Below are 57,671 nucleotides of genomic sequence, written 5' to 3'. Positions count from 1 at the left end.
GGCTGACTCGGCACGTCGGCGCCCTCGATGCGCACGACCCGGCTCGGGTGGCAGGTCAGGGGTGTGCGGTGCTGGCCCGGTGCTCGGCCAGCAGGTCGGCACCGAAGTCGCCGTGTGGGCGGCGCAGCACACTGTGCGCGTGGTTGCCGTCCTCGCTCGTGTTGTCGTACTCGATGAGCAGGTCCTCGCCCTGGATGCGGTAGTAGTGCCGCCCGCCCGGCCTGGTCGGACCCTCCCACGCGAAGTAGACGTCGCCCCGGCCGACCCGGGCCGCCTCCTGGCGGGCCAGCACGGGCGGTAGCCGGTCGAGATAGAGCGCGACGAGTTGGTCGAGCAGGGCCCGGCCGGTCGGTCCGAGTGCACCGGCCCGGAGCCCGGCCGGTTCGATCCGGCTTTCGAAGCGTGCCCGGGTGCCACTGCGGATGTCGGCCGGTGCCTGGTCGGCGACGATCGCCGCACCGCGCCCGTCCGGGCCGACCGCGTCGAGCAGGGCGCGGGCGAGATCCTCCTCCGGTCCGAGCGGCCGGCTGACCGGGCGGCCACCGTAGCTCACCGTCGCCGGGTTGGCGCCGAGGAAGAGCGGGGCGGGGGAGACCCGGTCTCCGGCGACGGTCATCGTCACCGACAGGTGGTGTCCCTCGAACCGCCAGGACCACTGGTCCTCCCGGGCCGGGTCGCCGAAGACCACGATCCGGTAGTCGTCGCTGTGCCGGCCGCGCCGCCACTCCTCCTGCCGGTCGAGTACCTCCTCCAGGGCCATCACGGTGGTCGCCTGCGCGTACGCGTGTGGGCTGAGCGCGGTGGCCAGCAGCCGGTGTGTCGCCTTGCGGCCGGTCCGGTCGAGGTCGGCGAGGCAGGCCCCCGGGCGGGGCAGTGGCCGGTACTCGATCCAGCGCCGGCCGGCCTCGTCGCCGAACGGGCGCGTGGCCAGCGCCCGGGCCGGCCCCGGTAGCGCGTCCAACAGTGCGGTGGCCGCCGTCCGCATCTGCCCGGCCAGGTTGGTGTTGCGCATTCCCCCTGTATACCGGCTGTCCCGGCGGTCCCGGCGACCAGGTTCTCGACCGGGTGGTCGGCCCGGCGCGCCCGGCGTCCGTCCCGGTTGGAGGGTCTTCCGTCGCGCTCCCTGGGCATCGATGGAAGCCGGGTGATGCCTTGTGGAGAGTGCCTGGTCGGAGGATGATCGGAGAGAGTTCCTTGATCGTCAATAGTGTGATCGGGATCACATCGACACCCACCATCTCCGAGTAAGGTCTGCTCAATCGATTACCCCTTTCGAAGGGTGCCGCCAGATGTTCAGACTCTCCCCACAAGGGCCGCGGCGACTCCGGATCGTCGGGCTCGCCGCCCTCTCCTTCCTGGTGGTGACAGTTGCCGCCGCCCCGGCAGGCAATGCCCAACCAATGGCCGCGACGGACCGGACCACAACGGACGTCGCCGCCCCGCCGGGCGTGGACGAGATCTCCAGCAGCCCGAACCTGCGCCAGATTGCCAACGTCCCGAAGCAGGGCACGTTCGCCGCCGAGAGCGCCCTCGACTCGGACCTCGCCTTCCAGGGCCGGTACGTCTTCGCCGGCAACTACGAGGGTTTCGTCATCTACGACGTCAAGAATCCCGCCCGACCCACGATCGTCTCCCAGGTGCAGTGCTCGGGCTCGCAGAACGACATCTCGGTCTACGGCGACCTGCTCTTCCTCTCCACCGACGACCCGCGCAGCGACGACTCCTGCAACAGCACGAGCGTGCCGCGTACCGACACGGTCTGGGAGGGCATCAAGGTCTTCGACATCAAGGACAAGCGCAACCCGCGCTACATCAAGTCGGTCAAGACCGCCTGCGGCTCGCACACCCACACCCTGGTGCCGAGCAAGGACAAGAAGTCGGTCTACCTCTACGTGGCCTCGTACGGGCCGTCGGACACCTACGCCGGCTGCGCGACGCCGCACGACTCGATCTCGATCGTCAAGGTGCCGCTGAAGAAGCCGACCCAGGCCGCCGTGGTGGCGGTGCCGAACCTCTTCCCGGACGGCGGCAACCCCGGTGGCAACGGCAGCTCGACCACGAGCGGCTGCCACGACATCACGGTCTACCCGAGCAAGGACCTGGCCGCCGGGGCCTGCATGGGTGACGGCATCCTGTTGAACATCGCCAACCGCGAGGCGCCCCGGGTGATCAACCGGGTACGGGACACCGTGAACTTCTCGTTCTGGCACTCGGCGACGTTCAACAACTCCGGCACCAAGGTCGTCTTCACCGACGAACTCGGCGGCGGCTCCGGCGCGACCTGCGTCGAGACCGTCGAGCCGACCCGGGGCGCCAACGCCATCTACGACATCGCCGGTCGGGGTGACGGCCGCAACCTGGTCTTCCGGAGCTACTACAAGATCCCCCGGCTGAACACGACACTGGAGAACTGCGTCGCGCACAACGGTTCGCTGATCCCCGTGCTCGGCCGGGACATCATGGTCCAGGCGTGGTACCAGGGCGGCATCTCGGTCTTCGACTTCACCGACTCGGCCCGCCCGGTCGAGATCGCCTACTGGGAGCGGGGTCCGCTCTCGACGGACCGCCGGATCATCGGCGGATCGTGGTCGGCGTACTGGTACAACGGCCACATCTACTCCAACGACATCCAGAAGGGCCTGGACGTGTTGGAGCTGCGGGACTGGCGGATCTGGACGGCGCACCTGACCCGGTTCAAGGAGCTGAACGTGCAGACCCAGCCCAGCTACCTGGGAAGCAACTGGTAACACGACCGCACGCACCGGACGGCCCGGTCCCCGCAGGCGGGGGCCGGGCCGTTCTGCGTGATAGCTTGCCCGATCTGTGGAGGGGAGGGCCGGTGCGGGACGGCATCTACGTCGGCCAGGCGGAGCTCGACGGTGCGCAGAACGGTGGCTGGCTGCTCGGCCACTTCATGCCGCCCGAGGTGGACGTGCGGCACAGCGCCGAGGTGGAGGTCAAGTGGGGCGTGCACCCGGCCGGCGACACCCGGGCGGAATGGGTGACCGGGGAACGGCGTACCGCCCTGCTGGTGTTGGTCTCCGGCCGGTTCCACGTCGAGCTGCGGGACCGTACCGTCGTGCTGACCAGGCCGGGTGACTATGTCGTCTGGGGGCCGGGGGTCGACCACTCCTGGCTGGCGCCGGAGCCGGCGGTGGTGCTCACGGTCCGCTGGCCGTCGGTCGCCGGCTACAAGGTCCCCGCGAGCTGAACCGGGGCATCCGGGGCGGCCGGCAGGACCCGCGGCAGGCGTACCGGTCCCCGTGCCCAGGGCACCGACCGCAGCCACCGGGGCAGCGGGGCCGAGTCCTGGACACGGGGACGTCGCCGGTGCGGGTCAGCCGAGTGTGCAGCTCACCGCCGGGGCCGGATTGCTGCCGGTCCAACTGCCGATGAAGCCGAACGTGGCCGTACCGCCGGAAGCGAGCGAGCCGTTCCAGCCGACGTTCCGGGCGGTCACGGTGCTGCCGCTCTGCGACACGGTGGCGTTCCACGCCTGACTTACCTGTTGGCCGGCGCCGAAGGTCAGCTGGGCCGTCCAGGATCGGCTCGCCGCGCTGCCGTTGTTGTATACCGTCACCTCGCCCTGGAAACCGCCCTGCCACTGCCCGACGCTCCGGTAGGTCGCCGCGCAGCCGCCGGCCGGCGGTGCAGTGGTGGTCGGTGCGACCGTCGGAGTCCCGCTCGGCGGTGGCGTCGGGGTCCGGGTCGGCGGCGGAGTGGGCGTGCCGCCGTCCAACACCGCCGTCAGCGCGGGATACCACCTGTCGGACATCTTCTGGTCCCCGGCGGCGTTCGGGTGCACGCCGTCGTAGGTGTCGCTGCCGGTGCTGAAGCCGGTCCACTGGTCCACCACCACGATCGGCGATGCGGCGGTGCTCTTCGACGCCGCCCAGCCCGGGATCGCGTCGTTGAGCGCCACCACCCGCTGGCCGCACTCGGCGCAACTGCTCGGTGCCATCGGGATGATCTTCGCGACCAGGATCCTCATCGCCGGGTTGCTGGCCCGCATCTGGTCCACCAGCTTCCCGTACGCGGTGAGGATGGTCGAGGTGGCCCGGTTGCTCCAGACGTCGTTGGTGCCGAAGTGCATAAGTACGACGTCCGGGCGGGTGGCGGCGAGCCACGGCGGCAACTGGTTCTGGTCGGCCACCGTGGTCACCAGGGCGCCACCGTGACCCTCGTTCTCCCCGTCGTACGGCTGTCCGCAACCCTGCGGGCCGAGCGTGCCGACGAAGTCGATGTCGGTGTAGCCGGTGTTCTGCAACCGGTTCCAGAGGATGGAGCGCCAGCAGCCCGGAGAACCGGTGATCGAGTCACCGAGCGGCATGATGCGCACGGGTGCCGGCGCCTCCGCCGGTAGTGCGGGTCTGGCGACGACGACCGTGCCGAGCGCGATGACGAGCGCGGCCAGCACGGTGCTGAGCAGGGGCCTGCGGAGCATGGTTGTCTCCTGTCACTGTCGAAAGAGATGGAACATGCCCGGCCCTGTGCGCCCGAGATATTCAAGCAGGTAACTGGATCGGAACTCAACCGGTCAAGCACGCTTGCTGCTGCCCCGGCACCGTGACGCGGTTACGCCATTGGTGAACCGGTCTTTGCCGCAGCCTTCCCGACGGAGAGGATGAACCGGTGATGCGTGACGCGGCGGTACGCCGACTCGACCTCGGCTATTTCGTCCGGCCGGCGGTGGAGGCGGGCGAGCCGTACCCCCGGGTCGAACCGGCGTACGGCTACCTGGTCCGGCGGGACGAAGGGCTGCTGCTATTCGACACCGGCATCGGCGAGGTCGACCCGGAGACCGAGGCGCACTACCGCCCGGTCCGCCGGCCGGTGCTGGCGGCCCTGGCCGCTGCCGGGATCGGGCTCGACGAGATCTCGCTCGTGGTCAACTGCCACCTGCACTTCGACCACTGTGGAGGCAACCCGGCGTTGGCCGGCCGGCCGGTCGTGGTGCAGCGGGCCGAACTGGCCGTGGCCCGGCAACCCGGTCACACCATCCCCGAACTCGTCGACTTCTCGGGCGCCAGGTACGAGGAGCTGGACGGCGAGGCCGAGATCTGGCCGGGGGTGTGGATCCTGCCCACCCCGGGGCACACCGCCGGGCACCAGTCGCTGGTTGTCCGCCAACCGGACGGCACCCTCGTACTCGCCGGGCAGGCCCACGACTTCGCCTTCCAGTTCGGCTCTGCCCAGCTCGCCGCGCGGGCGGCCCGGGAGGGGGTGGGCGAACCGCTTCCGCCGGTACCGGAGTGGCTGCCCCGGCTGATGGACCTCGACCCGGCCCGGGTGCTCTTCGCGCACGACGGCGCGGTCTGGGAACCGACGTCCGACCAGTGACGCCGGGCGTGACCGCCCGGACCGAGCCGAAAGGTGTGCCGAATGCCCGACGAGGATGCCAGGGTCGAGGAGCTGCGCGAGGCCGAGCGGCGGCTCCAGGCAGCCCAGCTCGCGTCGGACGTCGCCGAGTTGGACCGGCTGATCGACGAGCGACTCGTCTTCACCGGCCCGGACGGCAACCACTACGGCAAGCAGGACGACCTGCGGGTGCACCGCACCGGGGAGCAGGTGCTGACCGAGGTACGCCAGGAGGAGCTGACCGTCCTGGTCGTCGGCGACACCGGGGTCACCTGGTTTCTCGGCACCCTGGCGGGAACGATCGCCGGCACGCCGTTCCGGGCACGGGTCCGGTACACGCGGACCTGGATCCATAACGGTCGCGGCTGGCGACTGCTGGCGGCACACGTCAGCGCGGTATGACCACCTCCGGTGTGCGGCGCTAGGGTCACCCGATGGTGATCTTTCCGGTCGACGACGTCACCCCCGCCGCCGAGCCGCTGCCGACCCGACCCCTCGGTGAGCTGTTCGGCGACGCGATAGTCGTCGGCGGAGACCCGACGTTGCCGGTACTGGAGCCGAACGGCGTACACCCGCTGCTCGATGCCGTGGGTCGTGCGTTCGCCGACCACCGTCCGCTGGTGCTGTCGCCGGACGCGGTGTGGCTGACCATCGCCCAGGGCGTCGCCCAGCACATCCGGCTGCACGCGGAGGAACTGCGTCCCCGGCTGGTACGCCACTCCGGCCGCCGGCGGCTGGAGGTGCTCGTCGACGGCGCGATGCCGGAGAGCGCGGACGCCTGGCGCGAGATGGTGGAGCTGTTCGGCAGGCTGCTTCGGGCCGAGGGTGTCGACCCGCACCTCTTCGAGTGCGACTTCTCCACGAGTACGCAGGTCGAGCGGGTCGCCGGGCGGATCGTGCTGCTCGACGCATACTCGCCGTACTTCGCGGTGTGGATGGTCTTCGTCTGCGGAATCCCGTCGATCACCCTGACCGGCACGGTCGAGGACTGGCGGCGGATCCGGGACCGGGTGGACGCCTTCGCGGATCTCGGGCTGACGAACTGGAATCGCTCGCTGGCACCGATCCTCGACCAGTTCGTCCGGGCCGCGTCCGGCGACGTCGACACCGCCTTCTGGCAGCGCATCTACAGCCCGGTCGACGCGTACGGCGGCGAGGTGGTCACCGGTTGGGTGGCGCGGCTGTACCCGTACCTGTGCGGGGAGGCCATCGCCGACGAGCCGAACCCGCTGCTGGAGCTGCCGCTCGGCGAACCCCGCGACACCGCCGCCGAGCACGGCTTCTACCGCGGTCCCGGCATCCGAACCGACCAGGTACCCGCGACCCTGTCCCGGGTGGTCGTCAACGTCAACGACCGGATCGGTGGCGACAACCGGGTGCTGGCCCTGCACGGCGGCCTGGCTGCCGTCGCACAGGACGACGGGGGCGCGCTGCGCCCGGTCGCCGGCTGGTATCTGGGGCGGGCGACCGTCGCGATCGACGACGTGCTCGACCGGATCGTCCGCGACCACCAGACCACACCGCCGCTGCCCGGCCACCCGATGCGCACGCACTCCGACGCCGACCTCGCCGCGCTCTATCGACGGATCGGTTCGGCGGCCCTCTTCGGCGGCGGGTGGCGGCTGTTGCCGGCAGCCGAGCAGGACTGGATCTTCGACGGTATCGGCGACCTCGGGATCGCGGTGATCGGCGAGCTGGCCGACGGCCGGAGCCTCTGCGCCGCCGCCGACTTCACGGCCCAGACGACGCACTGGGTTCTCTGCCGGGTCGAGCGGGGTGCTGCCGACCGGCCGGGTTCACCCGGACCGCTGCGGCTGGTGGACCGGCTCGCCGACGTGCCGGTGTACGGCAGCTCGCTGGCCCTGCTGCTCGACGCCGCCCTGGACTCCGGCGGCGACATCCGGCACCTCGAGACCGGCCGGCTCGACGCCCTGGCCTAGGCAACAGTCGCAGCGGAGATGGCAGCCGTACCCTTGCGGTCGTGGAGCGTTGCGACGAGTGCGGGTTCGACTATCCCTCCGTTTCGGCCGAGGCGCTGCCGGACCGGCTCCGCGGGTTCGGGCCGAGGTATGCCACCGGGCTTCGCGCGGCCCGGGACCCGCGACGGCGCCCGGCCGAAGGTGTCTGGTCGCCTCTCGAGTACGCCTGCCACGTCCGGGACGTCTTCCGGGTCCAGTCGGAGCGGCTCGCCCTGGCGCTGGCGGTCGACGAACCGGAGTTCACGCCGATGGGCCGGGACGAGCGGGCGGTCGCGGACGCGTACAACGAGCAGGATCCGGCCGTGGTGCTCGGTGAACTCGACGCGGCGGCGGGGGAGTTGGCTACCGCGTTCGGCAGGCTCGGTCCGGCGGAACTCGCCAGGACCGGCAGCTATCCCTGGCCGCAGCAGCAGCTCCGGACGATGTTGTGGCTGGGCCGGCACAGCGTGCACGAGGGGGAGCACCACCTGCTCGACATCAGCCGCGGCTCGTAGCCACCCGGTCCCCGACCCGGCGGATACGACCCCGACGGGTGGCCTCGCCGTGGTCAGCGGCGGTTACCAGCACAAGATCATCAGCTTAATGCTAGATGATCGTTGTTGCCAAACCTTTGCAACTCTGCGACCGTGATCATCGAAGGTGCCGGTGCGAGCCGGCCCACGTCCGTGCCCGAACTCGTGGGAGACCTCCGTGATCCGGATCCGCCCGACCGTCCGACGACTCGTGGCGGTGGTCGCCGCCGGCGGCCTGCTCGCCGTCGCGGCCTGCTCCTCGACGACCGCTCCGGTGGCGTCCACGGCGGCCGGTGACACCTTCGTGGTCGCCACCGGCGGCGAGCCGGACACGCTGAACCCGGTGCTCAACTACGGTGTCGACGGGGCATCGCTGATCTTCGACGGACTGGTCGCCCGGGACGCGCAGAACCGGCTGGTGCCGGGCCTCGCGGCAGAACTGCCGACGGTCTCCACGGACGGTCGGACCGTGACGGCCAGGCTCCGCGACGGGGTGCTCTTCCACGACGGTACGGCGCTCACCTCCGCCGACGTCGTCTTCACCTACCAGGCCGTGCTGGACCCGAAGGTCGACTCCACGCTCCGGTCCGACCTGGAGATGCTGGAGTCGGTCGAGGCGCCGGACCCGACCACAGTGGTGTTCCGGCTCAGGTACGCGTACGCGCCGTTCCTGCAACGGCTCGCCCTCGGCATCGTGCCGGCCAAGGCGCTGGGCGGGCAGGACGTCAACCGGGCCGGGTTCAACCGCAAGCCGATCGGCACCGGCCCGTACCAGGTGGAGTCCTGGACCCCGGGCGACCGGCTGGTGCTCACCGCCAACGACGGCTACTTCGCCGGGAAGCCGACGAACCGGCGGGTGGTGGTGGCGTTCGTGGCCGACGACAACATCCGGGCCCAGCGGATGCGGGCCGGCGAGTTCGACGTCGCCGAGCTGGCCCCGAAGCTCGCGGCCGGCTTCGACGGCGGCGCCGGTTACCGGGTCGAGCGGGTACCGACCGCCGACTACCGGGGCGTGATGCTGCCGATGGGCAACCCGGTGACCGCCGACCCGGCGATCCGGCGGGCGCTCAACCTCGCCGTCGACCGGGCCGCGATTGTCGACGGGGTGCTCGGCGGTGCCGGTGAACCCGCCTACGGCCCCGTCCCGCCGACCTCGGAGTATGCCGAGCCGGCCATCGCCGGCAAGCCGACCGCCGACCCGGCCGCCGCCACCGCGCTGCTCGACGCCGCCGGCTGGACACCCGGCGCGGGTGGCATCCGGGTCAGGCAGGGCCGTCCGGCCCGGTTCACCCTGATGTACCCGGCCAGCGACAGCCTGCGCAAGGAGTTGGCGCTGGCGGTCACCGCCGACGCGAAGAAGGTCGGCATCGAGATCACTCCTGCTGGCCTGACCTGGGACGCCATCGACCCCCGACTCAACTCGGACGCGCTGATCATGGGCTACGGGACGCCGTACGACCCGGACTTCGTCTCCTACAAGCTGTTCGGCTCCCGGTTCGCCGGGCAGGGTTACTTCAACCCGGGGCACTACAGGTCCACCGTCGTCGACCAGGCGTTGCAGCAGGGGCGGGACCAGGCCGACCCGGCCCGGCGCAGGCAGGCGTACTCGACGTTCCAGAAGCAGCTCGCCGCCGACGTGCCGTGGGTGTACCTGAGCTATCTGAAGCACACCTACGTGCTGCGGGACTCGATCGACGGGGTGTCCCCACGGGTCGAGCCGCACGAGCACGACGTGGCGAACAGCCTCTGGTGGAACATCAACACCTGGACCCGGCGGTGACACCTCCACCTACCCCGGCCAGGCGTCGGCGTCGGCTCGCCGGGGCGGGTGCGATGGTGGGGCGCCGGCTGCTGGTCGCCATACCGGTGCTCGTCGCCACCAGCATCGGGATGTTCGCCCTCGGCGCTGCCTCCCCGGTCGACCCGGCGAAGCAGTACGCCGGAGCGGCCGCGTTCACCACGAGTGAGGAGAACCTGGCGCAGATCCGGGCCAACTGGGGCGTCGACGATCCACCGCAGGTGCAGTACCTGCGCTGGGTCGGCAACCTGCTCCGTGGCGACCTCGGCTGGTCGACGAGTCGACACGAGGCGGTCGGCTCGGTCATCGCCGCCCGGGTCGGCTGGACGCTGCTGCTGGTCGGTGCCGCGCTCGTCGTCGTACTCGTGGCGAGCCTGCTGCTCGGGTCGCTGGCCGCGTACCGCCGGGGTGGGCTCTTCGACCGTGCCCTGCGGGCGGCGGCGTACGCCGTGCAGTCGATGCCGGTCTTCTGGCTCGGGCTGGCCGCCATCGCCATCTTCGCCCTCGCCCTGGGTTGGCTGCCGGCCGGCGGGCTCACCGACGTCACCGCGACCGGCACCTCGTGGCGCGACGTCGCCCACCACCTGGTGCTGCCGATCGGGGTCCTCGCGGTCTCCCAGGCCCCGTGGTTCCTGCTCTTCGTCCGGGACGCGGTGGCCGACAGCCTCCGCGACGACCATGTCCTCGCCGCCCGGTCCCGAGGACTGCCCGGCCGTACGGTGCTGTTCGGGCACGCGCTGCGTACCGCGCTGCTGCCGTTCCTCACCCTGGTCGGCACCCACCTGCCCGAACTCGTCGGCGGTGCGGTGCTGGTCGAGACCGTCTTCTCGCTGCCCGGGCTCGGCGCGGTCACCGTTCAGGCCGCGCTGGGCAGCGACTTTCCGCTGCTCGCCGCGATCACCCTGCTGACCACCGCCGTGGTGCTGGCCGCCAACCTCGCCGCCGACCTCGGCTACGCCGCCGCCGATCCCCGGGTGCGCCTCGATGACTGAGCTGACCCGTACCCGTGTCAATTCCGCCGGCTGGCGGCCCCGGCTCCGGCTGCGTCCCGGCCAGACCGGTGCGGCAGTGGCCGGTGCGGTGCTGCTGGTGGTGATCGTCGCCAGCCTGGTCGCGCCGCTGCTCTGGCCGCTCGACCAGAGCGCCGTCGCCCTGGACCAGGTCCGGCTGGCCCCGTCCTTGGCGCATCCCGCCGGCACCGACGACCTCGGCAGGGACGTCGCGCACCGCGCCCTCTACGGGCTGCGGGTGTCGCTGCTCGTCGGGGTGGTCGCCGCACTGGTCGCCACCGTGATCGGCGGGATCGTCGGTGGGATCGCCGGCGCCGTCGGCGGCCTGGTCGACCGGATACTGATGCGGATCGTGGACACCGTCGCAGCCCTGCCGCACCTGCTGCTCGGCATCTTCATCGTCGCCATGCTCCGCCCCAGCCTGGGTGCGGTGATCGCCTCGGTCGGGCTCACCCACTGGCTCTCCACCGCCCGGATCGTCCGGTCGGAGCTGCTGAGCCTGCGTACCCGGCCGTTCGTCGACGCCGCCATAAACGGTGGCGCGAGCCGGCTCCGGGTACTGACCCGGCACCTGCTGCCGCACGTACTGCCCCGGCTGGCCCTGGCCGTCACGCTGATGATCCCGCACGCGGTCTGGCACGAGACCGCGCTCTCCTTCCTCGGGCTCGGCCTGCCGCCGCACCTCGCCTCGCTCGGCAACATGATCAACGACGGTCAGGGTTCCCTGCTGGCCGGTGCCTGGTGGGCCAGCCTCGCCCCGGGAGCGGCCATCGTCGTGGTCACCCTGGCCATCGCCGTGGTCGCCGCCCACTGGCGGGACCGGCTCGATCCCCGCGTCCGAGCGGAGCTGCACCTGTGAAGACCACCCGACCGGGTACGGTCGCCGCCGCCACCCTCGTCGCCAGCGCCACCGCCGGTGCCGCCGGTCCGGCGCGCTCCGATTCCGCTGGTTCGGGGCGCTCCGGCGCCGCTGGCTCGGGGCGCTCCGGCTGCGCTGGCGAGGGGCGCTCCGGCGCCGCCGATCCGGTGCTCAGCGTCGACGGGCTCAGCGTCCGGTTCCGGCTCCGGGACGCGACCGTGCACGCCGTCAGCGACCTCGCCCTCACCGTCCACCCCGGGGAGCTGCTGGCCGTCGTCGGCGAGTCCGGCTGCGGCAAGTCGGTCCTCGCACACACCCTGCTCGGGCTGCTGCCCCGCAACGCCACCGTCGGCGGCCACGCCCGGCTGCACGGGCCGGGCGGCGACCAGCTCGACCTGGTGACCTGCGGCGAACGGGTACTCGCCGGCTTGGTGCGGGGTCGACGGGTAGGTCTCGTACCGCAGAGCCCGGCCACCGCGCTCACCCCGGTGCGTACCGGCCGCCGCCTGATCGAGGAGACCCTGCGCGCGCACCGGCACAGCCGGGCCGACGCCGTCGCCGGGGCGGAACGGGTTGCCGCCCAGGTCGGCCTGGACGCCACCGACCTGGACCGCTTTCCGCACGAACTCTCCGGCGGGATGGCACAGCGGCTGGTCACCGCGCTGGCGCTCGCCCCGGACCCGACCCTGCTGATCGCCGACGAACCCACCAGCGGGTTGGACCGCCCCCTGGTCGAGCAGACCCTCGACCTGCTCCGCCGCAGGTGCGACAGTGGAAAGTCCGTCATTCTGATCACCCACGATCTCGCCGCCGCCGAACGGGTCGCCGACACCGTCGCCGTGATGTACGCCAGCCGGGTCGTCGAGCACCGCAGCGCCGAGCGGTTCTTCACCGCACCCGCCCACCCGTACGCCGCCGCCCTGCTCGACGCGCTGCCGGATCGCGCCTTCCGAGCCGTACCGGGGTACCCGCCGATGCTCACCGCACTGCCGGAGGGCTGCGCCTTCGCCGCCCGCTGCCCGTACGCCACCGACGCCTGTCGACGGCAACCGCCGTTGGCGGCGTACGACGCCGGTGCGGTCGCCTGCCACCACCCGCTCCCCGCCGGAGTCCCGTCGTGACCCCCGCACCCGCAACCGTGCCCGCACCCGAAGTCGTTCCGGGGCCGGGACAGCTCGCCGCGCACGAGGTCACCGCCGGTTACCGGCGACAGGTGGTGCTCGACCGGGTAAGCCTGTGGATCGATCGGGGCGAGACGGTGGGACTGCGGGGACCCTCCGGTGGCGGCAAGTCCACCCTGGTCCGGGTCCTCGCCCTGTTGCACCGGCCGGACCGTGGCCTGGTGACGATCGACGGTACCCCGGTCAACGCCACCCGGTACGCGGTGCCGGTGGCCGTCCGTACCCGGATCGCGGTCCTGTTCCAGAGCCCGCGCGCCGCCGCCGACCCGCGACTGAGCCTGACCGACCTGATCGCCGAGCCGCTCCGGGCCACCCGGCACCCTGCCGACGAGATCCGCAGCCGGGTCGCCGAACTGGCCGATCTCGTCGGTCTCACCCCCGACCTGCTCGTCCGGCGCCCGCACGCGGTCAGTGACGGGCAACTCCAGCGTGCCTGCCTGGCCCGCGCCCTCGTGCACCGCCCCGACTACCTGCTCTGCGACGAGGCCACCGCCATGCTCGACGCCTCCACCCAGGCGCACGTCGCCGCCGTGATCACGGACTACCAGCGGGCGCACCGGGCCGGGGTCCTGCTCGTCACCCACGACCCGGCGCTGATGGCCCGCTGGGCGGACCGGGTCGTCGAGCTACCACCTGCGATGCCGCACGTCGCCGGGGCGGGAAGGTCGGAGAGGGCGGGAACCTCGGACGGGCCGGGAAGGCCGGACGGGGCGGGACAGTCGAACGGCACCGACCGGCGGGTCGAAGGCGGTCTGCCCGGCCGGTCATGATGGTGCCTGATGGCCCGGCTGACGCAGCTCCATTCGATACCGGCACAGCCGCAGGCCGTGGCGTGCGAGACGATCGTCCGGCTCCCGCACCCACGGCTGCGCCGTCACGTACTCGGCTACGCGGGATTCCGGGCCGGATCGCGGACCCGGATCCCGCACCGGCTGCTGCCGTTGAGTAACGCGATCCTGCTCGTCGACTTCGCGGACGCGTACCCGCTGGTCACCGGGGCGCGCGGCACGGCGACGGTGGCCGGGCGCACCGACTGGGCGTACGGGGTCAGCGTCGGGATGACTCCGGCCGGGGTGTCCGGGCTGCTCGGCGTACCGATGCCGGAGCTGGTCGGGGTCACGGTCCCGCTGTCGGACGTGGTCGGCCCGCGCGCCGCCGGGCTGGCCGAGCGGCTCTGCGCTGCGCCGGACTGGCCGACCCGGTTCGCGCTTCTCGACCGGGTGCTCGCCGGATGGCTGGCAGACGCACCGGCCGGGCCGGCGGACGAGCCGGTCAGCGCGGCCTGGTGGCGGCTGTCGCACGGCACCGGGCGGCTCCGGATCGACGCGCTCGCCGATCGGCTCGGAGTCAGCCGTCGTCACCTCGAACTCGGCTTCCGCCGCCGGATCGGACTGACCCCGGGTTCCGTCGCCCGGATCGCCCGGTTCCAGCACCCGATCAGGCTTCTCCACCAGGGCGCGGGGCTGGCGGCAACGGCGGCCGACACCGGGTACGCCGACCAGCCGCACCTCACCCGCGAGGTACGGGCACTGGCCGGTCTCACCCCGACCGAGCTGTGCGCATTTCTTCAAGACCACGCACCAGTCCCCGGATAGCGTCGCCGGGCATGAGACTCGATGGCAGGACGGCACTTGTCACCGGCGGTTCCCGGGGGATCGGCCGGGCGGTCGTACGACGGTTCGCCGAGGCGGGCGCCCGGGTCGTCTTCACCTACCGCAACGACCGGGCGGCGGCCGACGAACTCGTCTCCGGGTACGCCGACGTGCTCGCCGTACGCGCCGACCAGGCCGACCTGGCCAGCCTCGGACCGATGTTCGACCCGGTCCGCGACGGCCTGGACATCCTGGTGAACAACGCCGCGATCGCCCCCTCGACACCGATCGCCGAGATCACGGCGGCGGAGTTCGACCGGGTGATGACGGTGAACGCGAAGTTTCCGCTGCTGGCGATGCGCGAGGCGGCCACGGTGCTGCGCGACGGTGGCCGGATCGTCAACATCTCCACCCTCAACACCCGGCTGCCGGCGGCCGGGCTCGCCCTCTACTGCGCCAGCAAGGCGGCCCTGGAGCAGTTCACGGCGGTGGCCGCCCGGGAACTCGGCCCCCGGGGCATCACCGTCAACACGGTCTCGCCCGGCGCCACCGACACCGACCTGCTGCGGGCGTCGAACCCGGCCGAGGCGTTGGCCGGTACCGCGACGCTCACCGCACTGGGCCGGCTCGGACAGCCGGAGGACGTCGCCGCCGTCGTCGCCTTCCTCGCCGGTCCCGACGCCGGTTGGGTCACCGGACAGAACATCCGGGCGACCGGCGGTCTGCTCCTCTGATCCACCGGTCTGCTCCTCCGATCCACGCCGCCAGGCCGAGTCCGCGCAGGGCTTGCGATAAAACCTACTAAGCAGATAGGTTTTATGGGCTACCTTCGCCGGTAGCCGCACACCTGCCCTGAGGACCAAGAATGATCTCCATTTCTTCGAGCCCGTCGACCGGCCCGGACCTGCTCGCCATCGCCCGCCGGTACGCGGCGGAGGCGGCCGGCCCGGCCGGTTGGCCCGTACCGCTGCGCTTCGACCCGGTCGAACGCTGGTACCACCGGCTGGCCGCCGCCGACGACCACGAGGTCTGGCTGCTCACCTGGTTGCCCGGCCAGCACACGGACCTGCACGACCACGGCGGTTCCGCCGGCGCCTTCCTGGTGGCTGCCGGAACGCTTGTCGAGGAGACCGTGGCCCGGGGCCGGCTGCATCCCCGCCAACTCGGTGCCGGCACCGGTCGCCGGTTCGGCGCCCGGCACGTGCACCGGGTTGCCAACGCCGGGGAGCGGCCGGCGGTGAGCGTGCACGTCTACCGGCCGGCGCTGCGCAGCATGACCCGCTACCGGCTCGACGGCGGCCGGCTGCGGGTCGCCGACGTGGCGGAGGCGGGAGTCGCCTGGTGAGCGGGGGCGGCACCCGGTGCGGGTTCGAGGCCCGACACGACGGAAGGACAACACGGTGAACCTGACCAACCTCCGAGAGCCCGTCGACGGCTGTCGCGGAGCACAGGCCCCGGCCGGGTCGCGGAGCATCGACGAGATCCTCGCCGCCGCCCGGGTGCGGCTGCACCGCCTGGAACCGGAGGCGGGACATCTCGCCGCCCGCGCCGGTGCGGTACTCGTGGACATCCGCCCGGCCGCCCAGCGGGCCGCCACCGGGTCGATCCCGGGGGCGCTGCTCGTGGAGCGGAACGTCCTGGAGTGGCGGTTCGACCCGCGCAGCGCCGCCCGGCTCCCGCTCGCCGACCGGTACGACCTGCCGATCGTCGTCTTCTGCCAGGAGGGCTACACGTCGTCACTGGCTGCCGCCGCACTTCAGGACCTCGGCCTGCACCGGGCCACCGACATCGTCGGCGGGTTCGTCGCCTGGCGGGGGCTCGGGCTGCCCGCCTTCGGACCGACAGACGTCTACGCCCAGCCCGAAACCGTCCCGCCGGTCATCCCCCGGCGGGCGCTCACCTGACCCCGCGCGCCACCGCACGCGGTCGGTCCGGACCAACGTCCCACGAAGGAGTTCTTCATGTCGGTCGTCGCCATCCACCCGCGTACCGCCTCACCGGCCGGACCGCGCCGAGCCGGGTCGGCCCGACGCCGTCCGCCGGCCGTCGAGACCGTGCCGGTCATCCGGGTCACCGTCGACCTTCCACTGGTCGGTGGGCGGGTCACCGAGGAACTGGCCCTGCTGCTCGGGCTGGTACGCCAGCTGCGCGACCACGGTGCCGACGTGACGACCGAGACCCTGCCGGGCCGGACCGCCACCGACCCGGGCCTGCCCGGTCCGCCGGACCCGTTGTCACCCGCTGCCGGTCTGTCGGATCCGTTGTCACCCGCTGCCGCCGGGCTGCTGTCGCCCGGCGCCGGAGCAGGGCCCGGCGAGGCCGACACGGGGTCACTGCGGGTGCTGACCGGGCCCCGGGTGGTGCTCCACGATGGACGGCCGATCGCGTTCACCCGGCTGGAGTTCGATCTGCTGGTCTTCCTCGCCCGCAACCCGCGCCGGGTCTTCACCCGGTTGCAACTGCTGGGCAACGTCTGGGGGTACGAGCACGCCGTCGCCCGCACCGTCGACGTGCACGTACGCCGGGTGCGCGCCAAGGTGCCCCGGTCGATGCCGCTGGTCACCACCGTGCACGGGGTCGGTTACCGGCTCGCCGACGACGCCCCGGTACGCCTCGACGACGACACCTGACGCCCTCGGCCCGCCGTAACCTCCTGACCATCCCCAGCCGTTCGGCGCAGCCCTGACCGCAGCCGGGTCAGCCGCGCCGCGGTGGTCACCAGCCCGGCTGCCGCGGCGACGGCGAGCGTTGTCGTCAGCGGCGCGGGAAAGTAGGTCAACTGCGCCCAGGTGACCGCCCTGCCGTTCATCAGAAACGACACCCACTGCGGGTACGTGGCCAGCACCGCAGCCGGCACCAGCACCCCGACCAGCCGCAGCGCGGTCCAGCCCCACGCCCGGCCGGCACGTCGACGCGCCCAGCGGCCCGATCGGAGCACACCCAGGATCCCGAGCCCGACGGCGACCAGGGCGGTGACCGCGAGGGCCAGCTCCGTCATCTGCCGTCCACCGCCCGGCACGGCCGGCCGTTGACCCTGGGTGAGGGCGACCAGCCCGAGCAGGATGTCGTAGGTGTCGTCGTACAGCGTGGCGCTGTTGGTCAGGACCGCGAAGCCGAAGCTGTTGGCCGGATCCACCGCCTGGACGGCCGTGTACGTGAACAGGTTGCCCGAGTGCACCAGCAGCCTGCGGCCGTCCACCACCTCCGCACCCCACCCCATGGCGTAGTCCGTGCCTGGCGACGGGTCGTGCAGTACCGCCAGACTGCCCGGCGTCACCACCTGCGGACCGTTACCGCTCTGACTGATCAGCCAGCGACCCATGTCCGACGCCGTGGTGACCACACCACCGGCGCCACCGCGAAACCCCCGAAGCTCGGTGCGGGGCACCCAGGCGCCGAACAGCGACACGAACCCGTCCGACGGCCGCGCCCCCCGGTCTCCGACGGCGCTGGCGTCCATGCCGAGCCGCCCGAAGACCCGCTCTCGGATGGCCTCGGCGAGGTCGCGGCCACCGACGACCTCGACCAGTCGGGCGGCGACCTCGTAGTTGACATTGCAATACTCGTAACGGGCTCCGGGCTCGCCGGCCAAGGTGCCGGGCCGCAGTGCGGCCAGGTAGCCGGCAAGGGTTGTCGCGCGCTGTGTCGCGTCGATGTCGACCGTCCGGTCCGACAGGCCCGAGGTCTGGTTCAGCAACTGCCGCACGGTGATCCGGCCGGCGCGCTGATCTGCCATCCGGAACTCCGGCAGGTACGTGCCGACTGTCTGGTCCAGCGCCACCCGACCCTCGTCCACCAGGGTCATGACCGTGGCAGCGGTGAACGACTTGCTGACGGACGCGACCCGCATCGGGGTGTCGGCGGTGACGGGTCGCCCACCCGCCTCGTGTCCGAACCCGGTCGCGTGGACGATCCGGTCGCCGTGGGTGACCACCGCGGACATCCCAGGTAGCCCGGTCGATTCGAACGCCTCCCGCAGGTATTCGTCGATGGCCGTAGACGTGGGTGTCGCGGCCGGGCTTCTGCTCCACGCGGGTTGGCCGCCGGCGACGACCAGAGAAGGGAGGACCAGGGACGGGACGACCAGGGACAGGGTGAGCGTCACCAGCAAGGTTCTCCGCATGGACCGAACCTATGGATCAACGACCGCTGGGTCGTCTGGCGATCGTCGGGGCCGACCCCTGACGAAAGTCGTGGTGCCAGGCGCGGCGAGTGCTATCCGCTCGCCGCGTTGTGCTTCGCGACCAGGGCCGGCAGCTCGTCCAGCGAATCGATGCGGAACAGGCACTGCTCGGAGACGGCCGGGATGTCGAGGATGTAACCCCACGGACCACGCCGGATCAGGCACGCCTTCATCCCGGCCTCCACAGCCGGGCGTGCGTCGTTGTCGGGCCGGTCGCCGACGTACAGGATCGATGACGCATCGCCGCCGCCTTCGCGGATGACGTGCGCGAAGAAGGCTGCTGACGGCTTCGCCACACCCCAACCGGCCGAGGTGCCGATCACGTCCACGGGGAGGTCGAGAGCGCGGAGGGACATCTCGGCATGGGCTGGCTGATTGCCGGCCAGGCCCACGAGCAGACCCTGCTCCTTCAGTGAGGTCAGGCACTGTCGCGCATCGGGGTAGAGATCTTCCTCGCCGAACGACTCCGGCTTGCCCGCGGCTGCCCGGCGTTCGAGCTCGGCCGCGAGATCGAAACTGGGCGAGAAGACCCGGAACGGTTCCTGCCAGTCCAGACCCCGGGCTATCGCCGCACCGAAGACCGCCGAGAACGTGTGCCGTGGAACGCCGAGCCAGTCCGCCCAGGCCGCGAACTCGCGGGACTCGTCAAGTATCGTCCCGCCGACATCGAAAAATATCGCATCGATCACTGATGCCCCCGGTCGGTCGCGTACGCGCTGCCGGTGGATCATAAGCGGTGATTGATGGTGGCCCCTGATGATCTTCCGGGTACCGCCCTGGCGCCGGTAGGGTCCTCGGCGTGGAATCGAACGAGATCACGCCGCAGGTGTTTTCCAATCGCTTCGCGGATGCGGTCGGGCCCAGCGAAGGCGGGCCGGCCCGCGACCACTGCCGCTGCGTCGGCCACTCGGTCGCGACCCGGCCGGACAACGTCGTCTTCCACCCGGACCGTCAGGACGCCGAGGCGGCGGGTTGGCGGCATCTGCTGGCGCTGATCGACGAGGCCGCAGCGGATGGGCGGGCGTTGTTCAAGCCGTTCGTGGAGCTGAGTGCTCCCGAGCGGCGGCAGATCGTCACGTTACCGGCGACGATCGCGAAGCTGACCGCCGTCAAACACCTGGTGCTCTACGGCACGAATCTGGTGCGAATCCCGCCCGAGATCGGGTCGATGACCAGCCTTGAGGCCTTCGACCCGTACACTTCCCACCGGCTGCACTGGTACCCGTACGAGCTGACCAGATGCACGAAGCTGGCCGACAGCACGGTGAGCACGCGCGTCCTATACGGCAACTTCAAGTTCCGTCCGCCGTTTCCGCAGCTGCGGGCGGTGACCCGTGCGGCAGAGGCAGACTTCGCCGCGCTCGACCCAGCCGTGTGGGGCTGCGACGCGGTGCGCACCTGCAGTGTCTGCGACGGGCCGGTCGACGGTGAGCTTCGCCAGGTCTGGATCTCCGGCCTGGTCGGCACCGACGTGTTGCCGTTGCTGGTGAACGCATGCTCCGCGGCCTGCGTGGCGGCACTGCCGCAGCCGTACTCCGGCTACCCCCCGACGCCGCACACCGGCGGCCCGGACATCGTGCAGCCGCCCGCCTGGCGATGAGGCGGCTACCCCCGGACCACCCGCAACTGTCGAAAGTGGTGCGCCTGTGCTCCTCGAGGGTCCGGCGCTCGAAGGCTGTTCCGGACGACTGATTGCGACCGCATCGAGGCGATGACGGACGACCGCATCGAGGCGACAGGGGCAGTCTCGGACACCACCGGTGGGCGGGGGAGAGGCTCAGCCGAGCAGGGCGGCGATCGCGGTGAGCGATACGGCGGCGGCGACGGTGGAGAGCACCACCACGTCCCGGGCGTGCGCCTGGGCCTGCCGGTAGTGGGTGGCGAAGACGAAGACGTTCTGCGCGGTCGGCAGCGCCGAGGTGACCACGGCTGCCAGCAGGGCCGGTCCGGTCAGGCCCAGCGCGTACCGGGCGATCAGGTAGGCCACCACGGGTTGCACGACGATCTTGAGTGTCACCGCGAAGTACCGCTGGGCGGACCCGGGGCCGGTGGCCAGCGGGCGGCTGCCCGGCAGCGACATGCCGAGCGCGATCAGGGCCAGCGGAACGGCGGCCGACCCGACCAGGTCGAACGGGAGTAGCAGCTCGGCCGGCGGCTGCCAGCCGGAGAGCGAGACCAGCAACCCGCAGGCAGAACCGAGCATGATCGGGTTCCGGGCCGGCAACAGGGCCAGCCGGCGCACCGACAGGCCCCGGTCGGTACTTGTGACATCCAGTACCCCGAGTGCCAGGGGCGCCGCCAGCAACACCTGGAAGATCAGGACCGGGGCGACGAAGGAGACGTCTCCCAGCACGTACGCGGCAACCGGCAGCCCGAGGTTTGCCGCGTTGACGTACGACGCCGACATCGCGCCCACGGTCGCCTCGCCGACCGGGCGGCGCCAGCCGAGGCGCGCGACGAGCAGATAGACCGCCGCCACGATCAGGGTGCTCAGCACGAAGGCGGCAAGCGCCGGGGTGACCAGATCGGCCACTGTGGACCGAGCGAGGGTGCCGAAGAGCAGCGCCGGGGTGGCGACCAGGAAGACCAGCCGGGCGATCACCGCGGTGCCGTGCGGGCCGAGCAGGTCGTACCGGCCGACCAGGTAACCGACCAGGGTGACCGACCAGATCACCGCGAATCCCGTCAGCACGCCCCGCATCCTGGCCATCCTGCCGGGTGTGCGTGCCAGGCCATGATCTGGTACTAAGAGCGAGCAAGTGATTTCGTTGAGTTTGTCGATTGTCACATTCATGCATCGTCGTGTCCCCTTGACCCTCGCCCCGGTGCCCGGAAGCATCGATGCAGCGGCGGTTCGGGCCGTGGGGAGAACACCCGGAGCAGCCAAGGAGAACCATGTCGGTCAGCCCCGCCTCGTCGCGTACCGGGTGGCACAGCGCCCAGCCGGTCGGCCCCGGCCGACCGCCGGGAGCCTCCCGCCGGCCCGCCGGGTCGACCGCGCCGACGCTTACGGTAACGTTATCGATCCCGCTCGTCGGCAACGAGGAACTCCTCACGGCACCCGCCCGTCGACTGCTCGAAGCCGCCCGTGAGCTGGTGGAACGGGGCGAAGCGACGATCACCGGCGGCCTCGCCGGCCAGGCGGAGCGGCGCGCCGAGGCCGCCGTTCCGCGCGCTGCGGCCCGACCGGCCACCGCCACCGCCACCGGCGGCACCGAGCTGCACATCCTCGCGGCGTCCCGGTCGGTGCTGCTCGGCGGCGAGCCGCTGCCGCTCACCCGGCTGGAGTTCGACCTCCTGATGCATCTGGTCGCGCACCCCCGGCGGGTCTTCACCCGACTCCAGCTGCTCACCGCAGTCTGGGGCTACGAGCACACCGGGGTACGCACCGTCGACGTGCACATCCGGCGACTGCGCGGCAAGGTCGGCGACGTACCGCTGATCACCACCGTCTACGGGGTCGGCTACCGGCTGGCCGACGACGCGGTGGTCACCATCGACCGCAACGCCTGACCCACCGGCCGCGACGGCCGATCAGCCCGGCCGATCCACTCAGGCCGATCCACTCAGGCCGATCCAGCCCGGCCGAGGCGTCAGCTCCACGGGGTGGGGCCGGCGTCCCGGGACAGCAGCGCCGCCTGCACCCGATTCGTGCAGTCGAGTTTCCCCAGGATCCGGCTCACGTACGTCTTGATGGTCATCTCGCTCATCCGCAGCCGCCGGCCCACCTCGGCGTTGGACAGACCCTCGGCGACCAGGCGCAGGATCTCCGACTCGCGCGGGGTCAGTACGGCCAGCCGGTCCCGCGCCTGCCGCCGCCGTCCCGCCGGTTCCGGCGCCACCATGCCGAGCAGCAGCCGGGTCACCGCGGGGGAGAGGTAGGCGTCGCCGTCGTGTGCGGCGCGTACCGCCCGGATCAGCTCGTCCGGCGTACAGTTCTTCAGCACGAACCCGGCGACCCGGGCCTGCACCGCGCGCAGCACGTTCGGCTCCGCCCCGAACGAGGTCAACACCACCACCCGGAGTCCGGGCAGCCGCCGGCCGAGTTCGTCGATCGCGTCCAGCCCGTCCAGCACCGGCATCCGGATGTCCAGCAGTGCCACGTCGGCGCGGTGCCGCAGCGCCGCGTCGACCGCCGCGCCGCCGTCCGCCGCCTCGGCGACCACCTCGATGTCACCGGCCGACTCCAGCACCGTGCGGATGCCGGCCCTGATCAGGGGCTCGTCGTCGGCGAGCAGGACCCTGATCATCTCAGCGCACCCCCAGCAGCATGCTCGCCGGCATGGCCACGAACATCAGGGCCGCGGTGGCGAGGCCGAGGGCCAGGGTACGGATTCCGACCCGCGCGGGCAGTTCGGCGTCGGCGCCGTCCGGTTCCGCGACGGGCAGCATCGCGAGGAGTCGCCACCTCCGTGCGCTGCCGTCCGGCTGGGCGGGATCGCCGGGCTCGACGATCCGGTACGCGACCAGCCCGCCCGCCTGGTCGGCCCGTTCCCGCAACCCGACCAGCCCGTGCCGGACCGCCCCCGGCCCGTCGCCGTTGCCGTCGTCCGCCGAATGACCGGTACCGGTACCGGAACCGCTGTCGCTGGTGGCGCCGTGGCCGGACGGCGTACGGCCTGCTCCGGCAGCGGGTTGTCGACGGTCAGCAACAGGGCGTCCGGCTCCCAGCGCAGCCGTACCGTCACCGGCTGGCCCGGCGCGTGCTTGACCGCGTTCGTCAGCCCCTCCTCCACCACCCGGTACGCCGTCCGCCCGGCCGCACCGGGCAACGGGAGCGGGGTGCCCTCCTGCCGCAGCGTCACCGGGGTGCCGGCCGCGCGGAACTCCGCCACCAGCGGGCCGATCCGCTCCGCACCCGGCGACCGCTGATCGGTCCCGTGTCCGCCGCGCAGCGCGCCGACCAGCTCGTAGAGTTCGTCAAGTGCGCCGCGAGCGGCTCCGGCGAGTTGCCGCACCGCCTGCCGCTGCACCGGCGGCAGCTCCGCCACCTCCAGCGCGGCGGCCTGCACCGAGACCAGGCTGAGCCGGTGCCCGAGCGAGTCGTGCATGTCCCGGGCGATCCGCAGCCGCTCCCGGAGCTGCTCCTGCTCGGCGAGCAGCTCCCGCTCCCGGCGGAGCTGCCGGTTGTGCCTGTCGAGGGTGGAGACCAGCCGCTCCTGTTGGGCCAGGTAGCGGCCGACCAGCACCGGTAGCGCCGCGAAGACCAGGTACGTCGAGACCAGGCTCGGGACCGTCCCGGGCTCCGCCGGCGCGGTCACCAGGTGTACGGCGAGCGCGCCGGTCAGCGCCCCGCCCACCAGTACCGCACCGGTGCGGTCCAGCGACTCCCGCCCTGCCTGGTAGGCGGTCCAGAGCAGCAGGACGTACCCGCCGTCGGAGAGCGCGACGAGCAGCAGCGCACCGATCAGGGCACCGACCGGGGCCCGGTGGCGTACCGCGATGACCAGCGCCACCAGCAGGGCGTGTCCGACGACATCCCAGGGCGACGTCCCGGGGCCGGCTCCGGCCAGCAGCAACGCGGCCTCCGCCAGCAGTACGACCACGGGCAGCAGATGTCGGCGCATGCCAGCAGGTTACGTCCGCCGCTCGCCCGCCGGCACCGATCGGCACCCGGTGCACCGCTCGACGGCATGGCCCGCGCACCGTCGACATTGGTGGGCGGGGTGGACGACTTTCGAGGACTGTCCCGACGGGCGGCGCTGCCTACCGTGGCGGGCGTGATCGAGGTGTGCAATCTGAGCAAGCGCTACGGGCGGACGGTGGCGGTCGACGGGATCACCTTCACCGTCCGGGCCGGGCAGGTGACCGGCTTCCTCGGCCCGAACGGTGCGGGGAAGTCGACGACGATGCGGATGATGCTCGGCCTCGACCGCCCGAGCGGCGGTCGGGTGCTCATCGCCGGTCGGGGCTATCCGGAGCACGTCGCCCCGCTGCGCTCGGTCGGTGCGCTGCTGGAGGCCCGCTCGGCGCATCCGGGGCGCAGCGCCTACCACCACCTGCTCTGGTTGGCGCAGAGCAACCGCATCCCGGCCACCCGGGTCGCCGAGGTGTTGGCTCTGGTGGGTCTGGAGAGCGTCGCGAAGCGACGGGTCGGCGGCTTCTCGCTCGGCATGGTGCAGCGGCTCGGCATCGCCGCCGCGCTGCTCGGCGACCCGCCGGTGCTGCTCTTCGACGAGCCGGTGAACGGGCTCGACCCGGAGGGCATCCGGTGGATCCGCGAGTTGATGCGGGGCCTCGCCGGGCAGGGCCGGACCGTCTTCGTCTCCAGCCACCTGATGAGCGAGATGGCGCTGACCGCGGACCACCTGGTGGTGATCGGCCAGGGCCGGCTGCTCGCCGACACCGGGATGCGGGAGTTCGTCGAGGCGAACTCCGGCACGACGGTACGGATCCGTGCGCCGGAACCGGAGCGGCTGCGTGCGGTACTGGCGGCCGACGGCATCCGGGTCGAGGCGGAGCCGGACGGAACGCTGTTGGCGTACCACGGCGAGCCGGCCCGGATCGGGGAGTTGGCTGCGGCCAACCGGCTGACCGTGCACGAGATCGGCGTGCGGCGGGCCTCCCTGGAGGAGGCGTTCATGCGGCTCACCGCGACGGCGGTGCGGTACCGGGCCGATGCCGAGGCGGAGGACCAGCGGGTGCAGGACGGTCAACGGGTGCAGGACGGTCATCGGGTGGAGCACGGTCAGCGGGTGGACGGGGGTCGGTGGTGAGCGCGGTGCCGGAGGTGGGCGTGACGGCCGGCGGGCCGGTGCGGGGCCGGGTCGATCCGAGCGGGCTCGGTGCGGTGCTGCGGGCCGAGCTGACGAAGATCCGGACCGTCCGGTCGACGGTCTGGACCCTGTTGCCGACCTTCGTCGTCGGCGTCGGCATCAGCCTGCTGGCCGGGCTCAGCTTCGGCACGCGGCCGCCGGAGCGCCAGTCCGGTTTCGATCCGCTCTTTCCCGCCTTCTACGGCCTGACGCTGGGCCAGCTCGCCCTGGTGGTCTTCGGGGTGCTGGTGATGGCGACGGAGTACAGCTCCGGGACGATCCGGGCCACCCTGGTCGCGGTGCCACGCCGGGGACGCTGCTACGCCGGCAAGGTACTCGGCACCGCCCTGTTCGCCAGCGCGGTGGCGGTACCGACCGTGCTCGTCGGCTTCTTCGCCGCCCAGGCCGGGCTCGGCCGGTACGGCGTCGGGCTCGGTGCGCCGGGTGCGGTGGCTGGCCTGCTCGGTGGTTGCCTGCACCTCGTACTCCTCTGCCTCTTCTCGCTCGGGGTGGCGGCGATGCTGCGCAGTCCGGTACGCGCACTGGCGGTACTGCTGCCGATCTTCTTCCTCGGCTCGCAGGGGCTCGGCAACGTTCCCGGACTGCGTACCGTCACCCAGTACCTGCCGGACCAGACCACCTGGGTGATCCTGCACCTCGCCGGAGCGCAGGACGATGCCCGGTGGGCCCGGGACTACGGCCCGTGGAGCGGGGTCGCCCTCCTGGCGCTCTGGACCGCCGCCGCGCTGCTCGGCGGCTACCTCGTGCTGCGCCGCAGGGACGCCTGACCGGCCGGCCCGGCCACCGGGCAGGATGGTCGGATGAGGGTCCGTCCGATCAGCCCCGAGTTGCTGGTGCAGGAGTTGGCCGACCGGCTGGCCGGCGAGCGTGCCGGCGGCTGGCTGCGGGTGGCGGTCGACGGGCCGCCGGCCGCCGAGCCGGGTCGACTCGCCGACGCGCTGGTCGACCCGCTGCGGGTCCGGGGCCGCCCGGCCGTCCGGATCGACACCGCAGACTTCCTCCGGCCGGCGTCGCTGCGCTACGAGCAGGGTCGCACCAACCCCGACGCGTACTACCTCGGCTGGCTCGACGAGGCGGGCCTGCGTCGGGAGGTACTCGATCCGGCCGGCCCGGCCGGCACGGGGCGGATCCTGCCGTCGCTGTGGAACGCCGAGACCGACCGGGCCACCCGGGCCGACTACCTCACCCTGCCGCCCGGCGGCGTGGTACTGGTGAGCGGGGCGCTGCTGCTCGGCGGCGGCCTACCGTTCGACCTGGTGGTGCACCTCGTGCTCTCGCCCGGTGCGCTGGCCCGGCGTACGCCCGCGGCGCAGCGCTGGACCCTGCCCGCCTTCGCCCGGTACGCCGACGAGGTCGCCCCGTCGAGCTTCGCCGACGTGGTGGTCCGGCTGGACGATCCCCGGCACCCCGCGCTGGTCGAGACGAACAGCGTCGGATGACCACCCGGCCCGATCGGCGGCGATCCGACCGGTACTCATCCCGGTGGATCAAGGCCGGCGGTGATCGGAAATCGGCGGTTTGCCGGCGACGGCGATGGGGTAATCGCGCTGCTCATGACGGAGCGACCCGGACAGGGACGTCCAGGACCGCAGATCCGTTCCTTCGACGGAAAGGCAGGCAGCGCATGCTCGTCAACGAGGCAATCGGTACGCGCCGCTCGGCGGCCGACAGCGACCAGATCCGCCGTGCCCTGCAGACCCGCTTCGACGAGCTGACCGTCGAGTACAACGAGACGTTGGCGCAGAGCCAGGTACTGCGGCTGGTCGAGGTGAGCGACACGGCCGGGGACGACCAGGCGGACAGCGGCACCAAGACGGCCGAGCGGGACACCGCCCAGTCGTTGCTGCGGACGATTCTCGACCGCCGGGCCCAGTTCGAGCACGCGCTGAGCCGGCTGGCCGAGGGGACGTACGGCTGGTGCGAGGGGTGTGGCGACTCGATTCCGGTGGAGCGGCTGGAGATCTTCCCTGCCGCCACCGCCTGCGTCACCTGCAAGCAGTCCCGGGAACGCCGGGCTGCCTGACCGGATCCGACAGACGACGGGGGACCGCGCCCGGCTTGCCCGTCCCGGCCGGGGCGGGTGAACTGGAGTCATGGGTGAGATCAAGGTCGGCACGGCCTCGTGGACCGACAAGACCCTGCTGGAATCGGGTTGGTACCCGGCGGGCGCGGACACCCCGCAACGACGGCTCGGCTACTACGCCGAGCGGTTTCCGCTTGTCGAGGTCGACGCCACCTACTACTCGCCGCCGGCCGAGCGGACCGCCGAGCTGTGGGTCGGGCGCACCCCGCCCGGCTTCACCTTCAACGTGAAGGCGTTCAGCCTGCTCACCGGGCACCCGACCCGGGTCTCCGCGCTCTACAAGGACCTGCGGCCGGAGACGGAGAAGAAGAACGTCTACCCGGGCGACCTGCCGGCGCAGGCGTACGAGGAGGTGTGGACCCGTTTCCTCGCTGCGCTGGAGCCGCTGGCCGAGGCGGGCAAGCTGGGCGCGCTGCTGTTCCAGTTCCCGCCCTGGTTCACCATCCGCCGGGACAACAAGCAGTACCTGTTGGAGGTGCGGCGGCGCTGCGGCCCGCTGCGGCCGGTCTTCGAGTTCCGGCACGCCTCCTGGTTCGCCGACGGCAACCGGGAGGAGACCCTGGAGTTCCTCCGCAAGCACGAGCTGGCGTACGTCTCGGTCGACATGCCGCAGGGCCACCGCTCGTCGGTGCCGCCGGTGCTGGCCGCCACCGCCGACCTGGCGGTGGTCCGGTTCCACGGGCACAGCGACAAGTGGACCAGCAAGAACATCTACGACAAGTTCGGCTACCACTACTCGGACCGGGAGCTGGCGGACTGGGCGCCGAAGCTGCGCGAACTCGCCGACGGCACCGCCGAGACGCACGTGCTGTTCAACAACTGCTACCGCGACTACGCGCAGACGAACGCCGAGAAGCTCCGCGATCTCCTCTCGGCCTAGCCATCCACTCCTCTCGGTCTGGTCGCCCCTCCTGTCGGGCCTGGCCGCCCCTCCTGTCGGGCCTGGCCGCCCCGGAGGCACCCGTCGGCCCGGAATCACCCGTTGGGGGTGAGTGCCGTTCACCCACCCCGGCGCGAGCATGGCGAGGGTGGGCAGTAGCCGAGCCGGGACGGGGGATCAGTCGTGCCGAACAATTCGTACTCGGTCTTCGAGTCGTCGATGGACAAGACCAACCTCATCCTCAAGGACATCGAGCAGGCGTACGGGTGGCCGAAGGAGCGCCGCAACCAGTCGTACGCGGCGCTGCGGACCGTACTGCACCTGCTCCGGGACCGGTTGCCGGTGCAGGAGAGCGCGCACTTCGCCGCCCAGTTGCCGGTACTGGTGCGCGGGGTCTACTTCGACGGCTGGGATCCGAGCATCGTCCCGATCAAGCTGAATCGGGAGGAGTTCCTCTACGAGGTACGTGCCGGCTTCCCGTTCGACGTCGAGGGCGGCCCGGCGACCGTGGTGAACACGGTGCTGAACGCGCTGCGCCGGCACGTCACCGACGGCGAGTGGGACGACGTCAAGTCGACGATGCCTAAGGACCTCGTCACGATCATGCCGTGACCCGACGGGTGACCGCACGTCGTCAGCCGGTGCGGTGGCCGGGGGTTCGGCTGACCGGGACGCCCCGGCGCCGGGCGATCGCGGCAAACGCATCGGCGTCGACGATCGCCGCTCCGCCGGGGTCGTTGTTGAAGTAGACGTAGACCGGTTCGTCGCCGGGAAAGGCCGAGCCGATCCGGTCCAGCCAGGAGCCGAGCGCGGCCCGGCCGTACCGGGGTCGCGGCTCGGCCCGGCCCTCGTGCAGCCGCAGGTAGCCGAATCCGGCGGTACGCCACAGCGGCGTCACCGGTCGGCCGAGCCGGTCGGCCCAGCAGAGCGCGGCACCGTACCGCTCGAGTACCTGCCGGGTCTGCCCGGTCCACCAGGACGGGTGCCTCGGTTCCACGGCGAGGCGTACGCCGGGCGGAAAGAGGGAGAGCACCTCGGCCAGCGCGGCGACGTCGGCCGGCAGGTTCGGTGGCAGTTGCAGCAGCACCGGACCGAGCCGGTCACCGAGTGCGGTGGCCCGGCCGAGGAACCGGGCGACGGGTTCCGCGGGTTCGCGCAGCCGCTTGATGTGCGTCAGGTAGCGGCTCATCTTCACCGCGACACAGAAGTCGTCGGGGGTACGGGCCCGCCAGGCGGCGAAGACGTCCCGTTCGGGTAGCCGGTAGAACGCGTTGTTCACCTCGACGGTGCCGAACCGTTCGGCGTAGTGCTCCAGCCAGCGTCGTTGGGGCAGGCCGGTCGGATAGAACCGGTCCCGCCAGTCGCGGTACTGCCACCCGGAGGTGCCGAGGAGGATCATCTCCGGTCAGTATGCCGGCCCGGCACCCGATCCACCCGTCGAGCGATGCTGCCGGCAGGCATGGGGTGGGCCCGGCGCCCCAACCGCCGACCATCGGGGCGCCGGGCGGCTGTCAGTGCAGCGTCACCTCGGCGACGAGCTGCCGGCGGTGGTCCACCTGCCGCTCGGGGCCGGTCAACCTGACCGGGACGACGTGCCGGTGGTCGTCGCTGGAGGCGGAGACCCGCAGCTCCAGATCACCGGGCTCGACCACCCGGTGACCGCGCCGACCGGCGAACGAGGAGAGGTCGGCGTGCACCCGGAACTCCACCTGCCGGGTCTGGCCCGGTGCCAGCGGCACCCGGGCGTAGCCGATCAGCCGGACCACCGGGCGGTTGACCTGGGCCACCGGGTCGTGCAGGTAGAGCTGCACAAGTTCGGTGCCGTCCCGGTCGCCGTCGTTGCGGACCGAGACCGAGACGGTGACGGCACCGTCGGTGGGAATCTCCACCGGTCGGTCCGCGTCCGGTGCGGCACCCTCCACCCGCACCTCCGGCCAACTGAACCCGGTGTACGACAGGCCGTGGCCGAACGGGAAGAGCGGGGTCGGGTCGACGCTGCTGACCTCGGTCTTCTGGCCCAGCTTCGGGTTGAGGTAGGTGTTGGGCTGGCCGCCGGGGGTGCGCGGGAAGCTCACCGGCAGCCGGCCGGAGGGGTTGACGGCGCCGCTGAGCACCCGGGCCACCGCCGGTCCACCCTCCTCACCGGGGAAGAACGCCTGCACCACCGCGGCGAGCCGGTCGATCGAGTCGCCGAGCGCGTACGGGCGGCCGGCGAGCAGCACCAGTATCACCGGGGTTCCGGTGTCCAGCAGTGCCGCCAGCAGTTCCGCCTGGGCACCGGGCAGCCGCAGGTCGTCGCTGTCGCATCCCTCGCCGGAGGTGCCCCGGCCGAAGAGTCCGGCCCGGTCACCGAGGACGGCGACGCAGACGTCGGCCTCGGCGGCCACCTGGGCGGCGGCGCTTATCGCGTCCGCGTCGATCTCGGCGGAGCCGTCCACGGTGCTGCCCGGCGCGTACTTGATCGGGGTTTCCGGCAGCTCGGCCCGGAGCGCGGCCAGCAGGGTCGGGATCTCGACCCCCTCCGGCAGCTCGGGGTGCTGGCTGCCGACGTGACTGGGGAAGGTGTAGCAGCCGAGCATCCCGGCGACGTCGTCGGCGAGCGGCCCGACCATCGCGATCCGGCTCTCCGGCCGCAGCGGAAGTGCCCCGGAGTTCGCCAGCAGCACCACCGACTCCTCGGCGATCGTCCGGGCCAGTTCCCGGTTGACCGGCGGGTCGAGGTCGACCGAGCCCTCGACGACGGCCGGGGTGTCGCCGTTGCTCCGCTGCGCGACGTCGGCCAGTGCCGGCGGCGCCGGCGACCAGTCGGGGTCGAGCAGGCCCAGCTCGCACTTCTGCCGGAGGACCCGGGTCACCGCCCTGTCGACCAGGGACTCCGGCACGGCGCCGGCCCGGACCGCGTCGATGAGCGCGTCGCCGTAGCAGTGCGCGGACGGCAGCTCGACGTCCACTCCGGCGGTCAGCGCCAGTACCGCCGCCTCGCTCAGGTCGCCCGCGACGTTGTGCAGCCGTTGCAGGAAGCTGATCCCGAAGTAGTCCGAGACGACGGTGCCGGCGAAGTCCCACTCGTCGCGGAGCAGCCGGGTGAGCAGTTCCGGGTCGGCGGCCGGCGGAATGCCGTCGATCTCGTTGTAGGCGTGCATCACCGACCGGGCGCCGCCGTCCCGCAGCGCCATCTCGAAGGGCGGGAGGAGCACGTCGGCCAGCTCGCGGGGGCCGGCGCTGACCGGCCCGTGGTTGCGGCCGGCCCGGGAGGCGGAGTATCCGACGAGGTGCTTCAGGGTGGCGACCACGCCGGTGGACTCCAGGCCCCGGACGTACGCGGTGGCGATGGTGGCGACCAGGTAGGGGTCCTCGCCGATCGACTCCTCGCAGCGACCCCAGCGCAGATCCCGGATCACGTCGAGCACCGGAGCCAGCCCCTGGTGTACGCCGAGCGCCCGCATCGCCGAGCCGATCTGCCCGGCCATCCGCTCGACGAGTTCCGGGTTGAAGGTCGCGCCCCAGGCCAGCGGAGTGGGATAGACGGTCGCCTTCCAGGTCATGATGCCGGTCAGGCACTCCTCGTGCGCGATGGCCGGGATGCCGAACCGGTTGGCGGCGACGATCTCCTCCTGCATCCGGGCCAGTGCCCGGGCGCCGAGGGCGGGATCGACGGGCGCGGTGCCGAACGCCCGGGTGACCTGGCCGAGGCCGGCGCTGATCAGGCCGCGCCAGTCGGGTGCCTCGCTGGCCATCTCGTGCTGGTGCGGCGCCAGGTCCTCGCCGGTGGAGTCGCCACCGACCCAGACGCCGTACAGCTGGGCTGCCTTCTCCTCCAGCGTGAGCCGGGCGAGCAGGTCGTCGACCCGCCGTGCCACGGGCAGCCGCGAGTCCTGCCAGCCGGGCAGGGTGTCGGAAGCGGGGCTGTCGCTGGGCGCTGCGTCGTCCGCCGGGATGGTCGCGGTGGCGGTGAGCTGTCCGTCGTGTGGATGCCCATCGTGCACCCCCGTGACCTCAAGCCGCTCGACGTCGGTGTTCGTCCGACTGCTGTCGGCGGCATTGCGGTTGCTGCTCACGAGCAGCCTCCTGTCGCTTGTTGCTGGCCTCTTTGCGGAGCCGCCGCACGTCGAAGTGAGGTTTGGACGCGGGCGCACACGTACTTCCGACATGTTTCCGGAAAGTCCGGCCCGCGTCGAGAGGGTACTTAGGCGGAAAGTAGCTCGCAAGTTTCCGGAGGGCGCAAGCCTTGACCGTTTGTTCACCACGTCGTAGCGTGCGCCGCATCACGGCGAATTATCGGGCCGGCACCGAAAGTTTGCGGATGCTTCGGCTCGGGCCCGGTGTGGAGACGTCCGGCCACCCGAGTGACGCAGGTCCGAAAGACGGTGGCGCGAAGGGATGAGGACTCGTGCGACGACCCCGGGACCAGGAAAACGGTATCTCACCGGCCCGGCCGGGGCCGACGAAAGTGATGATCATCTCCGGTTCGCCGGAGATGGGCGGCAGGTGTGCGACGCCGGGTGCGACAAACGGCCGGGCGCCGGTGGCCGGGGGCGCGGCGCCTCGGATCGAGGTGTGATCGCACCCGGTGCAGTGGCGGGCGGGGGAACCCCGCCGAGGACGCGGGCGGGCCGGCCGGGCGGGGACCGGCCCGTCCGCCCTCGGCGGAGCTGATCTAGACCACCCCCGGCGCCGGTGATACATTGACACTCATCTCTATGTCGTCGAGCGGTCACGCCCGGCGGAGGTGTGGGTCCCGGAGGTGTGGCATGCGGAGTGGTCGGCTTCTCGTCACGGGTGCGGCGCTCACCGTCGTCCTCGGCGGCGCCGGGTTCGCCGTCGCCGACACCTCGACACCGGCCGGCGGGGTGGGGGTGCTGGCCGCCGGCGACTTCGACTTCAGCCGCCCACAGACCGTCGCCACGAACCTCCAGGCGCCGTGGGGGATGGCCTTCCTGCCCGACGGCAGCGCGCTGGTCGCCGAGCGGGACACCGCCCGGGTCGTGCAGATCCGCCCGGGGCAGACGCCGCAGCAGGTCGCCACCATCTCCGGTGTCTCGCCGGGTGGCGAGGCCGGGCTGCTCGGCCTGGCCGTCTCGCCGACCTACGCCAGCGACCGCTACGTGTACGCCTACTTCACCTCGGCCAGCGACAACCGGATCGTCCGGTTCCGGCTCGACGCGCCGCAGACCCAGACGCCGATCCTCACCGGCCTGGCCCGGGCCAACTTCCACGACGGCGGACGGATCGCCTTCGGACCGGACGGCATGCTCTACGCCGGTGTCGGCGACGCGGGCCAGACCGCCAACTCGCAGAACCCGTCCAGCCGCAACGGCAAGATCCTGCGGATGCGCCCCGACGGCAGCGCCCCGCCGGACAACCCGACCGCCGGCTCGCTTGTCTACAGCCTCGGCCACCGCAACGTGCAGGGGCTCGCCTGGGACGCCCAGGGCCGGCTCTACGCCAGCGAGTTCGGGCAGAACACCTGGGACGAGGTCAACTACATCGTGCCCGGCGGCAACTACGGCTGGCCGACGGTGGAGGGGCAGGGCAACGACCCCCGGTTCCGGAACCCGATCGTCACCTGGACCACCGCCGAGGCGTCGCCGAGCGGTGCCACCATCGACGGCAACATGCTCTTCGTCGCCGCGCTGCGCGGCACCCGGCTCTGGCAGGTACCGCTCAACGGCAGTGGCGGGGTGAGCGGCAGCCCGATCGCCCGGCTCACCGGCCAGTACGGGCGGCTGCGTACCGTCGAACGCGCCCCCGACGGCTCGCTCTGGGTGTCCACCAGCAACCGGGACGGCCGCGGCTCGCCGGCTGCCACCGACGACCGGATCCTGCGCTTCCTCCCGGTCGGCGCGACCCCGACGCCCACCGCGACCACCCGGCCGCCCACCTCCTCACCGACCCCGAGCCTGCCGCCCACGGTGCCGCCGACCACCACCCCGCCGGGCAGTGCTGCCTGCACCGCGACATACCGGCAGGTCAACCAGTGGCAGGGCGGCTTCCAGGGCGAGGTGACGGTCCGCAACAACGGCACCAGCACGCTGAACGGCTGGACCGTGCGCTGGACCTTCGCCAACGGGCAGACGATCAGCCAGCTCTGGAACGGCACGCTGACCACCAGCGGATCGTCGGTCACGGTCCGCAACGTCAGCTGGAACGGCACGCTCGGCGCCAACGGCTCTGCCACGTTCGGCTTCCAGGGCTCGTGGACCGGCACCAACTCGCCGCCCGGCGACCTCACCTGCACCAGCCCCTGAGCCGACGACGCCCACCGGGCAGGGCTGGGGCGCCGTTACCGGTCCGGGGGCGGGGGCTCAACCCGGGGTGGGATCGGCGCTCGACACCGGCCCGAGTTCCGGACGGGCGGCCCTGATCGGGGTCAGCGTGGCGATGGCGGCGATGACGAGGCAGGTCAGGCCGGCGGCGAGGCAGACCGGTGCGGTGCCGTACCTGGCGACCGCCGCGGTCAGCACCGCCGCGCCGAGGGGACCGAGTGCGGAGTGCAGGGTCCAGAACGCCGACGTCACCCGGCCGAGCAGGTGCTCCGGGGTGACCTGCTGACGCAGCGACATCGAGCAGATCCCGGCGAGGCTGGTCCCGAACGTGTAGGCGGCGACCAGCAGGGCCAGCGCCGGTACGTCCCGGGTCAGTCCGGCAGCGGCGACGGCGAGCCCGCTGAGCGCGTACGCCCCGATCCAGCAGGCGCCGAAGCCGAGTGAGCGGCGGACCGGCGCGACGAGCAGGGCGGCCACGATCGTGCCTCCGGCCGCGGCGGCGAGGACCTGCCCGACGGTGCCGTCGGAGCGACCGAGGTCGTGCTTGACGTGGTAGATGAAGACGTCGGTCAGCCCGATGGTGAGGAAGGTCAGGAAGGACAGCAGCACGGTCAACGTCCGCAGCACCGGATGCCGCCAGAGGAACCGGACCCCGACCAGCAGCTCGGACCAGCCGGAACGGCCACCCCGGGCGCCAGCGGTCGGCGTGCTGCCGGTCGGCGTCTCCGGGCCGGTGTCGTCGCCGGAGTGGTCGGCCCGGTACCTCGTCGGGGTGCGGAGTCGGACGAGGCAGAGGCCGAGCGCGGAGAGCGCGAAGGTGCCGGCGTCGACGGCGAGTGCCGCGGTCGGTCCGACCGCCGAGGAGAGCAGCCCGGCCAGCACCGGCCCGATGATCCCGGCCGCCGCGTATGTCGCGTAGAGCTGGCCGTTCGCCCGGGTGATCCGGTCCGGCCCGACCAGCGCCGGCACGGCGGCGACGTAGCCGACCTGGAAGACCATCCCGGCGGCGGCGCAGGCCGGTGCCACCAGGTAGACCAGCCAGAGCTGTGGCCCGAAGAGCCAGACCACCGGGATGCTGGCATAGCCGACGGCCCGGAACAGGTCGCAGCCGACCAGCAGTAGCCGCCGGTCGACCCGGTCGACCAGGTAGCCGGCGAAGATGCCGGCGACCACCGATGCCGCCCCGACCAGCCCGGTCAGCAGCCCCATCCGGGCCACCGAGCCGGTCGCGTGCAACACCAGCAGCGGTACGGCGAGCAGCGAGAACGAGTCACCCAGCGCGGAGAGCGCCTGACCGGCCCAGAACAGCGGGAAGTCGCGGTTGCGCCACAGGGTTCCGCCGCCCGGTCTCGCCGTGTTCACCTGCCGGAACTGGCCGACCGGGACAGTCCTCGGAGGGTGTCGACGATCCACTCCTCGGCGCGGTCCCGGGTGATGCCGAGGTCGGCGAGGATCCGGGCACCCGGTTCGGTGTCGCTTTCGAGCAGGCCGAGCAGGATGTGTTCGGTGCCGACGTAGTTGTGGCCGAGCCGCAGCGCCTCGGCGAAGACGCGGTCCCGGACCCGCTTGGCGTCGGCGGAGAACGGCAGGTGCTCCGCCGACGGCCCGGTCGGCCCGGTCGGCCCGGTCGGCTCAGTCGGCCCGGTCGGCTCGGAGTGCTCGGGTGCGCTGGCCCGGACGGCGGCCCGGACCGCCTCGGCCGAGACGCCCAGCGCGGTGATCGCCCGGCCGGCCAGACCGTCCGGCTCGTGCAGGATGCCGAGCAGCAGGTGTTCGGTGCCGACCTCGGGGCTGCCCGCGCTGCGGGCCTCCGCCTGGGCCTCCGTCAGGACGTGTCGGGCCCGGTCGGTGAACCGGGCGAGGACGCTGGCCGGGACCGGCTCGTCCGGCTCGGACCTGCGGGTCACGAAGCGCTTCTGCACGGCCTGCTTGGTCACGCCCATGCTCTGGCCGATCTCGGTCCACGAGGCACCTGCCCGGCGGGCCTGGTCGACGAAGTGTCCGATCAGGTGGTCGGCGAGGTCGTCGAGGTACTCGCCGACAAGTACCGCGTCGGTGAGCCGCTCCAGGGGGTCTCCGCCGGGGTGCTGGCGGCGGACGTACTCGATCAGGTCGTCGAGGCGTACCGGTAGTCGCTCCATGCGTCAACCGTAGGTTGACGATGGCGGACCGTCAACCCGAGGTTGACCGGTTCCCGGCGGTGTCCCGGGTCAGGCCGGTACGGCCGACTGCCGCCCCCGGCCGGCGGTCGCCTCCCGCATCCCGCGAACGGCGAGCTGGTCCGCCCGCTCGTTCTCCGGATGCCCGGCGTGCCCCTTCACCCAGTGCCACCGCACCCGGTGGCGGGCGGCGGCAGCCTCCAGCCGCTGCCACAGGTCGGCGTTCTTGACGGGCTGCTTCGCGGCGGTCTGCCAACCGTTGCGCTTCCAGTTCGGCAGCCACTTGGTGATGCCGTCCCGGACGTAGGTGCTGTCGACGTAGATCTGCACCGTCACCGGGCGGGTCAGGCTCTCCAGCGCCCGGATCGCCGCCATCAGCTCCATCCGGTTGTTCGTGGTCTCCGCCGCCTCACCGCCGTGGAGTTCCTTCTCCACCGTGCCGTACCGCAGCACGGCGCCCCAACCGCCCGGACCGGGATTGCCACTGCACGCACCATCGGTGAAGATCTGCACGACCTGCTCTGTCACCGGGGCAACATACCTTGCCCGGTCAGCCGAAGAGGGCGCTGACCGACTCGCCGTTGTGGATCCGGCGCATCGCCTCGGCAAGCGCCGGGGCGACCGAGAGCACCGTCAGCTTGTCGGTGTGGTCCGCAGCCGGGATCGGCACCGTGTTGGTGCAGACGATCTCGGCGATCTCCGGCTCGGCGGAGAGCCGGCGCAGCGCCGCCGAGGCGAAGAGCCCGTGCGTGCAGGCCACCCGTACGCTGCGTACCTTCTGCTCGCGCAACCGGTCGAGCAGCTCGAACACCGTACTGCCCTTGGCGATCTCGTCATCGAGCACGATGACGTCCCGGTCGACCACGTCGCCGATCACCGTGGAGATCACCACCTTGTCGTCGGAGAACCGCTGCTTGGCCCCGGCCGCCACCGGCACCTTCAGCATCCGGGCGAACGCCGCCGCCTGCTTGGCGTTGCCCAGGTCCGGCGAGACCACCACCGTGTCGGTCAGGTCGTAGCCCCGGAAGTGCGTCGCCAGCTCGCGCAGCGCGTGCAGGTGGTCGACCGGGATGCTGAAGAAACCGTGCACCTGCGGCGAGTGCAGGGTGATCGCCAGGATCCGGCTGGCACCGGCCGTGGTGAGCAGGTCGGCGACCAACCGCCCGCCGATCGAGATCCGTGGCGCGTCCTTCTTGTCGCTGCGGGCGTACGCGTAGTGCGGCATCACCACGGTGATCCGGCCGGCCGAGGCGCCCCGCGCCGCGTCCAGCATCAGCAGCAGCTCCACCAGGTGCTCCTGCACCGGCGGCACCAGCGGCTGGATCAGGAAGACGTCCCGCTCCCGGCAGTTCGCCTGCAACTGCACCTCGAGGCAGTCGTTGGCGAACCGGGAGATCCGGGTCGGGAGCAGGGGGACGCCGAGGTGGTGGCAGATCTCGGTGGCCAGTTCGGGGTGGGCACTGCCGCTGAAGACCGCGATGTCGCGCACGCGGCAGAGTCTAGTGAACGACCGTGTGCCGGCGTTGTCGGTTTACTCAGCGGTGCGGATTTCCACTCGATCGAGTTCCGTCGAAGTGTCTCGCGGGTAAGGCGCGATCATTTCGCGCCGGCAACGAGCGCGATCCTTCGCGCCGGCAACGAGCACCTCGCGGCCGGCGTCGACCACGTCCGAGCAGAGGGGAACGAGATGGCTCTCACCCGACGCGGCTTCCTCGAGGCGTCCGCCGTGACGGCATTCGGTGCACTGTGGACTCCGGGGGAGCGGCAGGCACCGCCGGACTTTCCGGCCGACGTACCCGTGCAGCGGGAGGCGTACCGCAACTGGGCCGGAGAGATCCAGGCCGACGGCGTCTGGAGCTGCGCACCCAGGACGGCGGCCGAGGTGGTGGCGGTGACCAACTGGGCGTACCGGCATGGCTACCTCGTCCGGGCCCGTGGTTACCGGCACACCTGGGCACCGCTGACCCTGCCGGCCGACGGTACCGCCGACCGGACCATCCTGGTGGACACCATCCGGCACCTGACCTCGATGACCGTGCTCTCCACCGCACCCGCCGCGGCGGTACGCGTGCAGGCCGGCGCCTCGATGGACGACCTCCTCGGCTTCCTCGAAGACCACGGGCTCGGCGTCACCAACACCCCCGCCCCCGGCGACCTGAGCGTCGGCGGGGTACTCGCGATCAACGGCCACGGCACCAGCGTGCCGGCCGACGGCGAGACGCTGGCACCCGGGCACACCTACGGATCGCTGAGCAACCTCATCCTCTCGCTCACCGCCGTGGTCTGGGACGCGGCGACCGGCAGCTACGTGCTGCGCACCTTCGACCGGGCCGATCCGGAGTGCGCGGCACTGCTCACGCACGTCGGTCGGGCCTTCGTCACCGAGGTGACGGTGCGGGTCGGCGCCAACCAGAACCTGCGGTGCGTCAGCCGGGTCGACATTCCCGCCTCGGAGCTGTTCGCCGCACCGGGCAGCGGCGGCCGTACCCTGGCCAGCCACGTCGCGGCGGCCGGCCGGGTCGAGGCGATCTGGTTCGCCTTCACCGACAACCCATGGCTGAAGGTCTGGAGCGTCAGCCCGAGCCGACCGCTGACCTCCCGTCCGGTGGCCACGCCGTACAACTACGTCTTCTCCGACAACGTGCCCGAGCCGGTCTCCGAACTGGCCGAGCAACTGCTGAACGGGGCGTGGGCGCTGACCCCGACCTTCGGGCAGGTGCAGTACACCACCGCCGCCGCCGGGCTGACCGGGACGCTCGCCACCGACCTGTGGGGACCGTCGAAGAACCTGCTGCTCTACGTCAAGCCGACCACCCTGCGCGAGACCGCCAACGGGTACGCGGTGCACACCACCCGGGGCTCGGTCCAGCGGGTGGTGCACGAGTTCGCCCGGTTCTACCAGCGACAGCTGGCCGCGTACCAGGCCCGGGGCGAGTTCCCGGTCACCGGGCAGGTGGAGATCCGGGTCGCCGGAGTGGACCGGGCAGCCGACGTGGGCGTACCCGGGGCGCAGTTGCCGGCCCTGTCGGCGGCCCGGCCCCGGGCCGACCACCCGGAGTGGGACACCGTGGTCTGGTTCGACGTGCTCACCTTCCCGACCGCGCCCCGGGCGCACGCCTTCTACCGGGAGATGGAGACCTTCTTCTTCACCAACTACACCGGCTCGTACGCGGGCTGCCGGGTCGAGTGGTCCAAGGGCTGGGGCTACACCGACGCCGCCGCCTGGGCCGACCCGACGATGCTGACCCGGACCGTGCCGGACTCCTACCGGCACGCGCCCGACCCGACCTGGGACGCGGCGGTGGCGCAGCTGAACTCCCTCGACCCGCACCGGGTGTTCAGCAACGCCTTCCTGGACGTGCTGCTGCCGGGCACGGCGTGACCCGGTCACCGGCTCGGCGAGGGCGGCCCATCGTCCGGGACCGCCGGTCAGGCTGAGCCGGTGGCCGGTCCGGTGGTCGATCCGGTGTGCCCGCCGCCGCCGAGCCGCCGCAGCGCGGCGTCGTGCAGCGCCGGGGTCCGGGCGAAAAGCGCCGGTCCGGGCGCCGGTCGGGACCGGCCGTCGAATCCGGTGTACCGGCCACCGGCCTCGGTCACGATCAGCGAGGTGGCGGCGAAGTCCCAGAGCTGCCCCCGGGTCTGCACCGCGAGGTCGAGTTCGCCGCCCGCCACCAGCAGCGCCGGGTGGGTACGCCACGGGGTCGGGGTGGTGACCGCCAGCAGTGGGGCGATCATCTCGCGTTCGGCCGGGTAGACGTGCTCGTCCGGCGGTACCACCCCGAGCCGGCCGCCGGGCAGCGGATCGGCCGGCCCGGGTCCGCTGGTGCGCAGTGGGCGTACCCCGGTCACCTCGGTCCCGGCGATCTCGGCCCGGTGGGCGCCGGAGCCGCGCCGGGCCCACCAGATCGTCCGCTGTGCCGGCAGGGCGGCCACCCCGACGACGATCTCGCCCGCCTCCTCCAGGGCGACGAGCACCTGCCAGCGGTCGTCACCGGCGACGAACTGCGCCGTACCGTCGATCGGGTCGACGATCCAGCGCCGGGCCGCCTGCCCGGTCTGTCCGACCTCCTCGCCCAGGATCGCGTCGTCGGGCCGCGCCCCGGCCAGTACCTCCCGGATGGTCGCCTCGACGGCCCGGTCGGCCTCGGTCACCACGCTGCCGTCCGACTTGCGTTCCCGGTCGAGCCGGCCGAGGTCGGCGAAGTAGCGCAGGGCGACGGCGGCGCCGGCCAGCGCGGCCCGGCGGGCAAGGAGAAGATCGTCTTCCACCCACCCATCCTCGCGGCCGGCCGGGATCAGCGCTCGACAGGGGTCATCCGCAGGGCCAGGGCCGGGCACATCCGCACCGCCTTGCGGGCGCCGCCCTCCAGCCAGGTCGGCACCGGGGTGGACGGGAACGACGGGAAGCCGTTGGAGTCCAGCCGGATGAACTCCGGCACCACGCTGGCGCAGAGCCCGTGCCCGTCACAGCGCGACCAGTCCACCACCAGCTTCGAGGTCGGGGCGTCGGCCGCGTTCGGCAGCCCGAGGATGCCCTTGACCTTCCTGCCGCAGGTGCCCCGGGCGGCGTGCGCCTCCAGGTCCTCGGTGAAGATCTCCAGCGCCGAGGTGGCGAACCGGGCCGTACCGTCGGGGTGGCTGCACGCGCCGCGACCCTTCACCGCACCGGCCGCCGCCCGGACCACCTCGGCGGCGGCGCTGCCACCGACGATCAGGTCCAGCGACCGGGCCAGGTCCGGCAGCCCGAGCCGGCACGGCCCGCACTGCCCGGCCGACTCGCCGGCCAGGTAGGTGACGACCTGGGCGGCCTCGCCGAGCGGGCACACCTCGGCGCTCAGCGGCATGATGATGCCGGCACCGAGCGCACCACCCACCTTGGCGAAGCCGGCCCGGGACACCTCGGCGGTGGCGGCGCCCTCGGCGCTGATCCACTTGCCGTGGTAGCCGCCGGTCAGCACGCCCGGCCCCTCCGGCGTCTCGCAGAGTTCCAGCACGTCCCGCAGCGGGATGCCGGTCGGGCACTCCACCACCGCCGGTCGCCCGGCGGCTCCGGTCACCGTGAGCAGCACGGTGCCGGGTTCGTCGGGGGTGCCGACGGTGCCGTACTCGTACGGGCCGAGTCGGGCGGCGAGGGCGAGTTGGGCGTACGTCTCGGCGTTGGAGAGCAGCGTCGGCAGCCCGCCCACTCCGGTGTCGCTGGCCCGTACCTTGCGCCCCGGCGGGATGTGCGCCTCGCCGTTGATCCCGCGCACCAGGGCACCACCCTCGCCGGAGATGAACCGGTGCGGCACGGTGACGATGCCGGTGCGTACCGGCATCCGCCGCTCGGCCAGCGCGGCGGTCAGCGACGCCTCGCCGATGCCGTCGTCGGCGACACCGATGACGATCTCGTCGGCGTCCAGGGCGTAGGCGGCGATCGCGGCCCCGTCGAGGATCAGGTGCGGCGCCCGGGTGAGCAGGGCCTTGTCCTTCCAGGCGCCCGGCTCGCCCTCGGTGGCGTTCACCACCACCACGGTCGGCAGGTCCTGGCGGTCCGCCGACTCCAGCACCGCCCGGAACTTGCGGGCGAACGGGAAGCCGGCGCCGCCCTTGCCCTTCAGTTCGATCCCCTCGACGAGTCGGAGCAGGCCCTTGGGGGAGAGCGGGTTGACGGCACCGTGCACCATCTCGTGCGCGGTCAGGTCGAGCCGGCCGAACTCGTCGAAGCCGGCGGTGAGCCGGGGTTCACCGAAGCAGGCGACCGGGGGTACGGCGGTCAGGCTCACCGCGCTTCACCTTTCAGGCTGGTCCAGTACGCGCCCTCCTCGGCCGCCTCGTCCGGCTCGTCGCGGCGCCGGGAGGACCGGCCGGACGGCTCGTCGGAGCGGCGGGAGCGGCGGGTGGCGAGGTCGATCAGGGCAGGCTTTGCGTCGTCGTCATCGTCGTCGTCGGCCCGGGCGACGAGATTCGGCTCGTACCGGGCGGCCCGCCCCCACTCGGCGGTGCTCTCCTCGGCGTCGTCGCCGCCACGTACCCGGCTGTGCCGTCCGGAGCGGTCTTCCGGGTCCTCCTCGACGGCCCGCCGTCGCCGGCCCGCCCGGGTGGCACCGCTCGGCGTCGGCTCGTCCTCCGGCTCCCGCCAGGACCGCCGTCCCGACCCGTCGGTGTCCCGGCGGGACCGCCGGCTCTCGCCGGGCTCGTCACCGGCCGACGTGTCGTCCCAGGCGCGCGGCGGGCGGTACGTTGCGTCGTCCCCGCCGCCCCGGGGGCGATCCCAGGCGTCGCCCGGCTCGTCGCCGGCCGCCCAGCGTCGGGGGCTGTCCCAGGGCACCTCGGCGTCGCTGATGGCGCCGTCCTCACTCAGGCCGCCCGACATGCTGCCCGGCGGCGGCACCTCGGGTACGGCGAACCGGTCGGAGCGGCTCCGGGGTGCGTACGTGCTGTCGAGCTCTCCGGCCCGGGCCCAGGCGTCGATCGCCGCCTCCGAGCCGCCACGCAGGTCGGAGAGGCTCTCCCGGCGACGCCGTCCGCCGCCCTGGGTGTCGTCCAGCCTCCCACCGCCCCGGGTGTCGTCCGGCCGGCCGCCGTAGGTGTCCCGCTCGTCGCGGCCGGCCCGGCCGACCGGTTGACCGCGCCGCCCGCTTCCCACTTCCGAGTCGTCCCAGCGGCTGCTCCGGCCGCTGCCGCGCCGGCCGCCGAGGGTGTCGTCCTCCCACCGGCTGCGTCGGCTCCGGCTGCCCTCCCGACCGGGGGAGTTGGCCCGGCTGGCCCGGATCTCGTCGGCGGTCCGCCGCTTGGCCGGCGCCATCGAACTGGTCCGGCCCACCGGACCCGCCTTGCCCGGCCTGCCGGCCCGGCCGGGCTTGCCGGGGCGGCCGACCGGGGAGAGCGCACCTGGGCTCTGGCCCAGCTCCGCGCGCTTGCGGCCCAGCGACACCGAGAGCCGGACCCCCAGCAGCGCCAGCACGAGAGCCACGCAGAGCAGGTAGCTGAGGGTGACCCAGGTTGGCGCGGGCCGGCCGGCCTGGAGGCCGTGCACCAGCGCGATCGGCCAGGCGGCGTACGAGATGCTGTGCAGGGTCCGCCACAGCCAGGGCTTGCCCACCCCGGCGAACCGGGCCCGGACCAGACCGGTCCAGAGCACCGCCACCATCATCGCCCCGGCGATGGTGCCCATCCCGACGTAGACGTCGGCGCCGTTGATGAACGGCAGGAGCGCCTTGTCGGGGCTGATGTGGCCGGCCGCGATCTTGGTGAGTACGTGTAGCACCAGGGCGAAGACCGCGATGATGCCGAGCGACCGGTGTGCCGACTGGAGCAGCACCCGGTGCCGGATCAGCAGGACGATCCGGTCGGTCGCCACCAGGCCGACCATCACGGTGATGCTCAGCGCCACCAGGGTGGCCGGCCCGGCGAAGAACGCCATGTAGACGAACATGTAGGCGTTGATCAGCCCACCGATCGGGCTCAGCATCGCCGCCGCCCAGAGCGCCGCCAGCGTCGAGATGACGAGTAGGGCGACTGCGCCCTGCGGCTTCGGTGTGCTTCCCCGGCTGGTGAAGCTCATGGGGACGCTGGCACGCTGAATCTGTCTCGTCCGGGCCATCTGCTCCTCGATCTTCCGCCTCGGCGCCCACCACCGCGCCCCGCCTGCCCGCCCGCCGCGTGACGGGCACGGCCGCCCATTGTGCCCCGCCCCGATCACGCCACTTTGGGCGGAGTCGTACCGCCGCGCGTCGCTCGACGGCGGTCCGACCCCCATCAGGTACGGGAAAACGGGCCGGGGGGATGAGTCCCGTGCCGATTATGTTTCACGATGGGTGGGGTTGGCGCCCCCTGGGGGTGGGCAATCCGGGGTCAACCGGTGAAGAGATTCGCCGCGGTCATGACTGTCTGTACGACCCCGTACCCGAGGAGTACAGCGACCAGCAGCCAGGAGATCCAGAGCCGGCCGGACTGGTTGTCGGGAGCCCTGTTCGTCGGCCGCTGCTTCTCTGCGTATCGATCGAGTCGACCGACCGTGGCGTTGACCGTGGCGGCGTCGGGGGTGGTGGGGTCGAGGACGGTGGCGTCGGGGCGCTCACCGTCCGCCGGCTCCGGAACCGGTTCGTGCGTCTTCGGGGCCGGCTCGTGGAAGCGGTCCGGCACGTGCCGGACCAGCAGGTTCGCCACGAAACCGACGGCGAGTACGCCGACCATGGTGAACAGTGCGGGCCGGTAGGCGGAGGCGGTGAGCGTACCGGGTCTGCCCTGCGCGTCGAGAAACCCGTTGATGATCAGGGGACCGGCGACACCCGCCGCCGACCAGGCGGTCAGCAGCCGGCCGTGGATGGCGCCTACCTGGTAGGTGCCGAAGAGATCCCGCAGGTAGGCCGGCGCGGTGGCGAAGCCGCCGCCGTAGAAGGAGAGGATGACGCAGGCCAGCAGCACGAAGAGTACGGTCGCGGTGGAGCCGAAGAGGGCGAGCAGGGCGTAGAGCACCATGCCGCCGCCGAGGTAGAGCAGGTAGATCGGCTTGCGCCCGATCAGGTCCGATGTGGACGACCAGACGAACCGGCCGGCCATGTTGAACAGGGACAGCACTCCGACGAAGCCGCCGGCCGCCGCGATGGTGACGCTGGAGATGCCGCCGTCCCGGAAGAAGTCCTGGATCATCGGGCTGGCCTGTTCCAGGATGCCGATCCCGGCGGTGACGTTGCAGAACAGCACGATCCAGAGCAGCCAGAAGGAGCGGGTGCGGATCGCGTTCGACGCCGAGACGTTCGCCGTGGTCACCAGCGGCTTCGCGGCGACGCTGGCGGGGTCGAACCCGGCGGGGCGCCAGCCGGGTGCCGGCACCCGGATGTTGAAGACGCCGAACATCATGATCGCGAAGTAGCCGATGCCGAGGGTGAGGAAGAGCCCGACCAGGGCGCCGCCGGAGGCGACCGCGGCGGAGTCGCCCGGGTCGTAGCTGCGGTCGTAGAGCGAGAGCAGTTGCCGGCTCAGCGGGCTGGCCAGCAGCGCGCCGCCGCCGAAGCCCATGATCGCCAGTCCGGTGGCCAGCCCGGGACGGTCCGGAAACCACTTGATCAGCGTCGAGACCGGCGAGATGTAACCGATGCCGAGGCCGATGCCGCCGAGGAAGCCGTAGCCGAGGTAGACCAGCCAGAGTTGCCCGGTCGCGATGCCGAGCGCGCCGACCAGGAAGCCGGCGCCCCAGCAGCAGGCCGAGACGAACATCGCCTTGCGGGGGCCGTTCGACTCCACCCAGGTGCCGCCGAGCGCGGCCGAGAGGCCGAGCATCACGATGGCGATGCTGAAGATGATCCCGATCTCGGTCTGGCTCGCGTCGAAGTGAGCGATGAGCGAGTTCTTGTAAACAGACGTCGCGTACGCCTGACCGATGCACAGGTGCACGGCAAGTGCGGCGGGTGGGATCAGCCAGCGGCTGTAACCCGGTGGTGCGACGGTGTGTCGGCGGTCGAGTGCGGACAGCAGTGGCACGGCGTACCTCGCTTGGCGGCGGGCGAGGCGTGGCGCGGCGTCAACGGATCGGCGTCCCGCGTCGACGCCAGCGCAGTGGCTTCGGTCTTCACCCGTAACCTATGCCTGATAAGCGCCCTTTGCCTGCTGGTTCTTGATGATCAGGGAGCGTTCGGCTCGTCGGGGCAGGCCGAACGCTGCCTGATCATGAAGCAGTCGTCGCGGTGGCTGTGGTGAGTGCGGTGGTGATGCGGGGGATGGCGGTGCCGATCGGCTCCCGGATCACCTCGGCGGCCAGGGCGTCGTAGGGGGTCGGGTCCCGATTGACGATCACCAGGCGGGCGCCGGCCTGCACCGCCAGCCGGCAGAGCGAGGCGGCCGGCTCGACAAGCAGTGAACTGCCGACCGCCAGCATCAACTGGCTCACCGCCGCGATCCGCCTGGCGTGGTCGAGGACGTCCGGGTCGAGGTGCTGGCCGAAGAGCACGACTGCGAGCTTGAGGATGCCGCCGCAGGCCGCGCAGGCCGGGTCCGCCTCGCCGGCCGCGACCCGGTCCAGCGTCTCCCGGGCGTCGGAGCGGGCCCGGCAGCCCGTGCAGAGGACGGTATGCATGCTGCCGTGCAACTCCAGCACCTTGCGGGCGGCGATCCCGGCCAGCTGGTGCAGGCCGTCGACGTTCTGGGTCAGGATCCGCACCGCCAGCCCGGCCCGGTCCAGGTCGGCCAGCGCGCGGTGTGCGACGTTCGGCTCGGCCCGCCAGGCGGCGTGCTCCAGGTAGCTGCGCCAGAACCGGGCCCGCACCTGCGGGTCGGCCATGAACCGGTCGAGGGTGAAGGCGTCCGCGAGCCTGGGGTCGCGGGTCCAGACACCCTCCGGCCCGCGATAATCGGGTACGCCTGAATCGGTCGAGATGCCGGCCCCGGTCAGCACCGCCACCCGCCGTACGCCACGGCACCACTCGGGGATCTCCACCTCGCCCATGACCGGCGATGCTAGGCGGCGGTGCCGGTCGACGGCGACGTGATTATCCGGCCGGTCGACGTGCCCCGGTGACGAACGCGCGCCACGCCGACGGTGTGAAGACCAGCGTCGCACCGTCCCGGTCCTTGCTGTCCCGGACAGCCACCACACCGGCAAGGTTGTCGGCGACCTCCACGCAATTGCCTTCGGCGCTACTGCGGCTGCTCGTGCGCCAACGCGCGGCCGGAAGATCGCTCATGACTCATACTCCTTGGCAACCGAGGCAATCAGGTCCTGCGATTGTCTCTCGTCCAACGCCAGCTCCTCCAGGCTGGCCCAGATGTCCTCATATCTCACCACCTCCGAGGGCCTGTCCAGGTAGAGCGCACCCGTGGCGCCCTCGCTGTACACAGTGGACGGTTCGGGATGCGTCCCGCCAGCGGTGAAGTCGAGGATGGCGAACGCTCCGGTCGCGGCCGCGTTGTGCAGGCCGGCACTGAAGGGCAGGACCCGGACGCTCACGTTCGGCAACTCCCGGGACGCGACGACGAGGTGACGAAGCTGCTCTGCCATCGCCTGCGCGTCAGACAGGGGCCGACGCAGGACCGCCTCGTTCACGATCACCCGAAGTCCCGGTGGGGGCGGTAGCCGGCGCCGCAACAGGAGCTGCCGTTCGAGCTTGACGGCGACGCGCTTCTCCCTGTCCTCCTCGGACATCTGAGAGCCGAAGACCCGGACAACCTCGCGGGTGTACTCCCTGGTCTGCAACAGGCCGGGGATCAGCTCGGGTTCGTACGTGCGGATGCGCTCGGCTGCGTTCTCGAGGCCGACGTACAGCTCGAAGAAGGGTGCGATGGCGCCGCCGTACGCGTGCCACCATCCCTTGGCCTTCGTTTCCCGGGCGAGTGCCATCAGTTCCTCGGTCAGTTCGCGGTTCACCCGATACAGCTCGCTCATGTTGCGGGCGTCGATCGCCCGCAGTGACGTGGCGCCATTTTCGATCCGCCACAACTTCTGCACCGACCACTCAAGTTCCCGGGCGGCCGCCTCCCGGGTGATGCCGGCGTCCTCGCGCGCCCTTCGCAGATACCGTCCAAGCTGTCGGCGGGGGACCGTCGACCCTTGCTCGCTCGTCATGATCGAGTCTCTTCCTTCCGTGTCGGGCCTGCCTGACGGCACTTCTGCAATGGTTCGATCCGCCGCTTTGGAACCTTTATCAGTGCGGCGTTCGAAAAGCAAGATAAGTGGCCGACTTTCTGCTCTGGAATATTGCATGGCGGTCAATGCTCGTCCACCATGGCCTGCAGGCGCGCGCTGTCTTCGAACCTTTCACGACACGTCGGAGGGAAAGCATGCTCAACCTGCGTAGCATCGGGGGCAGGCCGCACAGGGACCACGGAAAAATAACCGAGGGCGATCAATTGTGGTGCCCGGAGGGCCAGCACTACTGCCACCATGTGCAGCCTCCGGTCGTCGGTGATCTGCGGTTGCGGGTCACCGCCGTACCCCCGAGAATCGACGACGGCCGGGACTGGCTGCTGGTGCGTGGTTACGTCCTCGACACGGACGGTGTGGAGGCCGTCCGGGAGAGCTGGCACTACGTCCGGCCCGGCCGCTGCCGGGTGCGGCCCCGGAGTGCGGGCCGTGGGTGCTGAGCGGCGCCCGCCGACCCGCTGGCCCGTCGTCCGGGTCGGGGATGTCTACACGCTCGACCAGGCGGACTACTGCTACGGGCGCGGTGACATCCGGCTCAGGGTCACCGCGGTGCCGGCAAACGCCGACCTGCTGGCCCTGGAATGGGTGCACCTGCGGGCCCGGGAGCAGCGGCGGGACGGCACCGAAGGCCCGGAGCACTACTACCTGTGCCGGGTGCAGGCACTCCGGGAGACGTTGCCGGAGCGGCCGGGGCCGGGCCACGCGTGACGACCGCCGGTGCCGGCAACGGCACCGGACGGGTCGAAGGTCCCGGACGGGACGGACCTCGGACCGGGCACCGGGGGAGGGCCGAGGCCATACCGTGGTGGGGCGGCCGGGAGAACGCAGCGAATCTGCGGCCTGCGCCCCGGGCGGGGCCGCCGACAACGTACGCCAGCGGAAGGGTTGAGCGTGACAACGGACACGAAGGACCAGATCAGGACGGCTGACGACGCCGCGATCCTGCACACCCTCGCGACTCCGGACGATTCCGAACTCGCCCGGTTGGACGCGTGGTGGCGGGCGAACAACTACCTGACGGTGGGGCAGATCTATCTGCGCGGCAACCCGCTGCTGCGCGAGCCGCTGGCCGCCGAGCACATCAAGCCGAGGCTGCTCGGGCACTGGGGGACCAGCCCGGGCCTGTCGCTGATCTACGCGCACGTCTCGCGGCTGATCCGGCTCACCGGGCAGCAGGCGATCTATCTGGCCGGGCCGGGGCACGGCGGGCCGGCGCTGGTCGCCGCCGGTTACCTGGAGGGCACCTACAGCGAGGTCTACCCGGAGGTCGGCCAGGACGAGGCCGGGATGCTCCGGCTCTTCCGGCAGTTCTCCAGCCCCGGCGGGATCCCCAGCCACGTCTCGGTGACGACGCCGGGCTCGATCCACGAGGGCGGCGAACTCGGGTACGTGCTGGTGCACGCCTTCGGCGCGGTGATGGACAACCCCGACCTGCTCGCCATCGCCGTGGTCGGGGACGGCGAGGCGGAGACCGGCCCGCTGGAGGGCTCCTGGAAGGGCGTCTCCTTCCTCAACCCGGCCCGGGACGGTGCCGTGCTGCCGATCCTGCACCTCAACGACGCGAAGATCGCCGGCCCGACGGTGCTGGGCCGGAAGGACCCGGCCGAGGTCCGGGCACTCTTCGACGGGCACGGCTACGACGTGATCGAGGTCGACGCCGGCGACCTGCCCGGATCGCACCACCGCTTCGCGGCGGCCCTCGCCGAGGCGTGGGGCCGGATCCGGGCCATCCAGCAGGCCGCCCGCAACGGCGACTGGGACGGCAGCCGGCCACGCTGGCCACTGCTCGTCCTGCGCTCCCCGAAGGGCTGGACCGGCCCGGAGGAGGTGGACGGGGTGCGGGTCACCGGTAGCTGGCGCTCGCACCAGGTGCCGCTGTCCGGGGTACGGGACAATCCGGAGCACCTGGCGATCCTGGATCGCTGGCTGCGGTCGTACCGGCCGGAGGAACTCTTCGACGATGCCGGCGCCCCCGTCGAAACCGTGCGGGACCTGCCACCCTGGGGCGACCTGCGGATGAGCGCCTCGCCGCACGCCAACGGCGGCCTGCTCACCCGTGACCTCGACCTGCCGGACTTCCGCGACTACGCGGTCGACGTCCCGACCCCGGCGAAGCTGCGCGCGGAGTCGACCCGCCGGCTCGGCGAGTTGCTCCGGGACATCTACCGGCGCAACCCCGACACGTTCCGGCTGTTCTGCCCGGACGAGACGAACAGCAACCGGCTCGGCGCCGTCTTCGAGGTCTCCGACCGGGCCTTCATGGAACGGGTCACCGACGCCGACGTGGCGATCGGCCGCGACGGCCGGGTGATGGAGGTGCTCTCCGAGCACAACTGCCACGGCTGGCTGGAGGGCTACACGCTCACCGGCCGGCACGGGATGTTCGCCACCTACGAGGCGTTCGCGATGGTCAGCGCCTCGCAGACCGTCCAACATGGCAAGTGGCTCCAGGAGGCGAAGCACCTGCCGTGGCGGGCCAAGGTGCCGAGCCTGAACATCCTGCTCACCTCGACGGCGTGGCGCAACGACCACAACGGCTTCTCGCACCAGGGTCCCGGCCTGATCCAGGTCGTGCTCACCCAGCGCGGCGACATCGCCCGGATCTACCTGCCGCCGGATGCGAACTGCCTGCTCTCGGTCGCCGACCACTGCCTGCGCTCCCGGTCGTACATCAACCTGATCGTGATCGACAAGCAGCCGCAGTTGCAGTGGCTCTCCATGCCCGAGGCGATCGCGCACTGCGCCCAGGGGGCGGGGATCTGGGAGTGGGCCGGCACCGACGACGGGAGCGGCGACCCGGACATCGTGCTCGCCTGCGCCGGTGACGTCGTCACCATGGAGACCGTCGCCGCCGCCCAGATCCTCCGGGAGCGCCTGCCCGGGATGAAGGTCCGGGTGGTGAACGTCGTCAACCTGATGACGCTGGTCCGGCCCAAGGACCACCCGCACGGGATGAGCCCCACCCTCTTCACCGAGTTGTTCACCGACACCGTGGACGTGGTCTTCGCCTTCCACGGCTATCCCGGCGCCATCCACCAACTGGTGCACGGGCGGCCCGACGCCGACCGGTTCCGGGTACGCGGTTTCGTGGAGCAGGGTACGACCACCACGCCGTTCGACATGACGGTACGGAACCGGACCTCCCGCTACCACCTGGTGCTGGACGCGATCAACAACGCCCGGCGGCTGCCCCGGGGCGCGGCCGAGCTGGGCCGCTGGTGCGAGCAGCAACTCGCCCGGCACGAGGCGTACGTGGTCGAGCACCTGGAGGACATGCCCGAGGTACGCGACTGGTCCCTCGGCGACTGGGCGGCACAGGGCTGAGCCGCCGACGACCGGACCCGGTGACCGTGGCGGGCACCGGGTCCGGTCACTATCCTTTCAGGACGGTGGTGGCGATCTCCTCGGCGATCCCGCGTTCCTCGTCGGTCGGCATGACGCAGACGGCGACCCGGCCGGCGTCGGTCGAGACGACCCGGGCCGGTGCACCCGTGGCGTTGCGGCCCGGATCGACGACTATGCCCAGCGGCTCCAGCCCGGCCAGGGCCCGCTGCCGGATCACCGGACTGTTCTCGCCGACCCCGGCGGTGAAGACGACCGCGTCCAGGCGGCCGAGCACCGCGTGATAGGCCCCGACGTACTTGCGGATCCGGTAGCAGTAGCTGGAGACCGCGTCGACGGCCCGCTCGTCCCCACCCTCGGCGAGAGCCAGCACGCGGCGCATGTCGTTCTCCCCGCAGAGCCCCAGCAGCCCGCTGCCGTGCTGGTACAGCTCCTCGATCCGGTCCAGTGGCAATCCGGCCCGGACGAGTGCGAAGACGACGGCAGGGTCGATGTCACCGGTCCGGGTACCCATCACCAACCCCTCCAGCGGGGTCATCCCCATCGAGGTGTCGACGCTGCGTCCACCGGCCACGGCGGTCGCGCTGGCCCCGTTGCCGAGATGCAGCACGATCATGTTCAACTCGGTGAGCGGACGGCCGAGCAGTGCGGCGGTGGCGGTCGCCACGTACCTGACCGAGATGCCGTGGAAGCCGTACCGGCGGATGCCGTACCGGGCCGCCGTCTCGGCGTCCAGCGCGTAACCGCTCGCCTCCGCCGGCATCTCCGAGTGGAACGCGGTGTCGAAGACCGCCACCTGCGGTACCCCGGCCAGTGCCTGGCGGGCCGCCCGGATCCCGGCGACGGCGGGCGGGTTGTGCAGCGGGGCGAGCACCGAGAGTTCCTCGATCGCCGCCAACACGGCGTCGTCGACGAGGGTCGGCCGGTGGAACCGGGCACCGCCGTGCACCACCCGGTGACCGACCGCCACCGGCGTCGGGTGGTGCCGGGCCAGGTCGTCGAGCACCCGGGCCACCGCGCCGGCATGGTCGGCCTCCGGTACGCCGGGTTCGCCGATCCGCTGCACGGTGCCGCCGGCCAGCCGGACGCCGTCACGCAGCAGCGCGTACTTCAGCGACGACGAGCCGGCGTTGAGGGCCAGGATCGGACCGGATCGGGACACCTCAGGTCACCGCCCGGATGGATCCGAGCACGCCGGCCCGTCGTGGAGCCGGTTCCGGAAAGCGTCGAATCACGCGATCATGCCTGTCCCGATCACCTCGACGTCGTCGTAGGCGTACTCCAACCGGTCGGTCACCGCCACCACGCCCGGCACCGCGTACCCGAGCCGGACCGCGACCTGCGCGGTGCTGCGCCGGTCCACCCGGCCGTCCATCGCGACCACGCCGTCCCGGACGGCGACCCGGATCACGCCCTCCTCGATGGCGAGCACCCGGCGCAGCACGTCCTCGACCACCTCGGCCCGGATGTCGGCGTCCGGCCGCAGATAGACCTTGAGCAGGTCGGCGCGGGAGACGATGCCCTCCAGCCGGCCGGACCCGTCCACCACCGGCAACCGCTTCACCCGCTCACTGTCCATCAGCTTCGCCGCCGTCGCCAGCGCAGTGTCCCGGAGCACCGTGACCGGCGGTGCGGTCATCAGCTGCTCGGCGACCGAGGCGGTCGCGTGCGCCCGAACCACCCGCTGGTGGCGCCCGACGAAGAGCCGAGGCTCCGGCTGCCCGGAAAGCTCGACCTTGGCCAGCAGATCCGACTCCGAGACCACGCCCCGGACCCGGCCGGAGCCGTCCACCACCGGCACGCCGCTGATCCCGCGCCCGGTGAGCAGCTCGACGATCGCCCGGTACGGCGTCTGGACCCCGACGGTGACGACGTCGGTTGTCATCACGTCCTGCACCTGCCACTGTCTCATGACAACTCCTCCCACCGGCAGCCGGCGGTCCGGCGCCGGACGCGGGACGGCGGACACAGGCGTCCCGCGTCCCGTTCCGACGCTAGGACCGCCCGGACCGGACCGGACAGGGCCGACCGGCCCGCCGGCCAGGGCGCTCCGGCCCTGTCGTCACGAGCCGCGACCGGGTGTGCTGTTAGACAGACGACCAGCGAGGGTGAACACGTCGACCGCGCTGGGGGAGAACCGACTTGAAATGGGGTACCACAGGTGTTCGTGCAGGCCATACCCGGCGCCGACGCGCTCACCATCGACGGCGGAATCGTCCGGATCCGGGCGATCATGCCGCAGGACCGGGACCGGCTGATCGAGCTGTACCGGCGCAGCTCCCCGGAGAGCCTGCGGATGCGGTTCTTCGCCGTGCCGGGTGAGCGGACCATCGAAGCCGAGGTCGACCGGCTCTGCCGACCCGCGTCGCCGGCCGAGCACGGCGCCGTACTCGCCGAGACCGCAGGCCAGCTCGCCGGAGTCGCCTCCTACGAGGTGGGTGACGGTGGCACCGGGGCCGAGTTCGCCGTCTTCGTCGCCGACGGGCAGCGCGACCGGGGCATCGGCACGCTGCTGCTGGAGCACCTGCGGGCGGTGGCCGGCGCGGCCGGCGTGACCGAACTGCGCGGCGACGTCCTGCCGGCGAACGCCGCGATGCTCCAGGTCGCGGCCGGCCTGACCGGACACGCGGGTTCCCGGACCGAGGACGCGATCCTGGCCGTCGGCCTGCCCACCGAGGTCAGCGAGGCCGAACTCGGGGCCGCCGACGCCCGTGACCGGGTGGCGGCACGCGCCTCGCTGCGACCGCTGCTCGCACCCCGCTCGGTGGCGGTGGTCGGCGCCGGCCGTACCCCGGGCGGCATCGGGCACGAGACGCTGCGCAGCCTGCTGCGGTACGGCTTCACCGGGCCGGTGCACCCGGTCAACCCGAACGCCACCGAGGTCTGCGGGCTGCCGGCGTACCCGAGCCTGTCGGCGCTGCCCGAGCCGGTGGACCTGGCGGTCGTCGCGGTACCCGCCCCGGCGGTGGTCGACACGATCCGGGACGCCGCCGCCGCCGGAGTACGCGCGGCGGTGATCCTCACCTCCGGGCTCGGCGAGAGTGGTGCCGCCGGCCGGGAGGCGCAACGCGAGCTGGTGGAGATCGCCCGGGCGCACGGGATCCGGCTGGTCGGCCCGAACTGTGTCGGGGTGGTGAACACCGACCCCGAGGTCCGGCTCGCGGGAGCCTTCGCACCGGTGCTGCCGCCCGCCGGAGGGCTGGCGGTCGCCTCCCAGTCCGGCGCGGTAGGTATCGCGTTGCTTGAGCACGCCGAGCGGGCCGGCTGCGGGATCTCCAGCTTCGTCTCGCTCGGTAACAAGGCCGACGTGAGCGGTAACGACCTGATCGCGTACTGGTACGACGACCCGGCGACCAGGGCGGTAGCCCTCTACCTGGAGTCGTTCGGCAACCCCCGCCGGTTCGCCCGACTGGTCCGCGGGCTCGCCCGCCGCAAGCCGGTGCTGGCGGTCAAGAGTGGCCGCTCCGGTGCCGGGGCGCGGGCCGGTGCCTCGCACACCGCCGCCGCGGCGGCCCCGGACAGCACCGTCGACGCGCTCTTCGCCCAGGCCGGCGTGATCCGGCTGGAGACCCTCGGCGACCTGATGGACACCGCCCGGCTGCTCACCGACCAGCCGCTGCCGGCGGGCGACCGGCTCGCCGTGATCGGCAACGCCGGCGGGGTCAACGTGCTGGCCGCCGACGCCGCCGAGGGGGCCGGGCTGCGGGTTGCACCGCTTAGCCCGGCGCTGCGGGAGCGGCTGCGGGCCGTACTGCCCCCGCTGGCCGGTGACGACAACCCGCTCGACCTCGGCGCCGGGGCGAGCCCGGCCGCGCTTGCCGACGCGGTGCGGGTGGTCGCCGACAGCGGCGAGGTCGACTCGGTGCTGCTGGTGGTCGCGGCGACCCGGGCCAACGACGTGTCGGCGATGCTGGCCGCGGTCGCCCCCGTGCTGGACTCGGCGCCCGGCCTCACCGCCGCCGTCGTCGTGCTCGGCCTCGCCGAACCGCCGGCCACCGTCGGCGACCGTCGGGCCCCCGTCTTCGACCTGCCGGAACGGCCCGTCCGGGCGATCGGGCACGCCGCCTGGTACGCCGACTGGCTCCGGCAGCCGACCGGCGGCATCCCGGCGAGGACCGCGAGCGCGGGACAGGGCCGGGAACTGGTGCGGGAGACGCTCGCCACCGCTGCCGGCTGGCAGCCGTACGACCGGATCGCCGAGATCCTCGGCAGCTACGGCATCCCGGTGGTGCCGGCCCGCCGGGTGGGGACCGTCGAGGAGGCGGTCGCCGCCGCCGAGGAGTTCGGCTATCCGGTCGCGCTGAAGGCCGCCGATCCGGACCTCGTGCACAAGACCGACGTGGGCGGGGTCGCGCTGGGCCTCGGTGACCCGGAGCAGGTGCGGGCGGCGTACCCGCCAGTGGCCGGAGCCTCCGGACCGGACGGGCCGGTACTCGTGCAGCCGATGGCCCGGGGCCAGCTCGAACTGGTCGCCGGTGTGGTGCACGACCCACAGTTCGGCTCGCTGGTCATGATCGGGCTCGGCGGGGTGCACACCGACCTGCTCGGCGACCGGTCGCTGCGGCTGACCCCGGTGACCGATCTCGACGCCGGCCGGATGTGGCGGTCGTTGCGCGCCGCGCCCCTGCTCACCGGTTACCGGGGCGCCCCGCCGGTCGACACCGCGGCGGTGGAGGAGCTGCTCTGCCGGCTCGGCCAGCTCGCCGAGGACCTGCCGGAGGTGGCCGAACTCGACCTCAACCCGGTGCTTGTCGGCCCGGACGGGGTAGCGGTGGTCGATGCCAAGCTGCGGCTCGCACCGGTCGGCGCGGAGCCGCACCGCGTCCTGCGGCACCTGCGCGCCCCGGGGTGAGCCGCCTCGGCAACCGCGGACCCTCGGATGAGCCGGTGACCCGCGCGGTGGGGACGATCTGAAGATCGGGCCTGCCGCGCGGTTCCGGCCCTTGGATAACATCGCCGGATGACCGAGTCGAGGCCGCCCGCCGAATCGGGTTTTCCGACCCCGTCGCTGGGCATCACGCCGCTTTCCCGGGTACGCCTCGACGAGCTGCTCCAGGAGACGCTGGACCGGGTCGGCGAGGTGGTGACCAGCCGCGAGCGGCTACGCGCACTGCTGACCGCCGTGGTCGGGATCAGCACCGACCTCGACCTGCACAGCACCCTCGACCGGATCGTCGCCGCCGCGTGCCGGCTGGTCGACGCCCGCTACGCCGCCCTCGGCGTCATCGGCCCCGACCGGCTGCTCACGGAGTTCATCACGCACGGCATCGACCCGGAGACACACGCCCGGATCGGTGACCTGCCGCACGGCCGGGGGGTCCTCGGCCTGCTCATCGCCGACCCCCGGCCGGTGCGGATGCCGGACATCACCCAGCACCCGCAGTCGTACGGCTTCCCGCCGAACCACCCGCCGATGCACAGCTTCCTCGGTGTGCCGATCCGGATCCGCGACCAGGTCTTCGGCAACCTCTACCTGGCCGAGAAGCAGGGTGCGGCGGAGTTCACCGACGACGACGAGGAGATCGTGGTCGCCCTCGCCGCCGCCGCCGGGGTGATCATCGAGAACGCCCGCCTCTTCGCCATGGCGCACCGCCGGGAACGCTGGCTGGCCGCCGCCGCCGAGATCACCGGCGTGCTGCTCGGCGAGGTGCGCCGTACCGACGCGCTGCGGCTGATCGCCCGACGGGCCCGGGAGGTCGCCGAGGCGGACGTCGCGATGGTGCTGCTCTACGACGAGGGCGCCGGTGAGTTCACCGTCGAGGTCGCCGACGGTGGCCGGACGGCCGAGGACCTGGTCGGCGCGGTACTGGCCGCCGACGACACCGCCTTCGTCGAGCCGGTGACGCACCGGCGGCAGGCGGTGGCGGAGAGCCTGGCGAAGGCGGCACCCTGGCCGGTACCGGTCAGTTCCGGCCCGGGGCTGATCTCCCCGCTGATCGTCGGCGACGCGCTGCACGGCGTACTCGTCATCGGCTACCCGGCCGGGGAGCAGGCGGGTACCGACGTCGAGGGGACCCTGCTGGCGACCTTCGCCGGGCAGGCCGCGCTGGCCCTGGAGCGCGCCCGGGCGCAG

At 72.2% G+C, this 57,671-nt stretch carries 54 protein-coding genes (2 of these 54 only partly in view); 32 read left to right on the top strand and 22 right to left on the bottom strand.

What is annotated here, in order from left to right:
- A protein-coding gene (locus tag CLT71_RS05475) for a DUF2231 domain-containing protein (RefSeq protein WP_101366142.1) crosses the window boundary here: on the top strand, positions 1-6 show its 3' end. The gene continues 501 nt to the left of window position 1, outside the view; 6 of the gene's 507 nt are visible here — the last part of the coding sequence; its start codon lies off the left edge, out of view; the stop codon is at positions 4-6.
- A gap of 49 nt (positions 7-55) precedes the next feature.
- Here CLT71_RS05475 and CLT71_RS05470 read toward each other — a convergent pair whose 3' ends face one another.
- On the bottom strand, positions 56-1,012 hold the full coding sequence (locus CLT71_RS05470) for a DUF3500 domain-containing protein (protein WP_101366141.1): 957 nt from the start codon (positions 1,010-1,012) through the stop codon (positions 56-58).
- Between the two features lie 388 nt (positions 1,013-1,400).
- Between CLT71_RS05470 and CLT71_RS05465 the strand changes: the two genes are divergently transcribed.
- Both CLT71_RS05465 and CLT71_RS05460 read left to right on the top strand, forming a co-directional pair.
- Positions 1,401-2,747, top strand: a complete 1,347-nt coding sequence (locus tag CLT71_RS05465) for an LVIVD repeat-containing protein (RefSeq protein ID WP_486483652.1) — start codon at positions 1,401-1,403, stop codon at positions 2,745-2,747.
- 92 nt (positions 2,748-2,839) lie between these two features.
- Positions 2,840-3,211: a cupin domain-containing protein gene (locus tag CLT71_RS05460; RefSeq protein ID WP_101366139.1), complete on the top strand. Its 372-nt coding sequence runs from the start codon at positions 2,840-2,842 to the stop codon at positions 3,209-3,211.
- 126 nt (positions 3,212-3,337) lie between these two features.
- Here the strand turns inward: CLT71_RS05460 and CLT71_RS05455 are convergent, their stop codons facing one another.
- Complete coding sequence (locus CLT71_RS05455; protein ID WP_101366138.1) at positions 3,338-4,444, bottom strand: cellulose binding domain-containing protein; 1,107 nt, start codon at positions 4,442-4,444, stop codon at positions 3,338-3,340.
- A 191-nt stretch (positions 4,445-4,635) separates the two neighbouring features.
- Here CLT71_RS05455 and CLT71_RS05450 point away from each other — a divergent pair, with 191 nt between their 5' ends.
- From CLT71_RS05450 to CLT71_RS05385, 14 genes are all read left to right on the top strand, one after another.
- Positions 4,636-5,340 carry an MBL fold metallo-hydrolase gene (locus tag CLT71_RS05450; RefSeq protein WP_101366137.1) on the top strand — a complete coding sequence of 235 codons (705 nt, stop codon included), beginning with the start codon at positions 4,636-4,638 and terminating at the stop codon, positions 5,338-5,340.
- 42 nt (positions 5,341-5,382) lie between these two features.
- Positions 5,383-5,760 carry a nuclear transport factor 2 family protein gene (locus CLT71_RS05445; RefSeq protein ID WP_101366136.1) on the top strand — a complete coding sequence of 126 codons (378 nt, stop codon included), beginning with the start codon at positions 5,383-5,385 and terminating at the stop codon, positions 5,758-5,760.
- A 32-nt stretch (positions 5,761-5,792) separates the two neighbouring features.
- Positions 5,793-7,298: a DUF4419 domain-containing protein gene (locus CLT71_RS05440; RefSeq protein WP_101366135.1), complete on the top strand. Its 1,506-nt coding sequence runs from the start codon at positions 5,793-5,795 to the stop codon at positions 7,296-7,298.
- A gap of 41 nt (positions 7,299-7,339) precedes the next feature.
- Positions 7,340-7,831: a DinB family protein gene (locus CLT71_RS36360; RefSeq protein ID WP_143743370.1), complete on the top strand. Its 492-nt coding sequence runs from the start codon at positions 7,340-7,342 to the stop codon at positions 7,829-7,831.
- A 196-nt stretch (positions 7,832-8,027) separates the two neighbouring features.
- A complete protein-coding gene (locus CLT71_RS05430) occupies positions 8,028-9,629 on the top strand; it encodes an ABC transporter substrate-binding protein (protein WP_486483070.1) in 1,602 nt (533 codons plus the stop codon).
- A complete protein-coding gene (locus CLT71_RS05425; protein WP_486483069.1) occupies positions 9,626-10,639 on the top strand; it encodes an ABC transporter permease in 1,014 nt (337 codons plus the stop codon). Before CLT71_RS05430 ends, CLT71_RS05425 begins: the two co-directional genes overlap by 4 nt.
- A complete protein-coding gene (locus CLT71_RS05420) occupies positions 10,632-11,516 on the top strand; it encodes an ABC transporter permease (protein WP_101366132.1) in 885 nt (294 codons plus the stop codon). Before CLT71_RS05425 ends, CLT71_RS05420 begins: the two co-directional genes overlap by 8 nt.
- Positions 11,513-12,637: an ABC transporter ATP-binding protein gene (locus tag CLT71_RS05415; protein WP_486483068.1), complete on the top strand. Its 1,125-nt coding sequence runs from the start codon at positions 11,513-11,515 to the stop codon at positions 12,635-12,637. The genes CLT71_RS05420 and CLT71_RS05415 overlap by 4 nt, the downstream gene beginning before the upstream one ends.
- Positions 12,634-13,467 carry an ATP-binding cassette domain-containing protein gene (locus CLT71_RS05410; protein ID WP_101366131.1) on the top strand — a complete coding sequence of 278 codons (834 nt, stop codon included), beginning with the start codon at positions 12,634-12,636 and terminating at the stop codon, positions 13,465-13,467. Before CLT71_RS05415 ends, CLT71_RS05410 begins: the two co-directional genes overlap by 4 nt.
- A 9-nt stretch (positions 13,468-13,476) precedes the next feature.
- Complete coding sequence (locus CLT71_RS05405; RefSeq protein ID WP_101366130.1) at positions 13,477-14,292, top strand: helix-turn-helix domain-containing protein; 816 nt, start codon at positions 13,477-13,479, stop codon at positions 14,290-14,292.
- A gap of 11 nt (positions 14,293-14,303) precedes the next feature.
- The gene (locus CLT71_RS05400) at positions 14,304-15,023 is read left to right on the top strand and encodes an SDR family oxidoreductase (RefSeq protein WP_101366129.1); all 720 of its coding nucleotides are present in this window, start codon (positions 14,304-14,306) and stop codon (positions 15,021-15,023) included.
- A gap of 131 nt (positions 15,024-15,154) precedes the next feature.
- Positions 15,155-15,634, top strand: coding sequence for a cysteine dioxygenase (locus tag CLT71_RS05395; RefSeq protein WP_101366128.1), 480 nt, complete (start codon positions 15,155-15,157; stop codon positions 15,632-15,634).
- 61 nt (positions 15,635-15,695) lie between these two features.
- Positions 15,696-16,193: a rhodanese-like domain-containing protein gene (locus CLT71_RS05390; protein ID WP_101371167.1), complete on the top strand. Its 498-nt coding sequence runs from the start codon at positions 15,696-15,698 to the stop codon at positions 16,191-16,193.
- A 57-nt stretch (positions 16,194-16,250) separates the two neighbouring features.
- A complete protein-coding gene (locus CLT71_RS05385) occupies positions 16,251-16,919 on the top strand; it encodes a winged helix-turn-helix domain-containing protein (protein ID WP_101366127.1) in 669 nt (222 codons plus the stop codon).
- On the opposite strand, the gene CLT71_RS05380 is transcribed toward CLT71_RS05385, so the two are convergent.
- Together CLT71_RS05380 and CLT71_RS05375 are read right to left on the bottom strand one after the other, a co-directional pair.
- Positions 16,871-18,412 (bottom strand): serine hydrolase domain-containing protein, encoded by a 1,542-nt coding sequence (locus CLT71_RS05380; protein WP_101366126.1) that lies wholly within the window; start codon positions 18,410-18,412, stop codon positions 16,871-16,873. The genes CLT71_RS05385 and CLT71_RS05380 overlap by 49 nt on opposite strands.
- 92 nt (positions 18,413-18,504) lie before the next feature.
- Positions 18,505-19,161, bottom strand: a complete 657-nt coding sequence (locus CLT71_RS05375; RefSeq protein WP_101366125.1) for an HAD family hydrolase — start codon at positions 19,159-19,161, stop codon at positions 18,505-18,507.
- A gap of 110 nt (positions 19,162-19,271) precedes the next feature.
- Between CLT71_RS05375 and CLT71_RS05370 the strand changes: the two genes are divergently transcribed.
- Positions 19,272-20,072, top strand: coding sequence for a hypothetical protein (locus CLT71_RS05370; RefSeq protein ID WP_101366124.1), 801 nt, complete (start codon positions 19,272-19,274; stop codon positions 20,070-20,072).
- Positions 20,073-20,249: 177 nt separating this feature from the next.
- On the opposite strand, the gene CLT71_RS05365 is transcribed toward CLT71_RS05370, so the two are convergent.
- Positions 20,250-21,164 carry an AEC family transporter gene (locus CLT71_RS05365; protein ID WP_199187515.1) on the bottom strand — a complete coding sequence of 305 codons (915 nt, stop codon included), beginning with the start codon at positions 21,162-21,164 and terminating at the stop codon, positions 20,250-20,252.
- 203 nt (positions 21,165-21,367) lie between these two features.
- Between CLT71_RS05365 and CLT71_RS05360 the strand changes: the two genes are divergently transcribed.
- A complete protein-coding gene (locus CLT71_RS05360; protein WP_101366122.1) occupies positions 21,368-21,985 on the top strand; it encodes a winged helix-turn-helix domain-containing protein in 618 nt (205 codons plus the stop codon).
- Positions 21,986-22,065: 80 nt separating this feature from the next.
- On the opposite strand, the gene CLT71_RS05355 is transcribed toward CLT71_RS05360, so the two are convergent.
- Both CLT71_RS05355 and CLT71_RS05350 read right to left on the bottom strand, forming a co-directional pair.
- Complete coding sequence (locus CLT71_RS05355; RefSeq protein ID WP_101366121.1) at positions 22,066-22,722, bottom strand: response regulator transcription factor; 657 nt, start codon at positions 22,720-22,722, stop codon at positions 22,066-22,068.
- A gap of 45 nt (positions 22,723-22,767) precedes the next feature.
- Positions 22,768-24,039 (bottom strand): histidine kinase, encoded by a 1,272-nt coding sequence (locus tag CLT71_RS05350; protein WP_101366120.1) that lies wholly within the window; start codon positions 24,037-24,039, stop codon positions 22,768-22,770.
- Positions 24,040-24,192: 153 nt separating this feature from the next.
- On the opposite strand from CLT71_RS05350, the gene CLT71_RS05345 reads away from it, so the two are divergent.
- From CLT71_RS05345 to CLT71_RS05320, 6 genes are all read left to right on the top strand, one after another.
- The gene (locus CLT71_RS05345; protein WP_101371165.1) at positions 24,193-25,188 is read left to right on the top strand and encodes an ATP-binding cassette domain-containing protein; all 996 of its coding nucleotides are present in this window, start codon (positions 24,193-24,195) and stop codon (positions 25,186-25,188) included.
- Positions 25,185-26,015 (top strand): ABC-2 transporter permease, encoded by an 831-nt coding sequence (locus tag CLT71_RS05340; protein WP_199187514.1) that lies wholly within the window; start codon positions 25,185-25,187, stop codon positions 26,013-26,015. Before CLT71_RS05345 ends, CLT71_RS05340 begins: the two co-directional genes overlap by 4 nt.
- A 33-nt stretch (positions 26,016-26,048) precedes the next feature.
- A complete protein-coding gene (locus tag CLT71_RS05335) occupies positions 26,049-26,687 on the top strand; it encodes a nucleoside/nucleotide kinase family protein (protein WP_101366119.1) in 639 nt (212 codons plus the stop codon).
- A 185-nt stretch (positions 26,688-26,872) separates the two neighbouring features.
- Complete coding sequence (locus CLT71_RS05330) at positions 26,873-27,271, top strand: TraR/DksA C4-type zinc finger protein (RefSeq protein ID WP_101366118.1); 399 nt, start codon at positions 26,873-26,875, stop codon at positions 27,269-27,271.
- Positions 27,272-27,341: 70 nt separating this feature from the next.
- Complete coding sequence (locus tag CLT71_RS05325; RefSeq protein ID WP_101366117.1) at positions 27,342-28,211, top strand: DUF72 domain-containing protein; 870 nt, start codon at positions 27,342-27,344, stop codon at positions 28,209-28,211.
- A gap of 219 nt (positions 28,212-28,430) precedes the next feature.
- Positions 28,431-28,823: a DUF2267 domain-containing protein gene (locus CLT71_RS05320; RefSeq protein WP_101371164.1), complete on the top strand. Its 393-nt coding sequence runs from the start codon at positions 28,431-28,433 to the stop codon at positions 28,821-28,823.
- Between the two features lie 22 nt (positions 28,824-28,845).
- On the opposite strand, the gene CLT71_RS05315 is transcribed toward CLT71_RS05320, so the two are convergent.
- A complete protein-coding gene (locus CLT71_RS05315; RefSeq protein ID WP_101366116.1) occupies positions 28,846-29,610 on the bottom strand; it encodes a DUF72 domain-containing protein in 765 nt (254 codons plus the stop codon).
- 112 nt (positions 29,611-29,722) lie between these two features.
- The gene (locus tag CLT71_RS05310) at positions 29,723-32,269 is read right to left on the bottom strand and encodes a glycoside hydrolase family 3 protein (protein ID WP_486483067.1); all 2,547 of its coding nucleotides are present in this window, start codon (positions 32,267-32,269) and stop codon (positions 29,723-29,725) included.
- A gap of 693 nt (positions 32,270-32,962) precedes the next feature.
- On the opposite strand from CLT71_RS05310, the gene CLT71_RS05305 reads away from it, so the two are divergent.
- Complete coding sequence (locus tag CLT71_RS05305) at positions 32,963-34,459, top strand: PQQ-dependent sugar dehydrogenase (RefSeq protein ID WP_101366114.1); 1,497 nt, start codon at positions 32,963-32,965, stop codon at positions 34,457-34,459.
- Between the two features lie 57 nt (positions 34,460-34,516).
- Here the strand turns inward: CLT71_RS05305 and CLT71_RS05300 are convergent, their stop codons facing one another.
- From CLT71_RS05300 to CLT71_RS05285, 4 genes are all read right to left on the bottom strand, one after another.
- Entirely contained in the window at positions 34,517-35,839 is a 1,323-nt protein-coding gene (locus CLT71_RS05300) for an MFS transporter (protein ID WP_101366113.1), read from the bottom strand.
- The gene (locus CLT71_RS05295; protein WP_101366112.1) at positions 35,836-36,618 is read right to left on the bottom strand and encodes a Clp protease N-terminal domain-containing protein; all 783 of its coding nucleotides are present in this window, start codon (positions 36,616-36,618) and stop codon (positions 35,836-35,838) included. The genes CLT71_RS05300 and CLT71_RS05295 overlap by 4 nt, the downstream gene beginning before the upstream one ends.
- Before the next feature lie 69 nt (positions 36,619-36,687).
- Positions 36,688-37,164 (bottom strand): ribonuclease HI, encoded by a 477-nt coding sequence (gene rnhA, locus CLT71_RS05290; protein WP_101366111.1) that lies wholly within the window; start codon positions 37,162-37,164, stop codon positions 36,688-36,690.
- 22 nt (positions 37,165-37,186) lie between these two features.
- Positions 37,187-38,125 carry a ribose-phosphate diphosphokinase gene (locus CLT71_RS05285; protein WP_101366110.1) on the bottom strand — a complete coding sequence of 313 codons (939 nt, stop codon included), beginning with the start codon at positions 38,123-38,125 and terminating at the stop codon, positions 37,187-37,189.
- Between the two features lie 198 nt (positions 38,126-38,323).
- On the opposite strand from CLT71_RS05285, the gene CLT71_RS05280 reads away from it, so the two are divergent.
- Positions 38,324-40,018, top strand: coding sequence for a cholesterol oxidase substrate-binding domain-containing protein (locus CLT71_RS05280; protein WP_101366109.1), 1,695 nt, complete (start codon positions 38,324-38,326; stop codon positions 40,016-40,018).
- Between the two features lie 47 nt (positions 40,019-40,065).
- Here CLT71_RS05280 and CLT71_RS05275 read toward each other — a convergent pair whose 3' ends face one another.
- From CLT71_RS05275 to CLT71_RS05230, 7 genes are all read right to left on the bottom strand, one after another.
- Positions 40,066-40,905: an inositol monophosphatase family protein gene (locus CLT71_RS05275; RefSeq protein ID WP_101366108.1), complete on the bottom strand. Its 840-nt coding sequence runs from the start codon at positions 40,903-40,905 to the stop codon at positions 40,066-40,068.
- Positions 40,906-40,931: 26 nt separating this feature from the next.
- Positions 40,932-42,401: an NADH-quinone oxidoreductase subunit NuoF family protein gene (locus CLT71_RS05270; protein WP_101366107.1), complete on the bottom strand. Its 1,470-nt coding sequence runs from the start codon at positions 42,399-42,401 to the stop codon at positions 40,932-40,934.
- Positions 42,398-44,182, bottom strand: coding sequence for a hypothetical protein (locus CLT71_RS36910; protein WP_158242177.1), 1,785 nt, complete (start codon positions 44,180-44,182; stop codon positions 42,398-42,400). Before CLT71_RS36910 ends, CLT71_RS05270 begins: the two co-directional genes overlap by 4 nt.
- Before the next feature lie 290 nt (positions 44,183-44,472).
- Positions 44,473-46,095, bottom strand: a complete 1,623-nt coding sequence (locus tag CLT71_RS05245) for an OFA family MFS transporter (protein ID WP_101371163.1) — start codon at positions 46,093-46,095, stop codon at positions 44,473-44,475.
- 190 nt (positions 46,096-46,285) lie between these two features.
- Positions 46,286-47,062, bottom strand: a complete 777-nt coding sequence (locus CLT71_RS05240) for an SIR2 family NAD-dependent protein deacylase (protein ID WP_101366103.1) — start codon at positions 47,060-47,062, stop codon at positions 46,286-46,288.
- A 43-nt stretch (positions 47,063-47,105) separates the two neighbouring features.
- Positions 47,106-47,300: a DUF397 domain-containing protein gene (locus CLT71_RS05235; RefSeq protein WP_101366102.1), complete on the bottom strand. Its 195-nt coding sequence runs from the start codon at positions 47,298-47,300 to the stop codon at positions 47,106-47,108.
- Positions 47,297-48,178 carry a Scr1 family TA system antitoxin-like transcriptional regulator gene (locus CLT71_RS05230; protein WP_101371162.1) on the bottom strand — a complete coding sequence of 294 codons (882 nt, stop codon included), beginning with the start codon at positions 48,176-48,178 and terminating at the stop codon, positions 47,297-47,299. Before CLT71_RS05230 ends, CLT71_RS05235 begins: the two co-directional genes overlap by 4 nt.
- A gap of 320 nt (positions 48,179-48,498) precedes the next feature.
- Here CLT71_RS05230 and CLT71_RS05225 point away from each other — a divergent pair, with 320 nt between their 5' ends.
- From CLT71_RS05225 to CLT71_RS05215, 3 genes are all read left to right on the top strand, one after another.
- Positions 48,499-48,696 (top strand): hypothetical protein, encoded by a 198-nt coding sequence (locus CLT71_RS05225; RefSeq protein ID WP_101366101.1) that lies wholly within the window; start codon positions 48,499-48,501, stop codon positions 48,694-48,696.
- Positions 48,686-48,964 carry a hypothetical protein gene (locus CLT71_RS05220; RefSeq protein WP_143743369.1) on the top strand — a complete coding sequence of 93 codons (279 nt, stop codon included), beginning with the start codon at positions 48,686-48,688 and terminating at the stop codon, positions 48,962-48,964. Before CLT71_RS05225 ends, CLT71_RS05220 begins: the two co-directional genes overlap by 11 nt.
- Before the next feature lie 183 nt (positions 48,965-49,147).
- Positions 49,148-51,580 (top strand): phosphoketolase family protein, encoded by a 2,433-nt coding sequence (locus CLT71_RS05215; RefSeq protein WP_486483066.1) that lies wholly within the window; start codon positions 49,148-49,150, stop codon positions 51,578-51,580.
- 49 nt (positions 51,581-51,629) lie between these two features.
- Here CLT71_RS05215 and CLT71_RS05210 read toward each other — a convergent pair whose 3' ends face one another.
- The gene (locus CLT71_RS05210; RefSeq protein WP_486483065.1) at positions 51,630-52,760 is read right to left on the bottom strand and encodes an acetate kinase; all 1,131 of its coding nucleotides are present in this window, start codon (positions 52,758-52,760) and stop codon (positions 51,630-51,632) included.
- Between the two features lie 69 nt (positions 52,761-52,829).
- Positions 52,830-53,510: a CBS domain-containing protein gene (locus CLT71_RS05205; RefSeq protein WP_101366099.1), complete on the bottom strand. Its 681-nt coding sequence runs from the start codon at positions 53,508-53,510 to the stop codon at positions 52,830-52,832.
- 249 nt (positions 53,511-53,759) lie between these two features.
- On the opposite strand from CLT71_RS05205, the gene CLT71_RS05200 reads away from it, so the two are divergent.
- Together CLT71_RS05200 and CLT71_RS05195 are read left to right on the top strand one after the other, a co-directional pair.
- Complete coding sequence (locus CLT71_RS05200) at positions 53,760-56,450, top strand: bifunctional GNAT family N-acetyltransferase/acetate--CoA ligase family protein (RefSeq protein WP_486483064.1); 2,691 nt, start codon at positions 53,760-53,762, stop codon at positions 56,448-56,450.
- 108 nt (positions 56,451-56,558) lie between these two features.
- Positions 56,559-57,671, top strand: the 5' portion of a protein-coding gene (locus tag CLT71_RS05195; protein ID WP_101366098.1) for a GAF domain-containing protein. 612 nt of this gene lie beyond the right edge of the window; the window shows 1,113 of its 1,725 coding nt (coding positions 1-1,113); its start codon is at positions 56,559-56,561; the stop codon falls past the right edge of the window.

Source organism: Plantactinospora sp. CNZ320, from assembly GCF_002846275.1.
This window is presented reverse-complemented; position numbering and strand designations above follow the sequence as displayed.

Bases quoted from the DNA above. Each gene is read 5' to 3' on its own strand.
- CLT71_RS36910 (WP_158242177.1), bottom strand. From the start codon at position 44,182: ATGAGCTTCACCAGCCGGGGAAGCACACCGAAGCCGCAGGGCGCAGTC.
- CLT71_RS05280 (WP_101366109.1), top strand. From the start codon at position 38,324: ATGGCTCTCACCCGACGCGGCTTCCTCGAGGCGTCCGCCGTGACGGCA.
- CLT71_RS05295 (WP_101366112.1), bottom strand. From the start codon at position 36,618: ATGGAGCGACTACCGGTACGCCTCGACGACCTGATCGAGTACGTCCGC.
- CLT71_RS05405 (WP_101366130.1), top strand. From the start codon at position 13,477: ATGGCCCGGCTGACGCAGCTCCATTCGATACCGGCACAGCCGCAGGCC.
- CLT71_RS05235 (WP_101366102.1), bottom strand. From the start codon at position 47,300: ATGAGCGATCTTCCGGCCGCGCGTTGGCGCACGAGCAGCCGCAGTAGC.
- CLT71_RS05445 (WP_101366136.1), top strand. From the start codon at position 5,383: ATGCCCGACGAGGATGCCAGGGTCGAGGAGCTGCGCGAGGCCGAGCGG.
- CLT71_RS05240 (WP_101366103.1), bottom strand. From the start codon at position 47,062: ATGGGCGAGGTGGAGATCCCCGAGTGGTGCCGTGGCGTACGGCGGGTG.
- CLT71_RS05320 (WP_101371164.1), top strand. From the start codon at position 28,431: ATGGACAAGACCAACCTCATCCTCAAGGACATCGAGCAGGCGTACGGG.
- CLT71_RS05395 (WP_101366128.1), top strand. From the start codon at position 15,155: ATGATCTCCATTTCTTCGAGCCCGTCGACCGGCCCGGACCTGCTCGCC.
- CLT71_RS05360 (WP_101366122.1), top strand. From the start codon at position 21,368: ATGTCGGTCAGCCCCGCCTCGTCGCGTACCGGGTGGCACAGCGCCCAG.
- CLT71_RS05450 (WP_101366137.1), top strand. From the start codon at position 4,636: ATGCGTGACGCGGCGGTACGCCGACTCGACCTCGGCTATTTCGTCCGG.
- CLT71_RS05400 (WP_101366129.1), top strand. From the start codon at position 14,304: ATGAGACTCGATGGCAGGACGGCACTTGTCACCGGCGGTTCCCGGGGG.
- CLT71_RS05465 (WP_486483652.1), top strand. From the start codon at position 1,401: ATGGCCGCGACGGACCGGACCACAACGGACGTCGCCGCCCCGCCGGGC.
- CLT71_RS05440 (WP_101366135.1), top strand. From the start codon at position 5,793: ATGGTGATCTTTCCGGTCGACGACGTCACCCCCGCCGCCGAGCCGCTG.
- CLT71_RS05350 (WP_101366120.1), bottom strand. From the start codon at position 24,039: ATGCGCCGACATCTGCTGCCCGTGGTCGTACTGCTGGCGGAGGCCGCG.
- CLT71_RS05325 (WP_101366117.1), top strand. From the start codon at position 27,342: ATGGGTGAGATCAAGGTCGGCACGGCCTCGTGGACCGACAAGACCCTG.
- CLT71_RS05470 (WP_101366141.1), bottom strand. From the start codon at position 1,012: ATGCGCAACACCAACCTGGCCGGGCAGATGCGGACGGCGGCCACCGCA.
- CLT71_RS05420 (WP_101366132.1), top strand. From the start codon at position 10,632: ATGACTGAGCTGACCCGTACCCGTGTCAATTCCGCCGGCTGGCGGCCC.
- CLT71_RS05230 (WP_101371162.1), bottom strand. From the start codon at position 48,178: ATGACGAGCGAGCAAGGGTCGACGGTCCCCCGCCGACAGCTTGGACGG.
- CLT71_RS05335 (WP_101366119.1), top strand. From the start codon at position 26,049: ATGAGGGTCCGTCCGATCAGCCCCGAGTTGCTGGTGCAGGAGTTGGCC.
- CLT71_RS05205 (WP_101366099.1), bottom strand. From the start codon at position 53,510: ATGAGACAGTGGCAGGTGCAGGACGTGATGACAACCGACGTCGTCACC.
- CLT71_RS05315 (WP_101366116.1), bottom strand. From the start codon at position 29,610: ATGATCCTCCTCGGCACCTCCGGGTGGCAGTACCGCGACTGGCGGGAC.
- CLT71_RS05355 (WP_101366121.1), bottom strand. From the start codon at position 22,722: ATGATCAGGGTCCTGCTCGCCGACGACGAGCCCCTGATCAGGGCCGGC.
- CLT71_RS05380 (WP_101366126.1), bottom strand. From the start codon at position 18,412: ATGCGGAGAACCTTGCTGGTGACGCTCACCCTGTCCCTGGTCGTCCCG.
- CLT71_RS05330 (WP_101366118.1), top strand. From the start codon at position 26,873: ATGCTCGTCAACGAGGCAATCGGTACGCGCCGCTCGGCGGCCGACAGC.
- CLT71_RS05455 (WP_101366138.1), bottom strand. From the start codon at position 4,444: ATGCTCCGCAGGCCCCTGCTCAGCACCGTGCTGGCCGCGCTCGTCATC.
- CLT71_RS05305 (WP_101366114.1), top strand. From the start codon at position 32,963: ATGCGGAGTGGTCGGCTTCTCGTCACGGGTGCGGCGCTCACCGTCGTC.
- CLT71_RS05385 (WP_101366127.1), top strand. From the start codon at position 16,251: ATGTCGGTCGTCGCCATCCACCCGCGTACCGCCTCACCGGCCGGACCG.